Source organism: Agrobacterium radiobacter (assembly GCF_040801995.1).
Lineage (GTDB): Bacteria > Pseudomonadota > Alphaproteobacteria > Rhizobiales > Rhizobiaceae > Agrobacterium > Agrobacterium radiobacter.
Genome location: NZ_JBEGHX010000003.1, coordinates 166,766 through 221,810 on the forward strand (window position 1 = coordinate 166,766; position 55,045 = coordinate 221,810).

Annotated in this window: 57 protein-coding genes, 2 pseudogenes and 1 riboswitch (1 of these 60 only partly in view); of the genes and pseudogenes, 20 read left to right on the forward strand and 39 right to left on the reverse strand. The window is 57.5% G+C overall.

Translation table 11 applies throughout. From position 1 onward, the window contains the following. Positions 1-112: the end of a 2-dehydro-3-deoxygalactonokinase gene (locus MRBLRC7O_RS24335; RefSeq protein WP_087747448.1), read on the forward strand. Its footprint begins 800 nt before the window's first position; the window shows 112 of its 912 coding nt (coding positions 801-912); its start codon lies beyond the left edge, outside the window; its stop codon occupies positions 110-112. Between the two features lie 65 nt (positions 113-177). Next, the gene (locus tag MRBLRC7O_RS24340; RefSeq protein ID WP_111792075.1) at positions 178-804 is read left to right on the forward strand and encodes a GDSL-type esterase/lipase family protein; all 627 of its coding nucleotides are present in this window, start codon (positions 178-180) and stop codon (positions 802-804) included. Between the two features lie 516 nt (positions 805-1,320). Here MRBLRC7O_RS24340 and MRBLRC7O_RS24345 read toward each other — a convergent pair. After that, the gene (locus MRBLRC7O_RS24345) at positions 1,321-1,740 is read right to left on the reverse strand and encodes a DUF4112 domain-containing protein (RefSeq protein WP_080865259.1); all 420 of its coding nucleotides are present in this window, start codon (positions 1,738-1,740) and stop codon (positions 1,321-1,323) included. 427 nt (positions 1,741-2,167) lie between these two features. Here MRBLRC7O_RS24345 and MRBLRC7O_RS24350 point away from each other — a divergent pair, with 427 nt between their 5' ends. Then, positions 2,168-2,842, forward strand: coding sequence for an AI-2E family transporter (locus MRBLRC7O_RS24350; RefSeq protein ID WP_367727732.1), 675 nt, complete (start codon positions 2,168-2,170; stop codon positions 2,840-2,842). Here the strand turns inward: MRBLRC7O_RS24350 and MRBLRC7O_RS24355 are convergent. Continuing rightward, positions 2,774-3,022: pseudogene (locus tag MRBLRC7O_RS24355) on the reverse strand (GreA/GreB family elongation factor); the annotation flags it as partial. The gene MRBLRC7O_RS24350 and the pseudogene MRBLRC7O_RS24355 overlap by 69 nt on opposite strands. Before the next feature lie 520 nt (positions 3,023-3,542). Here MRBLRC7O_RS24355 and rnk point away from each other — a divergent pair. Continuing rightward, complete coding sequence (rnk, locus tag MRBLRC7O_RS24360; RefSeq protein WP_111834550.1) at positions 3,543-3,974, forward strand: nucleoside diphosphate kinase regulator; 432 nt, start codon at positions 3,543-3,545, stop codon at positions 3,972-3,974. Between the two features lie 283 nt (positions 3,975-4,257). On the opposite strand, the gene virB11 is transcribed toward rnk, so the two are convergent. Genes virB11 through MRBLRC7O_RS24425 form a run of 13 tightly spaced genes read right to left on the reverse strand, consistent with a single transcriptional unit; the run spans position 4,258 to position 14,404 of the window. Beyond that, positions 4,258-5,268, reverse strand: coding sequence for a P-type DNA transfer ATPase VirB11 (gene virB11, locus MRBLRC7O_RS24365; RefSeq protein ID WP_111792073.1), 1,011 nt, complete (start codon positions 5,266-5,268; stop codon positions 4,258-4,260). 8 nt (positions 5,269-5,276) lie between these two features. Beyond that, a complete protein-coding gene (gene virB10 / locus MRBLRC7O_RS24370; RefSeq protein WP_111797040.1) occupies positions 5,277-6,449 on the reverse strand; it encodes a type IV secretion system protein VirB10 in 1,173 nt (390 codons plus the stop codon). A gap of 14 nt (positions 6,450-6,463) precedes the next feature. Then, entirely contained in the window at positions 6,464-7,318 is an 855-nt protein-coding gene (virB9, locus tag MRBLRC7O_RS24375; protein WP_019565728.1) for a P-type conjugative transfer protein VirB9, read from the reverse strand. Further along, on the reverse strand, positions 7,315-7,986 hold the full coding sequence (locus MRBLRC7O_RS24380) for a VirB8 family type IV secretion system protein (RefSeq protein WP_003517248.1): 672 nt from the start codon (positions 7,984-7,986) through the stop codon (positions 7,315-7,317). The genes virB9 and MRBLRC7O_RS24380 overlap by 4 nt, the downstream gene beginning before the upstream one ends. A gap of 3 nt (positions 7,987-7,989) precedes the next feature. Next, positions 7,990-8,256 carry a hypothetical protein gene (locus tag MRBLRC7O_RS24385; protein ID WP_111797041.1) on the reverse strand — a complete coding sequence of 89 codons (267 nt, stop codon included), beginning with the start codon at positions 8,254-8,256 and terminating at the stop codon, positions 7,990-7,992. Positions 8,257-8,291: 35 nt separating this feature from the next. Continuing rightward, positions 8,292-9,227 (reverse strand): TrbL/VirB6 family protein, encoded by a 936-nt coding sequence (locus tag MRBLRC7O_RS24390; RefSeq protein ID WP_111792071.1) that lies wholly within the window; start codon positions 9,225-9,227, stop codon positions 8,292-8,294. 4 nt (positions 9,228-9,231) lie between these two features. After that, entirely contained in the window at positions 9,232-9,465 is a 234-nt protein-coding gene (locus tag MRBLRC7O_RS24395; protein WP_020811838.1) for an EexN family lipoprotein, read from the reverse strand. Further along, positions 9,462-10,160 (reverse strand): P-type DNA transfer protein VirB5, encoded by a 699-nt coding sequence (gene virB5, locus MRBLRC7O_RS24400; RefSeq protein ID WP_020811839.1) that lies wholly within the window; start codon positions 10,158-10,160, stop codon positions 9,462-9,464. The genes MRBLRC7O_RS24395 and virB5 overlap by 4 nt, the downstream gene beginning before the upstream one ends. Further along, positions 10,160-12,541: a VirB4 family type IV secretion/conjugal transfer ATPase gene (locus MRBLRC7O_RS24405; RefSeq protein WP_080865446.1), complete on the reverse strand. Its 2,382-nt coding sequence runs from the start codon at positions 12,539-12,541 to the stop codon at positions 10,160-10,162. The genes virB5 and MRBLRC7O_RS24405 overlap by 1 nt, the downstream gene beginning before the upstream one ends. Further along, the gene (locus tag MRBLRC7O_RS24410) at positions 12,534-12,875 is read right to left on the reverse strand and encodes a VirB3 family type IV secretion system protein (protein ID WP_087747435.1); all 342 of its coding nucleotides are present in this window, start codon (positions 12,873-12,875) and stop codon (positions 12,534-12,536) included. Before MRBLRC7O_RS24410 ends, MRBLRC7O_RS24405 begins: the two co-directional genes overlap by 8 nt. Before the next feature lie 2 nt (positions 12,876-12,877). Further along, complete coding sequence (locus tag MRBLRC7O_RS24415) at positions 12,878-13,177, reverse strand: TrbC/VirB2 family protein (RefSeq protein WP_019565723.1); 300 nt, start codon at positions 13,175-13,177, stop codon at positions 12,878-12,880. Beyond that, a complete protein-coding gene (locus MRBLRC7O_RS24420) occupies positions 13,174-13,863 on the reverse strand; it encodes a lysozyme family protein (protein ID WP_111797042.1) in 690 nt (229 codons plus the stop codon). Before MRBLRC7O_RS24420 ends, MRBLRC7O_RS24415 begins: the two co-directional genes overlap by 4 nt. Position 13,864: 1 nt before the next feature. Further along, positions 13,865-14,404, reverse strand: a complete 540-nt coding sequence (locus tag MRBLRC7O_RS24425) for a hypothetical protein (RefSeq protein ID WP_080865265.1) — start codon at positions 14,402-14,404, stop codon at positions 13,865-13,867. Between the two features lie 93 nt (positions 14,405-14,497). On the opposite strand from MRBLRC7O_RS24425, the gene MRBLRC7O_RS24430 reads away from it, so the two are divergent. The 4 genes from MRBLRC7O_RS24430 to MRBLRC7O_RS24445 all read left to right on the forward strand — a co-directional run bounded on the left by MRBLRC7O_RS24430 (position 14,498) and on the right by MRBLRC7O_RS24445 (position 16,874). After that, the gene (locus tag MRBLRC7O_RS24430) at positions 14,498-14,860 is read left to right on the forward strand and encodes a transcriptional regulator (RefSeq protein ID WP_013637404.1); all 363 of its coding nucleotides are present in this window, start codon (positions 14,498-14,500) and stop codon (positions 14,858-14,860) included. A gap of 360 nt (positions 14,861-15,220) precedes the next feature. After that, the gene (locus tag MRBLRC7O_RS24435) at positions 15,221-15,625 is read left to right on the forward strand and encodes a host attachment family protein (RefSeq protein ID WP_111785336.1); all 405 of its coding nucleotides are present in this window, start codon (positions 15,221-15,223) and stop codon (positions 15,623-15,625) included. Between the two features lie 368 nt (positions 15,626-15,993). Then, a complete protein-coding gene (locus MRBLRC7O_RS24440) occupies positions 15,994-16,305 on the forward strand; it encodes a hypothetical protein (RefSeq protein ID WP_162691077.1) in 312 nt (103 codons plus the stop codon). 179 nt (positions 16,306-16,484) lie between these two features. After that, on the forward strand, positions 16,485-16,874 hold the full coding sequence (locus tag MRBLRC7O_RS24445) for a hypothetical protein (RefSeq protein WP_236772955.1): 390 nt from the start codon (positions 16,485-16,487) through the stop codon (positions 16,872-16,874). A gap of 177 nt (positions 16,875-17,051) precedes the next feature. Here the strand turns inward: MRBLRC7O_RS24445 and MRBLRC7O_RS24450 are convergent, their stop codons facing one another. The 3 genes from MRBLRC7O_RS24450 to MRBLRC7O_RS24460 all read right to left on the reverse strand — a co-directional run bounded on the left by MRBLRC7O_RS24450 (position 17,052) and on the right by MRBLRC7O_RS24460 (position 19,515). After that, positions 17,052-17,678 carry a LysE family translocator gene (locus tag MRBLRC7O_RS24450; RefSeq protein WP_111797043.1) on the reverse strand — a complete coding sequence of 209 codons (627 nt, stop codon included), beginning with the start codon at positions 17,676-17,678 and terminating at the stop codon, positions 17,052-17,054. Positions 17,679-17,861: 183 nt separating this feature from the next. Beyond that, positions 17,862-18,266 (reverse strand): NUDIX hydrolase, encoded by a 405-nt coding sequence (locus tag MRBLRC7O_RS24455; RefSeq protein ID WP_111797044.1) that lies wholly within the window; start codon positions 18,264-18,266, stop codon positions 17,862-17,864. Between the two features lie 28 nt (positions 18,267-18,294). Further along, the gene (locus MRBLRC7O_RS24460) at positions 18,295-19,515 is read right to left on the reverse strand and encodes a multidrug effflux MFS transporter (RefSeq protein WP_111797045.1); all 1,221 of its coding nucleotides are present in this window, start codon (positions 19,513-19,515) and stop codon (positions 18,295-18,297) included. Positions 19,516-19,545: 30 nt separating this feature from the next. Next, a riboswitch (TPP riboswitch) is annotated at positions 19,546-19,662 on the reverse strand. A gap of 266 nt (positions 19,663-19,928) precedes the next feature. On the opposite strand from MRBLRC7O_RS24460, the gene MRBLRC7O_RS24465 reads away from it, so the two are divergent. Next, on the forward strand, positions 19,929-20,495 hold the full coding sequence (locus MRBLRC7O_RS24465; RefSeq protein WP_236772953.1) for a VOC family protein: 567 nt from the start codon (positions 19,929-19,931) through the stop codon (positions 20,493-20,495). Between the two features lie 114 nt (positions 20,496-20,609). Here the strand turns inward: MRBLRC7O_RS24465 and MRBLRC7O_RS24470 are convergent, their stop codons facing one another. The 7 genes from MRBLRC7O_RS24470 to MRBLRC7O_RS24500 form a co-directional block, all read right to left on the reverse strand. Then, a complete protein-coding gene (locus MRBLRC7O_RS24470) occupies positions 20,610-21,581 on the reverse strand; it encodes a ketopantoate reductase family protein (RefSeq protein ID WP_111791488.1) in 972 nt (323 codons plus the stop codon). A gap of 655 nt (positions 21,582-22,236) precedes the next feature. Beyond that, the gene (locus MRBLRC7O_RS24475; protein WP_111797046.1) at positions 22,237-22,800 is read right to left on the reverse strand and encodes a chloramphenicol phosphotransferase CPT family protein; all 564 of its coding nucleotides are present in this window, start codon (positions 22,798-22,800) and stop codon (positions 22,237-22,239) included. A 227-nt stretch (positions 22,801-23,027) separates the two neighbouring features. Further along, positions 23,028-23,810 (reverse strand): serine hydrolase domain-containing protein, encoded by a 783-nt coding sequence (locus tag MRBLRC7O_RS24480; RefSeq protein ID WP_236772952.1) that lies wholly within the window; start codon positions 23,808-23,810, stop codon positions 23,028-23,030. A 24-nt stretch (positions 23,811-23,834) separates the two neighbouring features. Beyond that, the gene (locus tag MRBLRC7O_RS24485) at positions 23,835-24,035 is read right to left on the reverse strand and encodes a hypothetical protein (RefSeq protein WP_236772951.1); all 201 of its coding nucleotides are present in this window, start codon (positions 24,033-24,035) and stop codon (positions 23,835-23,837) included. A 286-nt stretch (positions 24,036-24,321) separates the two neighbouring features. Then, entirely contained in the window at positions 24,322-25,083 is a 762-nt protein-coding gene (locus MRBLRC7O_RS24490; RefSeq protein ID WP_020808201.1) for a dienelactone hydrolase family protein, read from the reverse strand. A gap of 89 nt (positions 25,084-25,172) precedes the next feature. Further along, positions 25,173-25,793 carry a tyrosine-type recombinase/integrase gene (locus tag MRBLRC7O_RS24495; protein ID WP_111797297.1) on the reverse strand — a complete coding sequence of 207 codons (621 nt, stop codon included), beginning with the start codon at positions 25,791-25,793 and terminating at the stop codon, positions 25,173-25,175. A 219-nt stretch (positions 25,794-26,012) separates the two neighbouring features. After that, on the reverse strand, positions 26,013-27,020 hold the full coding sequence (locus MRBLRC7O_RS24500) for a serine hydrolase domain-containing protein (RefSeq protein ID WP_080865266.1): 1,008 nt from the start codon (positions 27,018-27,020) through the stop codon (positions 26,013-26,015). A 388-nt stretch (positions 27,021-27,408) separates the two neighbouring features. On the opposite strand from MRBLRC7O_RS24500, the gene MRBLRC7O_RS24505 reads away from it, so the two are divergent. Further along, positions 27,409-28,353 (forward strand): aromatic alcohol reductase, encoded by a 945-nt coding sequence (locus tag MRBLRC7O_RS24505; protein ID WP_111797296.1) that lies wholly within the window; start codon positions 27,409-27,411, stop codon positions 28,351-28,353. A 143-nt stretch (positions 28,354-28,496) separates the two neighbouring features. Here the strand turns inward: MRBLRC7O_RS24505 and MRBLRC7O_RS24510 are convergent, their stop codons facing one another. Together MRBLRC7O_RS24510 and MRBLRC7O_RS24515 are read right to left on the reverse strand one after the other, a co-directional pair. Then, complete coding sequence (locus tag MRBLRC7O_RS24510) at positions 28,497-28,922, reverse strand: winged helix-turn-helix transcriptional regulator (protein WP_020811848.1); 426 nt, start codon at positions 28,920-28,922, stop codon at positions 28,497-28,499. Between the two features lie 204 nt (positions 28,923-29,126). Then, the gene (locus MRBLRC7O_RS24515) at positions 29,127-29,621 is read right to left on the reverse strand and encodes a P-loop nucleotide/nucleoside kinase family protein (RefSeq protein ID WP_111780336.1); all 495 of its coding nucleotides are present in this window, start codon (positions 29,619-29,621) and stop codon (positions 29,127-29,129) included. A 285-nt stretch (positions 29,622-29,906) separates the two neighbouring features. Between MRBLRC7O_RS24515 and MRBLRC7O_RS24520 the strand changes: the two genes are divergently transcribed. Next, positions 29,907-30,728: an LON peptidase substrate-binding domain-containing protein gene (locus MRBLRC7O_RS24520; RefSeq protein ID WP_080865269.1), complete on the forward strand. Its 822-nt coding sequence runs from the start codon at positions 29,907-29,909 to the stop codon at positions 30,726-30,728. Between the two features lie 751 nt (positions 30,729-31,479). Here MRBLRC7O_RS24520 and MRBLRC7O_RS24525 read toward each other — a convergent pair. Continuing rightward, positions 31,480-32,205 (reverse strand): AraC family transcriptional regulator, encoded by a 726-nt coding sequence (locus MRBLRC7O_RS24525; protein WP_223568305.1) that lies wholly within the window; start codon positions 32,203-32,205, stop codon positions 31,480-31,482. 122 nt (positions 32,206-32,327) lie between these two features. Here MRBLRC7O_RS24525 and MRBLRC7O_RS24530 point away from each other — a divergent pair, with 122 nt between their 5' ends. Further along, positions 32,328-33,053, forward strand: a complete 726-nt coding sequence (locus MRBLRC7O_RS24530; protein ID WP_112540319.1) for a class I SAM-dependent methyltransferase — start codon at positions 32,328-32,330, stop codon at positions 33,051-33,053. Between the two features lie 326 nt (positions 33,054-33,379). Here MRBLRC7O_RS24530 and attM read toward each other — a convergent pair whose 3' ends face one another. The 3 genes from attM to MRBLRC7O_RS24545 are packed head-to-tail and all read right to left on the reverse strand — an operon-like array spanning position 33,380 to position 36,852. Further along, positions 33,380-34,171: an AttM family quorum-quenching N-acyl homoserine lactonase gene (gene attM, locus MRBLRC7O_RS24535; protein WP_003517310.1), complete on the reverse strand. Its 792-nt coding sequence runs from the start codon at positions 34,169-34,171 to the stop codon at positions 33,380-33,382. 45 nt (positions 34,172-34,216) lie between these two features. Next, positions 34,217-35,377 (reverse strand): iron-containing alcohol dehydrogenase, encoded by a 1,161-nt coding sequence (locus tag MRBLRC7O_RS24540; protein WP_080865272.1) that lies wholly within the window; start codon positions 35,375-35,377, stop codon positions 34,217-34,219. Positions 35,378-35,397: 20 nt separating this feature from the next. Beyond that, positions 35,398-36,852, reverse strand: a complete 1,455-nt coding sequence (locus tag MRBLRC7O_RS24545) for an NAD-dependent succinate-semialdehyde dehydrogenase (RefSeq protein ID WP_112540317.1) — start codon at positions 36,850-36,852, stop codon at positions 35,398-35,400. A gap of 55 nt (positions 36,853-36,907) precedes the next feature. Here MRBLRC7O_RS24545 and blcR point away from each other — a divergent pair, with 55 nt between their 5' ends. Then, positions 36,908-37,735 carry an IclR family transcriptional regulator BlcR gene (blcR, locus tag MRBLRC7O_RS24550; RefSeq protein ID WP_080865273.1) on the forward strand — a complete coding sequence of 276 codons (828 nt, stop codon included), beginning with the start codon at positions 36,908-36,910 and terminating at the stop codon, positions 37,733-37,735. Between the two features lie 503 nt (positions 37,736-38,238). Here blcR and MRBLRC7O_RS24555 read toward each other — a convergent pair. From MRBLRC7O_RS24555 to MRBLRC7O_RS24565, 3 genes and pseudogenes are all read right to left on the reverse strand, one after another. After that, positions 38,239-39,306, reverse strand: a complete 1,068-nt coding sequence (locus MRBLRC7O_RS24555) for a lipocalin-like domain-containing protein (protein ID WP_112540316.1) — start codon at positions 39,304-39,306, stop codon at positions 38,239-38,241. Then, positions 39,296-41,703: pseudogene (locus MRBLRC7O_RS24560) on the reverse strand (ABC transporter permease). The gene MRBLRC7O_RS24555 and the pseudogene MRBLRC7O_RS24560 overlap by 11 nt, the downstream one beginning before the upstream one ends. Continuing rightward, entirely contained in the window at positions 41,700-42,359 is a 660-nt protein-coding gene (locus MRBLRC7O_RS24565; RefSeq protein WP_112540314.1) for an ABC transporter ATP-binding protein, read from the reverse strand. The pseudogene MRBLRC7O_RS24560 and the gene MRBLRC7O_RS24565 overlap by 4 nt, the downstream one beginning before the upstream one ends. 542 nt (positions 42,360-42,901) lie before the next feature. Here MRBLRC7O_RS24565 and MRBLRC7O_RS24570 point away from each other — a divergent pair. Together MRBLRC7O_RS24570 and MRBLRC7O_RS24575 are read left to right on the forward strand one after the other, a co-directional pair. Beyond that, complete coding sequence (locus MRBLRC7O_RS24570; protein WP_112967415.1) at positions 42,902-43,288, forward strand: Y4oE-related protein; 387 nt, start codon at positions 42,902-42,904, stop codon at positions 43,286-43,288. 76 nt (positions 43,289-43,364) lie between these two features. After that, on the forward strand, positions 43,365-43,637 hold the full coding sequence (locus tag MRBLRC7O_RS24575; RefSeq protein WP_409338807.1) for a hypothetical protein: 273 nt from the start codon (positions 43,365-43,367) through the stop codon (positions 43,635-43,637). Positions 43,638-43,670: 33 nt separating this feature from the next. Here the strand turns inward: MRBLRC7O_RS24575 and MRBLRC7O_RS24580 are convergent, their stop codons facing one another. From MRBLRC7O_RS24580 to traA, 3 genes are all read right to left on the reverse strand, one after another. Beyond that, positions 43,671-43,949, reverse strand: coding sequence for a helix-turn-helix transcriptional regulator (locus MRBLRC7O_RS24580; protein ID WP_112540312.1), 279 nt, complete (start codon positions 43,947-43,949; stop codon positions 43,671-43,673). Positions 43,950-43,966: 17 nt separating this feature from the next. Continuing rightward, complete coding sequence (locus MRBLRC7O_RS24585; RefSeq protein WP_112540310.1) at positions 43,967-45,289, reverse strand: type II toxin-antitoxin system HipA family toxin; 1,323 nt, start codon at positions 45,287-45,289, stop codon at positions 43,967-43,969. 202 nt (positions 45,290-45,491) lie between these two features. Then, on the reverse strand, positions 45,492-50,120 hold the full coding sequence (gene traA, locus MRBLRC7O_RS24590; RefSeq protein WP_112540308.1) for a Ti-type conjugative transfer relaxase TraA: 4,629 nt from the start codon (positions 50,118-50,120) through the stop codon (positions 45,492-45,494). A gap of 222 nt (positions 50,121-50,342) precedes the next feature. Between traA and MRBLRC7O_RS24595 the strand changes: the two genes are divergently transcribed. The 5 genes from MRBLRC7O_RS24595 (at position 50,343) to MRBLRC7O_RS24615 (ending at position 53,905) form a co-directional block, all read left to right on the forward strand. Then, entirely contained in the window at positions 50,343-50,630 is a 288-nt protein-coding gene (locus MRBLRC7O_RS24595) for a TraC family protein (RefSeq protein WP_111797285.1), read from the forward strand. Further along, the gene (locus MRBLRC7O_RS24600) at positions 50,620-50,853 is read left to right on the forward strand and encodes a conjugal transfer protein TraD (RefSeq protein WP_065704100.1); all 234 of its coding nucleotides are present in this window, start codon (positions 50,620-50,622) and stop codon (positions 50,851-50,853) included. The genes MRBLRC7O_RS24595 and MRBLRC7O_RS24600 overlap by 11 nt, the downstream gene beginning before the upstream one ends. Beyond that, positions 50,850-52,769 carry a Ti-type conjugative transfer system protein TraG gene (gene traG / locus MRBLRC7O_RS24605; RefSeq protein WP_112540306.1) on the forward strand — a complete coding sequence of 640 codons (1,920 nt, stop codon included), beginning with the start codon at positions 50,850-50,852 and terminating at the stop codon, positions 52,767-52,769. The genes MRBLRC7O_RS24600 and traG overlap by 4 nt, the downstream gene beginning before the upstream one ends. A 512-nt stretch (positions 52,770-53,281) precedes the next feature. Continuing rightward, a complete protein-coding gene (locus MRBLRC7O_RS24610) occupies positions 53,282-53,593 on the forward strand; it encodes a WGR domain-containing protein (RefSeq protein ID WP_111797307.1) in 312 nt (103 codons plus the stop codon). Between the two features lie 33 nt (positions 53,594-53,626). Further along, positions 53,627-53,905 carry an HU family DNA-binding protein gene (locus MRBLRC7O_RS24615; RefSeq protein WP_003517400.1) on the forward strand — a complete coding sequence of 93 codons (279 nt, stop codon included), beginning with the start codon at positions 53,627-53,629 and terminating at the stop codon, positions 53,903-53,905. 145 nt (positions 53,906-54,050) lie between these two features. Here the strand turns inward: MRBLRC7O_RS24615 and MRBLRC7O_RS24620 are convergent, their stop codons facing one another. Both MRBLRC7O_RS24620 and MRBLRC7O_RS24625 read right to left on the reverse strand, forming a co-directional pair. Next, a complete protein-coding gene (locus tag MRBLRC7O_RS24620; RefSeq protein WP_173994912.1) occupies positions 54,051-54,212 on the reverse strand; it encodes a hypothetical protein in 162 nt (53 codons plus the stop codon). A 319-nt stretch (positions 54,213-54,531) separates the two neighbouring features. Then, positions 54,532-54,843 carry a DUF736 domain-containing protein gene (locus tag MRBLRC7O_RS24625; RefSeq protein ID WP_003517402.1) on the reverse strand — a complete coding sequence of 104 codons (312 nt, stop codon included), beginning with the start codon at positions 54,841-54,843 and terminating at the stop codon, positions 54,532-54,534. Between the last annotated feature and the right edge of the window lie 202 nt (positions 54,844-55,045).

The window sequence follows — 55,045 nt, forward strand, 5'->3', positions numbered from 1 at the left end:
GAACGATCTCTATCTGGTTGCCGCCGATGTGTTCGGGCTCAAGACATCCATGGGTGCGGATGACGCCCTCCCAAAAGGCGCCCTGACTGTCCTGCAGCAAGCGCTTTTATAACCCTTGCCGATCGCCGGTTGCCGAAATGGCGGCATCCGGCTTTCAAGACAATCTTTAGGACCGTCATGTACGACTTCCCAGCCAATATCGGCACCAGCCGTTACGAAAACGATATCATTGCCGTTCTGGCCCGCATTCAGCGCATCGGCCTTCCAGACAACCCGATCGCCTTTTATGGCTCATCCTCGTTTCGAATCTGGAGCTCCATCACCGAGGATCTTGGCTCGCTGGATATCGTCAATCTGGGATTTGGCGGCGGCACTTACCTTTCTGCCAGCTACTACCTCGACCGGCTCCTGGTTCCCTTGAAGCCAGGCAGAGTGGTGCTTTATTTCGGCGAAAACGATATTGCCAGCGACGGCCTCAAGGCCCAGACGACGCTTGTGCACCTGCAGGATTTGCGCGATCGCGTCTCTCGAGCGCTACCGCAGGCGGACGTCTTTGTTCTGGCGATCAAGCCCAGTCCGGCGCGCTGGATATACCGCCATGAATTCGATCTCTTCAACCAGACGGCGCGCGACTGGTGCAACGGCCGCGAACGCACGACATGGCTTGATCCGAACGCCGGCCTCATTGGTGAAAATGGCCTGCCGATGTTCCGTTATTATTTACCCGATCTGGTTCACCTGAATGCGGCAGGCTACGCGGTCTGGTCGGAAGCACTTAGAAAAAAGTTAGGTCTGTTGAACTGAGACAAGGGGTATCTTTATCTTTTGTTGGCTCGTGAAAGGAGTCGCACAGGCTGATTTCCATTGGATTTATAGAGCACGTCCGTTGAACGCGGAAACGCGTTTAGGATTCCCTTACTGGCGGAATTCTGATTCCAGCGCTCCGATTGGTGATTTGGTCACAGGCAACATGACCTGAGCTTTCAACGATGATCTGCGTAGCGGCGTTCTAGCTGCGTCACGGGATGGCATATCGGCGCACTCAGCAGCGGCCAGATTTGGATTTTTATTTTGACAGCCCTCGCGTGGATTGCGAGCGTGCGGGAAAGGCGGCTGACCCCGGCGAAACAGGGACGACTCCGTCCCCCAGGTCGGCCTCTATCCGGCATTCAAGGGTCGAGTTGAGCCTACCCGCCCTAGGCGACAGCCCATAATGTGTGCACAGGCTGAAGGACGCAGTCTCGGCCACCGATGAGGAAACGGTACACCCCGACTGCGATTCCAGAACCGCCGCCAGGATTTTTCGGCCATCGTCGAGGCTTATTTGCGCTTCCGCCGTAACTCGTCGCCATGGATGCCAAAGTGCTGGATGATCATATCGACATTGCGGCGGTGCGATTTGAAATAAATATCAAACAGATCACCGAAGACAGGAACACTGCCCACAAGAGCATCCATGGCGATGTTGCCAACCATTCGCGCAAGCTTTTCCTGCGGCACACCAAGGCGGCGCGCTTCATTGACGATATACAGGCCGACAATAGCGCCCGCACCATCACCAATCAGTGGCAGCAAACCCATGATGGAATCTGCACCAAAACGGATTCCCGTGCCAGGAATGCGGATCGCTGTGTCCATCATACGAGCGATGCCCGACAGCCGCCGCAGACGGCGGAGCCGCTCAGCACTATCCACGAAGTCGTCCGATGTACCGTGGGCGCTCCACGTTCTCGCTGTCATACAATCGTGCTCCATAAAAGAGATATGCCTCAGCCTAATATCAATGGGGATGTGGAGAGTTGCGTTCAAGAGCGTTGCGCAAGCTATCTGCATCCATTGAAACCGAACCAGTCAATCGGCTCGATCCTGTCTATGTGACAGCACCAATCGCCCGGCATCCCTCAGGCCCCACACCCCTTTTTCGATTCTGATAGGCCACAGTAATTTTTAAGCAATATTTTCCCTTACATTGGCGCTACTACAGGACTGCTAGGTCGAGAGAAAGATGTGAGGCACGCCCTTGCATCTTTAACGTCTTTCGCGAGTTAAAGCTGATCTTCATAAAGCAGATGCGGACATGGCACAATTTTTTGAGTTCATCGGTGCATCTAAAGGCGGACTGCTGATGGACACTGGCGCTTTAACAACAAACGACATCGGAAAACTTATGGCCGTTTCTCATCAAGGTCCGCTGGCTAACACCAGGCTTTCTGGACGAACGATTCTCATTCTGATTGGCGTCGCGGTCATCCTGCACGTGGGTCAGGAAATCTTCGTGCCATTAGCCTTGTCCCTCCTCCTGACATTCACTCTGGCACCTATTGTCTCTTTTCTCCGAAAACACTCTGCGCCCAAGATCGCCGCCGTTATTTTGGCGGTCGCCTCAGCCTTCATGGCAATTGCGCTGTTCAGTTTCGTCGTCGCCACGCAGGTGACAAATCTTGCCGAAAACATCCCGACATATCAGCGCAATATCGTCACCAAGGTTCAGGCGCTCAGCCAAGCAGGATCAGGGAATGGTGTGCTCGAACATCTGAGCAAGGTTGTCGAGCGTGTCGGCGCCGAGTTGCAGACACGCGCCGTCGAAAGTCAGGACGAGCAGTCGACCGCGCCAACCATGCGAGAGCCGATGCCCGTTGAAATCGTCACGCGATCCCATCCGGTCGAGACACTTGGCAATTTCATTCTTCCGCTTATTCCCGCGCTGCGCGGGCTTAAGGCCCAAGAGCGCCGCGCCAACAGGCGTCAATACAGACAAGCGGCCCGCGTCTACCAGCACTTCATTCGGGAGAACAAGGGTAACCTGGCGTTGCTGCCCCTCTACAGCATACGAGACAGTTGATCCTAGGCAGACCGTGTCGAGCGAGACCTGTTCCTCTGCCAAGACCCAGGAGTTTTCCAGCTTCTCACTCAAGTCGGGGCCGACGTCGAAATCATTGGTCAGGGCCACGAGCGTTAGGCGGCTAAGTGTGTGAAAGTCTGTTGCCCCGATTATGGGCATGGTTTGGCTGAGTGAAGACATGTTTATTGTGACCTGCGCAACAACCCCATCGCTAGAGGAAGGGCGTTGACGTGTTTGAAGAGAGACTTGCCGCAGATGGTAAGGCGAACGTGTTGACGTAGCCACTCTGGATCCGGCAGGCGACAGTGGCCGGACCCGGTTACGATCCTGCGATGGGGCAGACCCTGAAAGCGCTCACTGCGCGTCTTTTGCTCTCGTTCAAGATCAACCTAGCATTTATGGAAGGTGCCATGAAGTCAAGGGCACTTGCCGAGATCAAAAGCACCGGGCAGCGTCTCACGGCGCGCTTCTTGACTTCCCCTTCAGGCATACCATGATTAGGGCACCATGTTGAAAATTGGCAATTTCCATAGATTTCGCCTCTGCCGAGAGTATCCCGTCGAAGGATACTAGCCCGGGACGTAGACTGCTGTCGCGCGTCTGAACCCGGGCTTTGATCCTGCGGGATTGCGCGACTTCACCCTCCACAAGCAGTCTTTTTAAAAACGCAGTTATTCGGCCGCGGTACGAGGCATATGAAATGAACACCACCGATTACACAAAGCCGTCCATCATCGTCCGGCAGACTGACCACGCTCGTCTGACCGCTCTTGCACTCGCGGCACCGGGGCGCGACCTCGACGATGCCGAGGAGTTGCTTATCGAACTTGAGCGTGCTGATGTCGTAGAGGATGACCAGTTCCCCGCAGACGCAGTGGCGGTCGGCTCGACGGTATCCTACCTGACGGAAGGCGGAGCCAGAAGGACGGTAACTCTTTGTTACCCCGGCCTCGCCGACATCGAACGCTCAATGGTCAGCGTGCTGACCCCGATTGGAGCTGCTCTATTTGGTCTTTCTCCCGGACAGCAGATCGAGTGGAACGGCCGTGACGGGCATTCACACAAGTTGACCGTCATTGAGGTGACGGTAGACCTACCGGTCAACGCCTCTTATGACACCCGTTCCAGATGACGGCAACCTGTTCACAAATCGACGGTGACATTCCGCATGCCTTCCCGGTTGAATGCAGAGTGAGAAAGATGACGACGTCAAGAGCCCGCGTAATGCAGGTGAGCCACGTTTTATGTCCGTTTCTGTCGGTTTCACTCAGAAATGAGCCGGTTACCGTGCAGCTTTCGGTGCTCGGTACAGAGACACACTCGACAAGAAACATCAGGGCGACAATCGAGATGGAATTCCTCATAGAAATGCTGCGCCAATCCGCACCCAGGAACTGGGTGAACCGCTCAATTTGCTATTCCTTGGCTCTACGCTCGCCCCTGAAATACACCTCAGACAGCCGAAAGTTCCCTTTGTGTCGCCTGCACTGAGCAACGATATCGATACTCGCCTTCAAAAAACCCACGATGTCGGCGCGGTCCAGGCCTGCGCCGCCCTCCGACTCCTTAACAAGCAGGACCAACTGCTCAAAAGCCAATTCGGCCGAGTTCGCATGGACCGTGGTTATCGAGCCAGGATGGCCCGAATTCACGTTCCGGATATAATAAAAGGCCGTCCCATCGCGAAGCTCCTGAAGCAGAATCCTATCTGGCCGCATACGAAGACAGGATTCGAGAAGCTCTTTCGGTCCGGCGCGCGAGAGCCCCTGCCCTCCTTTCGAGTAGAACAAGCGCACGTGGTTCGGTTGTGAGATAACGAGCTCGGGAGTGTCCTCGATTGAAATGACCCTCTCGTTTTCGGGAATATGCTTGATCAATGCTTTGGAAAGCGTCGTTTTCGCCGAACCTGTGGCGCCAGAAATAATGATGTTTTTTCGAGCGATGACGGCCTGCCGCAGGAAATCCTTAAAGCGGCCGGCACGATATGTTTCGCACAGTTCCTCATCCTGCGCGGAGGAGGTGGTACTGGTCGCTGCGCACGCTGTCTGGAAAAATCCCTTTTCCTCCAGATCATCAAGACTGAAGTCGACCGAAGAAGGCTTGCGGATTGTCATGCTGACAGTGTCATTGATGGTCGCCGGGGGGATGACGATCTGGATTCGTTCGTTCCCGGGTAGCGTCGCCGACAATATTGGACGCGTCTCATCAATCGACTGATGGGAAAAACTTGCGACTGCCCGGGCAAGACGCATGAGCTTTTCGAAGGTCAGCTCCGGCATTTCATAGGTCCGCCACCCACCGGGACCTTCCGTCAACACCTGCCCGGGCCGATTGACGATCACCTCTAGGAGAGACTTGTCCTGAAGGAATGTCGAAAACGGTTTCATCAGCTCGCTGACGACAGCCGAGTCCTGCCTCTCTGCCATTTCGCGCCCTATTTCGTTAGGAGCGTCGATCGTGGCGCGAAATCCCCCAGGACCGCACGATCGAAAACGCGGTTTCTGGGTTCGGTCACCCGAAGACCGTAGATGCCGGAAAAGTCGAGATCGCGAGCGACAAAGATCGAAACCGATTCACCTTGGTGCTTATTGAGTGTCGGCGGGATATTTATGGACTGCTCGACCGCGATGGCGGCCGCCTGTTGACTGGCACTCGTTGTTTTTTGCGCGTCGACATCGCTGTCCTGCAGCCGACTGCTTGCATAGTTCGTCGCGTCCCCGACAATGGAAAGCAGAAGAGCGCTGCCGAACCGCTCCCACCAATGGGTGTCGACATGGCCGTCGACACCGGCACGACCAAGTGCGTCGGTTGCTGGTGATGCGAGAGTGACGATAACGCCCTTCGGCGTTTTCGCGCGATTCCAGAGAATGAACAGGCGCTTTTGCCCGCGTTGAAGCCCTCCACGATATTCGCCGACAACCTGCGTGCCCTTTTCCATCAAGACCACCCTGCCATTGTCAGAGAGGACATCGCGGTTGATCACACAAGTGGTAAATCCCGGCTGGTCGGATGCTAACGCGGTTTCAAGAACGCAGGGAATGGTCGTTCCCATCGCGACGATGAAATTGCGGTTTCCGAGTGTACCGGCCCTTGAGCCTTCAAGCCGCGTTGGCCGCAGCAGGCCATCGAAACGATGCTGCTCATTGTTTTGCTGGTTCTGAACAGACATATTGTTGTCGAGCGGCACGAAATTGCTGTTGTCGGAAGGATAAGAGCTGTCGCTTTCCCTCAGCTCTTTCCGATTCCTCTGCCCTCCACTGAAGGCCATCACGGGCGCGCGGCGGGCGGAATCGAGCAGCTTATCCTGCTCTTCAATGACCGGTTCGACGACAGGAGTTGGCAATTTTACTTCAGGGAGCGCCTGGTCCGGTTCAACTTTCTCTTTTGCGGCCTCGAAGGGGGTCGTCTGACGAATAATGATCCGTTCGGGCTGAAGATTTTCATCCCTTCCCTTCTTTCCCGTCGTCGACCAAAGCGCGAAGCTGACAAACGCGATGATCGCAATGGCAACAGTGCCGCGTTTCAAGAGAGGGCTGTTGTCGATCTGACGACTGGTGACGGTTTCGGCACGCTCTCCGGGGATGCGATCCTCGTCTTCCTGAGCCATGACTGTTCCCTTCTCTATCGCCCGGTAACGTCGCGCTTCACGACGCGCTCCACCGAGGGAGACGTTGTGTTGGTGTCAGGATTGATACCGACGCGGTCGTAGGCTTCGTTGAAGACGCAAAGCACATCCTTGCCCCGACGCAAGATGAACTTGCGGCTGATCGCGTGCACCATCACCAGATCTCCATCGACCGACTTTGGAACAAGGCTTTCGGAGCCGTCGGAGTTCTCCATATAGATCGCGGGCATTTCCTGGTTACCCACAAAGGCGAACGTCGTAATCTTGCCGTTGTCGTAGACGCTTTGCGGCTCCAGTGCCTGCGATCCCTGAGAAGAATAGCGCCAGTTTCGAGGGCCATAGGCTTCGTGAAGCGCCAGCACATTGTCGGCGTCCTTCGCCTGGGCCGCGAGAGCCCTCGACGCTGCCTGCTGGCGGCGAAGCTCGGCGTCATCGCCTGGATACCTGTACTTCACGTAGAAGTAGGTGTTTTGACCAGCCTCCACGGAGCCATCGCGCGCCGTCAGTTCCATCTGGTAGCTGCGGGTCGAGCCATCCCTGCGCGTCGTAACCACGGAAATATTCGTCACCGGCTGGCTCTCGCGTGGCTTCAGGAACAGGATGTTGCCGGCCGGCGCAACTTCCCAGGCGACGCTATTGCCGAGCGCGACATGGGCGATTTCCTCGTCCGCCGCGAACTCGACCTGTACGGACGACCGCAGAGTGCCGACCACCCGCGTGATGTTGTAGGGTTGGTAGTTCACGAACCGGACCCGACTGTCTTGCGAGGCACCTCGGGGTATCTCAAGCGCAAACGCTGGCGACATCGAAAGGGTCACGATGAGTGCAGGAATTCGAGGAATGCGCATCATCTCACCTCCTCCGGATCAGCGCGATACTCGCTGACGACAAAGCCGAGCGGGTTTACGAGCCGGTCCGTCGAGGACATCGGAGCGTTCGCGTAGGAATAGGTGATTGACGCAACCCAATGGGTCGTTCGTACTTCCTCGCCACGCGTGATGGTTCGCATGTAGCGTACGGAAACGACATTCTGATTGATGAGGGAGATTGAAGCGATATCGATCCTTGCTGTAGCCCCGCGACCATAAGTATTCTGGGGAGATTGCGGGTTGCTGCCACGGTAGAGGGCCGCGAAACGCGTTTGCTCCGCTTGCGTCGACAAGAGGGCGATGGTGCGGAAATTTTCCTGTGCTTCACTCCAGACGTAACCCTCGCGGGCCCGGACATATTTTGCAGCGAAATATTTCGTCACCGCCTCATCGTAGGTGCCAGCCGTCGATGTCAGCGCTGACACGACGTCGACAATGCCGGTCGAATTGTCGACGCGCACCACAAAGGGTTCAACCGTCTTGAGGGGTGTGAGACACGCGACCGCGAAGACGGCTACAGCGGCGACAATGCCTGAAACTATGGCGATCGACCAGGCAATCCTGTTCGATCGCTCGACCTGGATCATCCGGTCCTGGTCGAAACGACGTGCTTTGTCGAAGTAGCTCTTGAGATTATCTGTCGTCACCATGTTTCATCCCTCACAGCGGCGATAGGAACCGTCGATGTCCAGATGCGCAAAAGCGGAAGTCTCGCTGGCCTCTTTTACGAAAGGTGTGAGGGACGTGGACGAACTCGTGTTGGATTGCTGCTGTTTCACCTTGCTGCCGCCCTCCCAGTCCCACATCGAGCGGTTCAATGGGCGGCGCGAATATCCGTCGCAGTTCGGCAATGGGTAGGTCATCGAAGCGCAGCCGACAAGCGTGGCTGAGAAGGCGAGTAACAGGGCAGGCTTAATCATTCAGCAGACCTTTACTTATTGTTCTGGACTGGGTGTCATACGCCGGCATTTCTTGATCCGAAGGCGCGGCGGGCAAACCGAGCACCGCGACCGATCATCCGGCCGGTGTGGGAGGCTGCTCGGGCCAGCATGCCTTCATGCGCATCGCGTGCGGTCGTGTAACCATAGACCAACGAGGCGCCGCCAGACGCCAGCGCCGATGCAATGCCGGGTAGCTGGTAGAATACGTACAGGGCAGCTATCCCGATGGCACAAAAAGCAATAGGGCGCATAAGGACGTCGCTGTAGCTGTCGATTGCGGTGAAGGTCGAGTCGAGGCAGGAGATCAAAAGCGAACCGACGGCAACGACAAGGACCTGAAGGATCACGAAGTTTGCGAGCTGCCCGATCCAGGACTCGGTAAAACGGCGCGTCGATTGAAACATGGCGAGCGCAATGAAAATCGGCCCGATCGCCAAGACGATCGCCAGCGCCAACCGTGCATAAAGGGAGACGACATAGCCGATCCCCGCCACAAGAAAGCTGACGCCGATCACCATCATGCCGCCCACGCCTGTGACGATGTCAACCGGCCAGGAAGCCCTCGACCAGATATCGGTCGCAGAGGCCTGGCCCTTGTCGAGCAGGCTGTCAAAGGTGCTGGCACTCGGCACCGTTCCCGAATTCAGCGCCTGAGCGATCTCGCGCGGCAAAACATCGAAAAAGATGTTTGTGATATAGGTCTGGTATCCGCCCGCGTTCTTCACCAACATCACAATGATCGCGAGCTTTATCGCGCGGAAGGCAAAGTCAAGGATGGGTTCCTGGACCGAGCCCCGAAGGATGAGATAGCCGTAGAGGACGACATAAAGTGTCACTGCCACCGTCAACGGACCGGTGACCCACTGGGCTATGTTCGACGTTCCATCCGAGACGAAGGTCTCCAACGGCCGCTTGAACTGGCCGTCGATAAACTCAAATACCTGATACATTTTGTCAGCCTCCCAGTGCCCTGCGCATGTTCTGGAAACGGAGCTTACCGTCGGCCGCTTCCGCGTTCTGGCAATTGGGCGTCTGGCGCAATGCACCCGGGTTGTTGCGGCACTCGGTAATCGTACGGGACAGCAATTCGGTGTCGGCGACGAACTCGTCCACCGTATGAGTTCGCTCCGCCTCTTGCGAACAAGCCGACAAGAGCACCAGGGAAAGGACGATGAGGGTGCACTTCACTGCAGCGCCGCCTTCATATTGTCCATCCGTTGGCGCCAGTCCTCCGCCTTGCGCTGTTCGTCAACCTGGTTCTGCGCCTGCTGCACCATCTTCAGCCCCTCCATCCGCAGGACGTCGGTCTGAAGAAATGCCTGTTCGGCCTGCAGCCGAGCCTGCAGGTCGGCAATCTCTTTGGCGTCGCCAGCCGTGGAAATCTTTCCCCGCAGCTGATCAATCCCGACGATGCGCTTGGTCGCGGCATCGTAGATTTGCTCACCGAGGCTCATTTGCCCGGCATTCTTGTTCTGAAGCCGGGACAATTCCTGAGCGTAGAAATCATCGGCGTCAGTGCGGTAGGTCGAGTTACCTTCCAGAAACCTTGAGGCGGAATCACCGAACACGCCGGTGCCGTTGCCTTTGAGCAATCCCTCGATGGCAGCGAAGTCGGAGGGAAGCGCCTTGCGGATCGCCGGATCGTTGAGAACCTCGGCGACATCCGCCATATCGGTCAGCTTGTTGAGCGAGCCATAAAGCTGCCGAGCCTGGCCGATCTGCTCATTGAGCGCGTCGAGTTGCGACTTGAGCTGCGCGATGCTCTCGATCTGCTTGGCAATCGCAGCCTGATCGTTGACAGGAATCCCCTGCCCTGACGCGCCTTCAGCGGCAAGCATGAGCACCGCGCTGAGCAGTACGCCATGAAGTCGATAGGAAGTCATCAGCTAGCACTCCTTCGCTGTTGGAAAATGGGAAGCCAGTTCTCGACGTCGTCTCCAACCTCCGCGCGGATCGCGTCGAGAAGTTCGACATTGGCGGTCCGGCCGGAGAGGATGGCGAGCTCGTCATCGAAGCCGTTGAGATCGAGCTCGGCAACGACGCTGTTGTGTCCTTGCTTCAACACGAACCTCCGGCTTTCAACGGAAAGCTCGCGCGCTATCAATTCGTATTCGCGCTCGGTGAGCTTGAATCCATCGACATAGTCGGCATGGTTGCCGCGCGAGTTGGGCAGGAAGATCTGTGTCGGGCATTGCTCGATGATCGTGTGCGCGATTGGCGAGTTCAGCGCGTCGCGTGGGCTTTGCGTGGCAAACAGCATCAACCCATTTTGTTTGCGGATGGTCTTCAGCTTGTTTTGCGCAAGATCGCGGAACCCCTCGTCCTGTAGCGCCTTCCAGAATTCGTCGATGACGATGATGATCCGGCGGCCATCGATCACCTGCTCGACGCGATGGAAGAGATAGGCCATCAGCGGTGTGCGAATTTCCTCGTTGTCGAGGAAGTCGGTCATGTCGTAGCCGATGAACTTCCCTGATCCGCCGAAATCGCCAAATCCGATATCTTCGTTGACATTGTCGAAGACCCAGCCGAGCGGCCCTCCCTCCTCCCACCGGCGGAGCCTCGCCGCGATACCTTCCGGATCCGTATTGTTGAGGAAAGCCCGCAGCGCCCCTATTGTCCGTCGCTCAGCGGGCAGGTCGGCAAGGCCGTCGATCGCGCCGGAGATGTCGCGAAGTTCGGTGACAGTCAGTTCCCGCGCCCCTGAACCTACAAGCTTGCCGATCCAGCGCGCCAGGAACACCTTGTTCTCCGGCGTCAGGTTGAGGGCCTTCAGGGGAGCGCAGCCGGTGGGGACCCCGTTCTTCAGCGGCAGGTAGGTGCCTCCGGCGGCGCGAACATAAAGGTCCGCGCCGCGATCCTTGTCGAAGAACACCACGTGCGGGTCGTGTTTCTCGAGCTGTGACAGCATGAAATTGACAATCACGGTTTTGCCCGCTCCCGACGGACCGCACATGAAGGTGTTGCCCAGATCGCCATAATGGAGATTGAAGTAGTAGGGCGAGCCTGAAGCGGTCTTGAGCAGGGCGACGGCGGGTCCCCACTCATTGCCGTCCTTCTGTCCGATCGGATAGGAATGGAACGGTGACAATGCTGCGAAATTCTTCGAGCTGATCGCGCCCGAGCGCGCGCGGTAACGAAAATTGCCCGGAAGTTGCGCCCACCATGCCGCTTCGAGACCAAGATCCTCGCGCGCAACGACAGCCCCGCCATTGGTCAGGCTGGCGCGAACCTTTGCCAGATTGTCGGTTAATTCCTTTAACGTGGTCGCAAAGACGGAGAGTGTCAGGTGATGCTCGCCGATCACGAAGCGGTTGGACTCCAGGTCGTCCATCGCATCGTCAAGTTCATCGATTTGCGAAGCCGCCTTGTCGCCGCTGCTCACCAACTGGTTTTGCTTACGCCCCATGATGACGCGAGCGTCCGCCTTCGACACAAAGCAGAATGACTGTGAGAGAATGAGCTCAAACGGACTGTTTAGAACTCCGTCCAGCATGCCTGTCCTGGTGCGGGCTGGATATTCCTTGAAGCTCAGCATGCCGGCAAAGCGGCTTTCTGCCTCATGCCGGATCTCGATCGTTTCCCGACCTATGATTACGCGATCAGAGTAAATTGCCGAGGCGACGCGACCTTCGGTAAGCGGCACACGCTCGCGCCTCCCGCCGACGAGCTGGTGCAGCACCTCGCTCGGTTCAGAGAAGAGCATGCCTTCCTGTTCGTAAAGAGAAAGGACCCGTGGCTCAAAGCGCCTCAAGCCCGCCACTACGTTGACGACTTTGTCCTTAAGCTGTTTCAGAGCCTCTTCATCCAGCTCCATATCGAGTCGTTTTGACCGTCGAAGGTACGACAGCAGCTTCCCCGCCTTGTCCGCAGGGCCACGCGCTGGCGACCAAAGAACGGTCAGATAGAGATCGTTGCGAAAAAGGTGTTCGCGCGCCATGCGTTCCCGGTATTTCTCGTTGAGCGAGGCGGAGAATGGCGTTGCGAACGATCCGCCCGGATAGTCGCCATCCCTGCGCCGAATGAGATGGGTCCAGATCGCGAGCCGCTCATCGGCTATATTTCGATAGAGCGTGTTGAGGTCGCGATGGAGCGCGTTGATGTCGAGCAGATCAGCAGTTTCGAAAGATACGCCTGCGAGCGCGACCATGACCATGAGTGTCCGGGACTCGAGCGCGATTGTCGTCTCGTCGATGTGCCGCACGTAAGGGATAAAAGCCTCTGGCGTGAGTTCGCGTGATCTAAGGGTGGCGATGTCAGGCAATTCCAATATCCCTTTCGTCGAAGCGGCGTGTCAGTCTCAGAGGGGAAAGTGTTGCCCCGCCCCAATAGGCACCGTTGCGCGAGCGGCCGCGTGTCTCGACCCAGGCGAGCAGGATGCGGAACATGTTGTGATCGTGCTTGACGAGCGCTTTGAAGATGAGATGGAAAACGATGCCGATGAACGCGTAGGCGATAGATCCGGCGACGATGTAGAGGATCGTCGTGACCATGATGTTGAAGCCCATCGCCTCCATCGTGACACCGGCAATCATCGCGGGACGCGTACACGCGATGAAGAGTGTGTCTTCTTCGAGAACCGTTTGTCCGCCCACCATCCTCAGGCTCCGACGATGGTGTTGACGAGTTCGGTGGCGCCAAAGATGCCGCCAATTCCGATGATCCAGAAGCCCGCTCGCCTCAGGTCCATGTAACCAAACATCCAGGCGATGCAGATGACGATGACCGCAATCACGGCGAGAAGCTTGGCAATGTTTCCCGTCAACATGTCGACGATGTTCTGCAGGACGGTTTCGATGCCGGCGGCTTGCGCGAAGGCGGGCTCAACCATCGTCACTATAATGGCGACAGCCATGACGGACGAAGCGACGACGGGTCTGATCCGGGAACTGATTATCATTCACTCTGCTCCAATTCCAATTGATTGTCTTGAAACACCAGGACGGATGAACGGCTTCGGGTCTTGAAGACGTCCCACGCGGGCGCCGCCGAGATCGCGTGTGCTTCCCCCGGAGTATTTTCCGCCACCACTTCGGCAACGACATCTGCTTGGGAAGAATTCGCCGACACGTTTGTCTGCAACCCTTTTCCCGTGTCGCCGATTGTAAATCGAGCCACTGTCGGTCCGAGCCGTTCGATTTCGCGGCGAACCTGATCGCCATAGTTGACCACGCCCCCGACCGACGGATCGTCACGTCCATAGCAGGATTGCAGCACCTGCTCGGCCCTGGGACTGTCAGCACCCACCTTCACCGAGAGGCAGCAATAGCCATCGAATGGCGTCGCTGGAGCCTTCAGGTTAAGGCAGCGAGCGACAGCGGCTGGTATCGAGAGGTTCAATCTCCGCAGTTCTTCCGGCCCGACCCCGTCGGGACCAATGTGTATGTCATGGCATGTTGTCTCCGAGGATGCGGCGACTTCGATTGCATCGGCCTTGGTCGCAGGTTGCCGCCCGAGCGGTGCACGGCTGTTGATCCTGATTGTGAACGGAGCGAACCGGCTTTCCGGGCTGACCACACCCGCAAGAGCATCCGATGCAACGAAGGGTGCGCAGGTCTGCGCAAGATCTGAGAAGACAACGGGCATGTCAGAACCACACCCTCTGCGTGCCGACGCCCTCAATCGTCACATCGACGTATCGAGGTTTCTCGCGGACCAGGGGTCGCGCCACGGTATTGGCCAGGCATTGGTATCGCCCGTCTACCCTTTGCCACCTCGGTGACGTGACAGAGCCTTTGTTCGGATCGCCACCGTCTCGATCTCGCCGGCAAAAGCTGTCGCTCACGGCTTGCAGTGACGTGGAAATGCACGTCGCGTCACGTCCCCTGGGACCGTAGCCAGCAGATAAGCGGTAGCCGGCGTTGCAGTAATATGGTTCGTAAAGAGGGCGAGAGGTCTGAAAACCCACGCCCGCGCAAGTTGGAAACGAACGCCCTTTTGCCAACCACCTCCAAAGCTTCTCGACGGGCGGCCTGCATTCGCCATACTGGGTCGGACCGCCGGGATTGGATAAGCACAGGATAACCTGGCACCCCCATTCGTCGGCACGAGCGCTTCGCTCCGAAATGGTATAGAGTGTAACGAACCCTGACGCTGCTATGATCATTCGAAAGAAAAGGCCCTTCATGCCCCCTACCCTCCGTCTTCCTAAATGTCCGCCTCAACTGAACGGCGACTCGTCTCAATTATTTGACTATGCAAATAATAGATAGTTAAAACGATGGCAAGCAATTTAAGTGAAAGATGGCAGAGTCAGGCCTTGTCCGTATTTGCGGTGCGTGAAATCCTGGAGAAGCCGATCGATGGTGAATCGGCGCAGTCGCGCATCAAGCAGATCGGCATGATGAATATTCTCTATCTGATGCACCAGGCGCATCAGAAATTAACACTCTCAAATGTAATTGATATTACCGGAATGACGCGTGGTGGGGTGATCGAAACCATTGAACTCTTGGTCCGACGGGGCATCCTTACGGAAACGCTGGGAAGAAACTCGATGGGACGAGGAACGGCTCGACAGTTTGAGTTTTCCCCGCAGGTTTTTGCCGCGCTTGGTGGTGCCGCGGCGACCGGAAATGCCTAATTTTACCAAGTATGTTTTATACAGTATTAATGTGGACGCCGTTTTAGATTAAAGGGACGGCATGTCTATGCCGTACCGCTCACCAGCATTGTCGCGGAAGATTTTCGCTGCCGATGCATACTGCCGAGTTCGTTCCAGGGGTCTGCACTTGGTACAGCAGCCTCGACTGACTCTCTGCCACAGCGATGGCGCGAGGCAGGCCATCAAGCATTTGGCTGGGATGACTGATCAAGGCGATACGCCAATGCTGGATTTTTGTCGGGCCGACTGCGGAACGGATGGTCTGTAGCGGGGTTATTTTCTGACAGAAACAAGCAGGGTCGGTCATCTGGGCTCGAGCTGCTCACCAAGGAGATCAACATGAACCTTCCGCAGAACACGGTCGTTGCCGTTGCCGATGGCGAAAAGCTTAGCCTTTTTCGGAACGACGGAGATGCGGCGACTGTCAATCTGACAGCGTTGCCCGATCCGGCGATCGACAGCTCGAAGATCTCTTCCGGCGCCCGACATTCCAGTAGCTCGGCTAGTCCCGACGATAGTCAGCAAGACGAAGACGGGTTTGGTGCAGGTGTTACGGATATGCTGAACAAGCAGGTGCTTGAGGGCAAGATCAAAAGTCTGGTGATTATCGCGGCACCGCGCACACTGGGTGAGATGCGCAAGGGCTACCATAAGTCGTTGTCGGACGTTCTTATTGGAGAACTGGATAAAGATCTGACTGGCCATTCTGTGCAGGATATCGAGAAAGCACTCGCTATCGCTTAAATCCTGCATCTAAACGGCGTGATCGGCCCCGCCATCCCCGGCGGGGTTTTTGCTTGGCGCTCGTTGGGAATGTAGAGAATCGGCAACAATGTAGTGTTGCCAAATTTTGCTAGACTGTTCCTGACAGGAACGACGCCACGACTTTTTGCTTACGTCTTATTTCAGGAGATGGCGGGACTGATCTGAATAGCCGGTACGAAGGCGCAAAGCTGAAGTCACTCCCGAGTTGGTCCAAAGAGGAAAAGAAAGTGGCATGTACTCCAACCGTGGGGGCGACGAGAGCACAATTGCGCCAACGCGTCTGAGCGAGGGAACAAACGGGTCGAAATCTCCGTTGCTCGTAATAATTGTTCATTTGGAGGCGTGTCATGAAAGTCAAGCTGGCTCTAAGCGTGATTCTGGGCGTTACCTTCACGGCAGCAGTCGCGGAAGCACGTACTCAATTGCATCTTTACGGTACCATTCCGGTGACGGGTAACTACGTACGTGAGATCGCCTATCGGTCAGCGCTCGACAGATGCAGTTTTGAATCTTACCCATCATACCACCCCGTCGGTATTTATGGAGGCACCTATGGCTCTCCCGAGATGCGCAGATGCATGTACCGTATGGGTTTCATCTTGGAAAATGGTGAGCCTCTCGCATACCCCGTGAGGAAGGCGAAGTACCTGTTAAGGTAACAAGACGCCAAAATATTTAAGATCGAAGCGTCTGACAGCCACCGTTTCAATCACGATGAACTTGATACGTTTACGGCCCCGGTTCCTCATCAAAGAGGAGCCATTTTGGTTTGCCGAGTGAATCGCGTATTGAAATCCGGCTTCCGAATATCGACTTTCAGGATAACCTGGAGGTCGAAATGATCTACATTGTCATCGCGTTATGCGCGCTCGTCACAGCATTCTTTGCTTGCCGGTACTATGCCGCCAAGATTCTGCTTGTCGAACACGATATCGACAAAGCTATCGCACGGAAATTTGAGTCGAGTGGGAAGGCCTTTGAGCTCACCAAACTTCGAGAAGAAAACGCAGTGATGCGAAACCTTTTGCTTGACCTTCTGGAAAACGAAGTGGCTTTTCCGGTGCAGCAGACAACGGTATCGGTCGACGACTTATTCAGGATGAAAGCAACCAAGATTCAAAGGTATCGCGAGATACTGGCCGAATCCCGGCATGTCTTGCGGCAGCGTGAGGCCAATCGCGTTTCCGGGCTCTCCAGCTCACTTAAGAGTACCGAGCGCAGGATGTAAGGTTCAACACACACTCAGCGAAAAATTGCAGGAAACCGAGCAACGGGGATGACGGAAAAGCCGACGGCAACCGTTCTTGCAGCAGAGCGTCTCCTGTCGGAAGACCGCAGTCGGCCCAAACCGGTCATTCGCAGTCGCAAAAATTGGCCGCCGAACTCAGGTTTTTTGGGAAACAGTTCAGGTTCGGCTTGTAAGCAACTTGATGCCTGCGAAGGTGAAGAACATCCCTAATCCCGCGTCGATCCACCTGCGAGCGCAATCATAGGCCGTAACGATGCGCTTGGTAGAGAAGGCGACGGCATAGGCAATATGACCGACAACCGAGAGGATCGTGGTTCCGAATACGATGACGAGCGCGGTTGAGGCTGGCGCGGAATGCGCGAGACCGAGCGACATGATTGCGATCCACGTCAACGCCGCCTTCGGGTTGGTCATCTGGACTGTCAGGCCACGCAGAAAGTATGTGCGCAGGCTGCCTGCCGCCAATCCGGCAGGGTCCATAATCGGTCTTGTCGAAGCAGCCGAGCGAAAGGATTTGAAGGCCAGCCAGAGCAGATAGAGACCGCCGACGATCTTGATGACCGTCAGCACTGAAGCATAGGCTGCAATCAATGCCGTCAGCCCGATCGCGGTCATAGAGGCCCAGAGGAACGATCCTGCCGAAATACCGAGTGCCAGTGCAATGCCCGCTTTGCGGCTTACAGCCATAGACGTGCCGACGACAGAGAGAATATTCGGACCGGGGCTGAACATTCCAAGCGCGAAGGCACCGAACGCGAACCCTATCTCTGGTAAATGTTCCATATAACTTACCTCCGGTAGGTCGCGAAAACTCCAACTAAAGCGACACTTGTTTTCCTGACTTTTGCGACGTCGCAGAATAGGGAGTTTTGCAGCAACTGCAATGTCTCCTTTGGGCGCTTCTGCGCCATGACGACGCCGGCCCAAACCGTTCACTGGCCGCCGCAAAAGTGTGGCTTCGGGTGACTATGGATAGACGCCGTACAGATTCAAATAGTGCAACAAGTCTGGCGTCAGCGGAAGCTTGGAAAGCTCGTCATTCCTGAACCAGCCAATGGCTGCGGCATCGTCCCCGGCGGACGCTTCGCCAGAGATTTTTTCGGCCAGGAAGTCGTGAATTTCATAGATGCCCCCTTTGCCGTCCGGGACATGCAGTTTTCCCAGCTCATTGACGATCCTGATCACCAGTCCTGTTTCCTCGAAGACTTCACGGATCACGGCCAGCTCCAATGTTTCCCCCGGATCGACGCGCCCGCCGGGCAGGGTCCAGCATCCCTTATCTGGCGGGTTGGCCCGCTGAACCAAAAGGATGCGCTTCTGCCCATCTAGAATTACGCCGCTGGCTGCTAAAATAGGCGTCTGATCCACCATTCATCACTCCTGGCAAGATTGGTTGCAGTCATGTCGTTACGATCGAGCTGCGCTTCTCGGCGAGCGCAGCGAGGACCGAAGCCAACAGCGCGAGGGCGGTAGACAGAAGCATGATGGAGAACAGCGCGAAGGGCGCGTTGCCTTCCGTCAGCACGGCGCCCGTGATTGAGGACAGGGTGGCTCCACCTGCAAGCGTAATCGCGCCGGCCAGTCCGGCTGCACTGCCAGCAAGGTTAGGTCGTACGGAGAGAGCACCGGCGTTGGCACTTGGCATGGTCAAGCCATTGCCAACGCCAACCAAAATGCAAGGGCCCAGCAACGCGATCACATTCCTTACGTCATTGAAAAGCAGGGTCAGGCAAATCACCGGAGCGCCGCAAGCAATGATCCGCCCAATGATCATCATGGTCGTGAGTCGATATCGGCCGGCATAACGTCCAGAGAAGAAGCTGCCAAAAACAAAGCCAGCTGTAATGCTGCCGATGAAGAGACCAAGCGCAGCCGACGAGACGTTGAATATCGTAGCGACAAAAGGAGCCCCGGCGAGAAATGCGTAGACCGTGCCGACGGAAAACCCCATGCACAGTGCATAGGCCCAAAAGCGCAATGCGCGAAAGAGCTCTGGGTACGCGCGAAACTGCTGCGCTATGGAGCCAGAGCGGGTTCTGTTCGTCTCACCGAGTTGGAACCAACACAAGGTCAACATTACGGTACCCGCGAAGGCGAGGCCCCAGAAAATAGCCCGCCAGCCCAAGGCCTCATCCGCCAAACCGCCAAGCGCCGGGCCAATCATCGGTGCCAGCGCCCAGATCATCGCGGCATAGCCGATGCGGCTTGCTGTCTGCTCCTTGCCAGCGGTGTCCCTGATAATCGCCATCGAAGTCGGATAGCAGGAGGTGATCGCCGCCTGAAGCGAACGGAAGGCAAGAAAAGCCCAGATATTGGATGCAATAGCACAACCGATGGATCCGACCGTGAAGAATACGAGGCTGAGGAGGACGATCGGCCGACGCCCGAACCGATCGGACATCGGCCCCATGATCAGTTCCAGAATCACGGCGACAGCTGCGTAGCCCGCCAGAGACAGGCTCACGAGAGCATAATCGGTTTGGAAATCTCTTGCGATGTGCGCCATCGACGGCAGGAAGATGTTCAATGGTAGCACCGAAAGGGCGCATAGAAGGGTCAACGTAACAAGCTTAGGCGGACGTTGTGCGCTCAGTCGTGCAAGTTGGCTATGTAATGTCATTGCGGCCCCTTTTACGAGGCCGGCAAAAGAGAGAGGCGTCTGACCCGTCCCTTCGCCGGCATGATCCGGATCAGGTTCAAAGGGTCACTGCGCTGCGTTCGCCCAACAGTATCTCAGCCCTTTGACAGGGCACCCCTCGGTACTGATGAGACTAGCCTAAACTTTGAAGGATGCACATGGGGTTTGGGTTTGAAATCTGTCGCAGCGAACCTGATCGCGGCGAGGTCCGATTGCTTAGGCATCCGTGACCGCTTCTGGCGCGAAGGGAAGGACTGCCGACGGCCCAAACTGATCATCTGCCCCCGGCGAAATGGTTGTGAATCCTGAATTTGGCGGCCTCTCGTCCGATGCCAGTGGTTCGGCAAAGTTTGCGGTATGGTGGAGAGGTGATTCAGATTGCGCGGGGAGCCAAGATGTCCGCAGATATCATCGTCGAACTTTCTTTGTTTGTTGAACATGGGCGGGAGAGAGAGGCCGCTAATTTCTATGCCGCCGCCTTTGGTGCGCAGGAAGAGAACACTAATGACATCGATGGCGCTCTGGCCGCTGTCGAAATGCGGTTCGGGAACCTGCCTGTGTGGGTCGCCGGCTCTAATCCCAATCGCGAAAAGTCTCCATCCTACGGTGGCCCTTTCTTTCCGAAAGAACCAGGGGCGGTCAGCACGATTTTCCAGCTCAAGGTTGGCAACATTGAAGGTGTAATGCAGCGCGCCCTTTCAGCCGGAGCTGTGATCCGAGACGAAATCCAGACTGACGTGATAGGCCGCCGCGTGGCCTCGATCTTCGATCCGTTCGCCACATTTGGGCGCTCGTGGAGCGTAAGGCCGAGGGCATGTCACTCGCAGCTTAAATCTGTCGCAAATGTCTGTCGCGAAACTTCGACTTTTGAGAGCGAGTTTCGCGACGAAAATTCCCTTTACTTTTCAGGGCTGGAGGATTTGGTTGATATGTTAGGATATTTGCGACGCATCTTGCGTTAGGAGCAGCCGGCGGAACAGGTCCGTTCGATCACATAATGAAGCCGCTCTTGCACCTTCTGTTATTGGGAGCCTGCGACCACCGGCTGCACACAGATGTTGATCAAACCCGATACTCTAAGCGAGAGACAGCGCCCGCTTGACCTCGTCCAGCGGAATCGTTCCGGGCCGCAGTTTTTCTCGTACCATGCGGGCAGCGAGTTCGCAGAACCAGGTATTGGCAGGTGTGGGGACACCATGCAGCCGCCCCAGTAGAACGACTTCACCGTTGAGATAATCGGTCTCGATAGATCCCGTGGAGCGGGCAAGGCTTTGCATGGAGGAGCTCCCCGCACGGCTGAAACCTGCGATCGATGCCATCTTCATAAGCCTTCCACGGTTGGGATCGGTTTCACCGACGCTCTGCCATTGCACGCCCGAAGCGGCGAAAACCACCTCTGCCTCTTCGCGGAGAAGGTCGACGATTGGCGCGATATCGCCTTGGTCGGCGCATGCGGCCTCGACGATGTTGTGAAGGTTTAAGAGCAGCTTTCCATATTTGTTCTTCATCACGTCCGGAACCACAAAGGCTGGCAGGCCTGACGCCGTGAGCGCCTGCGCGACGGCTTCATCGACACTGTCGAAACCTTGCGGATACCGGCCAAGATAGAAATAGCCGGAGTGAGGTGATCCGAAGGCGAGGATCTCGCCGGGCGTGACATAGTCCGCCGGCAGTATGACGCTCACGCCATGTACATTGGCAAAACGCCGCAAAGCGGTGCGTTCGTTCTCGACACCGTTCTGGAAGCAGAAGATCGACTGGTCCTGAAGGCCAGCCGCCGCGAGTTGCTCGATCACTGCACCCATGTGTTGGGTCTTCGTACAGACCAGCACCACATCGTCAGGAAGAAGCGCGATCGCGCTCGGCGATTCCACGCATTCGAAGTGACAGGTCTCGGTTCCCCTGGGAGTCCGCAATGTCAGCCCCTTCGCTTTGATCGCCTTTAGCTGCTCGCCGCGCGCGATCCCGATGACCTTCTGACTTGCCGAAGCAAGCGAGACCGCAATCGTGCCGCCGATGGCACCCACACCATGAATTATGAAGCGCATTTTCAAACACCTTGTGCAAGCGATCCGGACAGGCCCGGTTCCATCTTGAAATTTTAAAAGACTTGGGCCGAAGACAACGAACGTCCAGATAATATTTGCGATTCCGGCCGCATTAAAGATCGACGGCGCTTCGCCAGACCAACCCTTCGATTGTTTCGTTAGCGGAGGTTATTCACGCCCAACCCAGCGTTCATAGCCGAGTTCTCCGATCCGCCATAGCACATAACCCCACACGATATTGTTCCCGGACCCGCTAAGGACGGGAATATAAGCCGTGGTCGATGACGCCAAGTCGATAGCCTAGCGACGCGGGCCTTACCGCATCTTGGCCGCAGGTTCTGCATCGCCTTTCGCCACGCATTCCCCTCTCCAGAAGACTCGCCTAGCCGGCCACCTCCATCCGTTCATAAGCATCAAACGCCGCGCCGATCATTTACCCGATCAGACTCCAATCGGTTTTGATTTGGCTCTCCTTTCATATGTGACGTAGGGCCTGGGAGACCTACGACGTCTTTGCAGGAAGTACATGGTACTTGGGCGATCGCGTTTGTCGCAAATCTCCCAATTAAAGCCGCACTTGTTTTCCTAACTTTTGCAACGTCGCAGAATAGGGAGTTTTGCGGCAGCCGCAATGTCCGGTGTTGGCGCATCTACGTCACAACGGCAGCCGGCCTAAGGGGACTTCGGGCCTCGCGAAATTTGACGAGCGATCGCTTTTTCTCCAAGCGACGAGCAGCCTCTCGACATTTGCATCAGCGCCGTCCTCGGACTGTAGTTCAATGTCATACCGCTTGCCGAAATGAATCGTCTCAAAATCCTTCTTGGCGCTACCCAACGGTCTGTTACCTCTCGCGGCTTCACGCTTGACCAGAATTTCGAGCGGACAATGTACGGCGGCGAAGAAGACATCGTGCTCCGCCAAAAGATCAACGAGTTCTTCCAGCCATCCCTCGGTATCGAGAATGTGTTCAAGGATCAGATGGTTACCCGCATCGGCATATGCCCGCAGCGATCCATGGAACCCGTGGAAAAAGGCCATGCGAGCGTCAGTCCAGCGAAAATCACCACTCTTGAAGCGTTCGGTCGGAAGCACGCCAGCGTCGCGCAGATGATCGATCGATACGTGCCAGAATGGTTTCTCGATGCGTTTCTGCAATGCCCTCGCAATGGTTGACTTGCCGCTGCTCGACGCGCCATGAAGAAAAATAACGTGTGCCATCCTTTCGTCTCCCGGTTTCCAGGCCGCAATTAATGCAGGCATATGACACATCAATGACCGCTGATGGCGCGAAGCGGAAGACCGCAGTCGAAAGCGGTCATTGCAGGACCGGGTTAGGTTTGTCTGAAATGGGGTGAGAAACGGATTGTTGCTTTGAGCCGGAGGCGGCACAAAGCCGCTCAGAATCAGCTGAGCCACACTTGTTTAAGGTGTGTAGCATCACATCTTCACGGTGAAGCGAGAGCGATCTCTTTTAGCAGGCCGATGAATGCGCTGGTGCGAACCCCCTTCGGATTCTGGTTTAAATCTACGGTCTGCACGACCACCAGCCGCTTTGATGGCACGACGGCGATAATCTGCCCACCGTAGCCGGAAGCGTAGAATGCATTCGGACCCCAAGTATCCTCTGGAAACGTCCACCACATATAGCCATAGCCCTGCCGTATCCGCTTCGCCCACGAATAGGCAGTCGTCGATTCCCGGACCCACGACGCCGGGATGATCTGTTTGGTGCCCCACCTCCCATCATTCAGGAAAAGCTGGCCAAAACGGGCGGCATCGCGGGCGCTGAGTCGAATCGGATAGGCGGGATGCTCGGATAGCTTTTCGAGATCGTATCGGCCGTCCTTGACCGAGAAATCCTCCATACCGATCGGTCCAGCGATGCGGTTCCCGAAGCTCATAAAGATGTCCTCGCCGGTCTGTTGTCGGTAGATCGTCCCCAGAACGTTAAAGTCCCAGTTGTTATAGAACCAGAACGATCCGGGCGGGTGACTCCCTCTTTTAGGACGCTTGCGCTTGATGTCGGCGGTTTCGTGGGCCGCAGGATGATAGATACCCGACCGTGACATGAGCAGATCACGCACTGTCGCGGCTTTTTCCTCGGCCGTAAGGCTGGGAGAATTGTCGTCAATACCGAGATCGGAAAGGCGAGTCGAAAGCTTGACCCGACCCTCGGCAACTGCACTACCGTAAAGAGCGCTGAGCAGGGTCTTGCGAACGGATGCCATATTCACTTTGCGCGAGATGTCGCCTCACCGGGCGACCACCCGCCCGTCCTGGACGATCATGAGCGCCGTAGGTCTGAGTGTCTTCGATTGCAGGCGAGCCGCATCGAGCCGCTCCGCCGACCAGCCAGCGGCAGTCGGATCGGTGTCCTCCCACGTCTGGGCGCAGGCCGCGCCTGCAACGAAAATACCGAGGACAAGCAGCAATGCGGCTCGTCGAATGAACATAGCGTCTCCCTCTGAAACTACAGTGTGAGCATCCAATAGTGGCGGCTTTCCGGCGCGTCGATACGGCTGGCAACCATGTCGGACCCCGTGCGTGAAAAGGTGAACACTAACGGGCGAAGTCGGCTCCGAACCTGCCGCCTCTGTGAGTTGAACCAAACGGAAAGTTCTAGGCGAACCGTCAAGCACTTTGACTGGCAGCAAAGGGGTCGGGAGCCGACCTTCATGGATGCTTCCACGAATGACCGCTTGACGCAAGTTGCGGTGGTGGCCTTTCGGCCCTAAGAGGTCATCGTTGCAACAAAGTCGACGACAGAAAATTGGCGGCGCTCTGGTGAGCTGTATCAGCGTTCCAGGTTCTTGATCTCAGGAAGAAGTCGTGTGCGCCTCCCTCATAAACATCAAGGCTAGCAGGCCTGCCAAGGCGTTGCGCCTTCCGTTGCAACTCCCGCCCAATAGACAAAGGAAAGGTCCGGTCGGCACTGCCCCAAATCAAATGCAAGGGCGGAAATGAGTGTGCAGTGTGGGAATAGCCATTTGGGAACCCACCATCGACCAGCACCAGAGCGTCGACATCGGTTCGCCCAACGGACGCCGCTGAAGCGATCTGCGCGCCAAGGGAGATTCCGAGGACGCCAACCCTGCCGCCGTGGCGCGGTTGTCCGTCAAGATGGGAAATCACCCGATGAACGCTGGAAGTCCAGTCCGGCAACCGCTTTGCGTAATACGCGAGGCGTGCTTTCGCGCTGTCCGCGGCAGCGATAGCGTCAAGGTCCGCCTGCGAAAGGACATGAACGAGATAGGCGCTTAAACCCGCCGCCTGGAACGTCTGCCCGATGTCGTTGTAAACGGGTGCGCCGAAGCCCTTGCTGCCGCTCAAGATCACAGCAGCGGGGCAAACCGCCCTTGCGCAATCTCCGAAGCTTTCGACCAGAACTCCACCGCTACCTGTCGGTACGACGAAGCTTTGGCGAGACGATTGAGCGTCGTCTGCCCATGTTGCAGAAAGTGCGATGGCGAGGGTCGCGATGATGATATCAGATAAGCGCATTATCCAACTTTAATAGATCGTTTCGCGGTGCTCGCAAAGTCCGCTGATGGCGCGAGAGAGACCACCGGCTATTGCCGATGGTCAAGAACCTATAGCTCGATCTGCTCGGCAATTCTGAGGGCATCATCCACCTCGACGCCGAGATAGCGAACGGTGCTTTCCAGCTTCGTATGACCGAGCAGAATCTGGACGGCCCGGAGGTTACCTGTCTTCTTGTAAATCTGCGCTGCCTTGGTTCGCCTCATGGAGTGGGTGCCGTAGGCGCTGGCATCAAGTCCGATAGACGAGACCCAACGGTGGACAATCCGAGCGTATTGCCTCGTGGACAAATGATGCGACGTCTTCCGACGGCTTGGAAATAGATAGCTGCCGCCGTTCCTTCGAACGAAGGGAAGCCATGCCACGAGCGCGGTCTTCGTCTGCTCCGTCACCTCAAACTGCACGGGTCGCTTCGTCTTCTTCGGGATGATGGTCGCTCGGTCCCGGATCGAATTACCCGACCATAGGTCCTCAACCCTCAGCTTGACCAGGTCGCAAGCGCGGAGCTTGCTGTCGATGGCAAGGTTGAACAGCGCCAGCTCTCGGGTCGCCCTACTCATTTCGAGCCTGACGCGGATCGACCAAACGTTCTTTGGCTGCAGTGGTCGCTTCTGTCCGACCAGAATTCCCTTGTTCCATGGAGAACGATTACGCAGTGCGACGGTATCCATCCCGAATCCTCCGCCACTCCTCCCGCCGCGTCGCCTCCATCAGGCCGACCAATAGTAGCATATCTCGTCGCTACTCGGCCCAAAGCTGCCATTAACGGCCTATTTGGAGATGCCCGAAACGGGGAGGGAATGGTCAGCCTGCGTTGGGCCGGAGGTATCGTCAGGCTGCTCAAAACCAATTGAGCCGGACTTGTCCAGGTCTGTGCGGCACCACGCTCTTCACGGTGAAGCGAGAGCGATTTTTTTGAGCAGTTCGATGAATGCGCTGGCGCGAACACCGGTCGGATTCTGGTTTAAATCCACGGTCTGTACCACCACCAGCCGCTTCGAGGGCACGACTGCGATAATCTGCCCACCGTAGCCAGAAGCGTAGAATGCATGCGGACCCCAAGTATCCTCGGGAAGCGTCCACCACATGTAGCCATAGCCCTGCCGTATCCGCTTCGCCCAGGAATACGCAGTCGTCGATTCCCTAATCCAGGACGCCGGGATGATCTGCTTGGTTCCCCACTTCCCTTCATTCAGAAAAAGCTGACCAAAACGGGCGGCGTCTCGGGCACTGAGCCGAATAGGATAGGCGGGATGCTTGGATAGCTTTTCCGAGGCGTATCTGCCGTCCTTCAACGAGAAATCCTCCATCCCGATCGGGCGAGCAATCCTCTTCTCGAAGCTTGCAAAGATGTCCTCTCCTGTCTTCTGCCGGTAGATCGTCCCCAAAGCGTTGAAGTCCCAGTTGTTATAGAACCAGAACGATCCGGGTGGATGACTTCCGCGTGCCGGACGTTTGCGCTTGATGTCGGCGGTTTCATGGGCGGCGGGATGATAGATACCCGACCGTGACATCAGCAGATCACGAACCGTTGCGGCTTTCTCGTCGACTGTAAGGCTGGGTGCGTTGTCGTCGATGCCGAGTTCGGCAAGACTGACTGAAAGGTCGATACGCCCTTCGGCGATTGCACTACCGTAAAGTGCGCTCAGCAGGCTCTTGCGGACGGATGCCATATTCACCTTGCGGGACGCGTCGCCCCAGCGGGCGATCACCCGCCCGTCCTGGATAACCATCAGCGCCGTCGGCCGGAGTGATTTCGCTTCAAGACGCGCAGCCTCAAGCCGCTCTGCGGACCAGCCCGCGGCTATCGGATTGATGTCCTCCCACGTCTGTGCGTAGGCATTGCTTGCGATGAGAATACCCAAAACAAGCAGCAGTGCGAATCGTCGTATGAGCATGGCGTCCCTCTCCAGCCAAGGAGTGAGCACTCAATGATGGCGGCTTTCCGGCGGATTGATACGGCAAGGCAGGCCGCTAAGCCTGTCGCCTGCACGAGTTGAACTAAACGTCGAGTTCTCACCAGACGCTCAAAGACCGCAATTGGTGGCGATAAGGGTCGAAAGCCGGTTTTCATGAAGGCTTTGCAGAGTATAGGCAATTGGCGCAAAGCACTGCTTGTTGATGTCGACATTGGCCCCAAAGCGGACGAACGACTGTTTCGGAAGACTAATCCGACGGGAACGGCGTCCTTTGATTTTGCCGCAGTATCATCCGTGTACCTTCTTTCTTTCGTGGTCCAGCCTTGCCAAATAGCGGCGACACAGGATTTTCGAAGGATTGAAATCAATGAACAATGCAGTTTCCAACGTGAAGTCACGGAACATTCTCGTGCTTGGTGCCGGGGAACTCGGCATGCCGGTACTACGCAACCTGGCCCGTCGCGCCAAGGACATCGAGGACGCGAAGATCAGCGTTTTGCTGCGCACCAGTGCCATGGAGTCCGATGTACCGGCTAAGCAGCGCGACATCACTGAAATTCGTGACTTGGGTATCGAGATCGTCCTAGGCGATTTGGTGAAAAGTTCGATTGACGAGTTGGCATCCGTCTTCTCGCAGTACGACACCGTGATCGGCTGCACGGGCTATGCGGCAGGGATCAATACTCCAATTAAGCTCGCCAGGGCGGCGCTGCAGTCCGGTATTCCCCGATATTTCCCTTGGCAGTTCGGTGTCGATTTCGAGGCGATTGGTCGAGGTGGTCCTCAGGATATCTTCGACGCTCAACTCGATGTGCGTGAACTCCTGCGCTCTCAAAGCAAGACCGAATGGGTCATCATCTCCACCGGCATGTTCATGAGCTATCTCTTCGAACCGGAATTCGGCGTCGTTGATCTGGAGAAGAGTACGGTCAACGCGCTCGGAAGCTTCGATACTGCCGTCACGTTGACGACGCCCGACGACATCGGCGTGCTTACCGCTGAAATCGTCTTCTACGAACCCACCATCAGCAACGAGATCGTCTTCCTGGCGGGCGACACCGTCACCTATGGCGAGCTTGCGGACAAGCTTGAGACGGGTTTGAACCAACCCTTTAGCCGGTCCGAATGGACTGTTCCGGCCCTTATGGAAGAACTGGCAAACGACCCCCAAAACATGATGCGCAAGTACCGTGCAGCCTTTGGTATCGGGCGAGGCATGGCATGGGACAAGGCGGGCACGTTTAACGTGCGCGAAGGCATCAAGGTGACGGATGTGTCCGATTGGATCAACGCGAACCTAAGCAGAAAGTGACGCGGCCTTCAGGGTACGAACCGGCATAAGAAAGCGAAACAGAGGAGCACGGTATGCCCGCGCTCCTCCAGTTAGCCCGCAGCTTCCAATCACTGTCCGTTGACGTCGTGATGACATCCCGGAGGGGCAACGTTTCTCGCCTGTTAGAACGTCTGCCAGGACGGCTTTTCTGGCGGCCGGGAGTCAAAGTCCTCTCGTGACTTTCGAAACTGCCCGGAATTCTCCACGACCCATGTCCACAACGGAACCATACGAATGAGAAGACCCATTCCAAGTTCTGTCAGTTCGTATTCCACCCGAGGCGGCATCTCGACAAGATCGTGGCGCGTGACGAGGCCATCTCTTTCGAGTTGGCGTAGGGTGCGAGTTAGCATTCGCTGCGTGACGCCGTGCATCCGCCTACCGATATCTGCGTGTCGAAGTCTGCCATAAACGCCGAGGGTATGTATGACGCCGAGCGACCACCTATTTCCTGCGTGGGTGAGAACCTCACGTCTCACCCCGTCTTCGTCCTCGCGAAGGCCATCACAAACCGCTTGAGAATAGCTCAGCATTTCTTCTCTAGTCATTAGTCTTGCCTCCGGGGTGTTCCAGCCGTTTCGTCTTACCAGCCTTCTAACGGCATTTCACCTGTCTCTCCGTGTTGCATACCTCCGGAGGCTCGAGCGGGGATACTGCTTATGGATCGATCGCCGATCGTGAAAAAATGAAAAGCGTCCTGTGCCGATGGCTAAGCATGTCCACACATGGCGCATGGGCGTCATGAGGATTATTCAGAGCAATTTCACGACTTGCGCCACGCTTTCATCGACAGAAAGGAGGAACGTGTCGAGACGTAGATCAGGGGACCACGGCTCGTACTTTCGCTCCTGTATCTGGACCCAGGTTGGATTGGCCCGGCCTTCTATGCCAGGTGATCGTGTCTCGGCCCGATGACGGTGTGTCGTGATGTCGGAGCAGAAAACTTCAACCTCAATGAACTTACAGTCCGTTTCGAACGCGACATTCCTGAAGGCAGCGCGGGTGATTTCGATCGGGTTGACGGAATCGGCGATGACGGTCTGACCCAGCCGCAAATTGTCTGCCGCCAGCCGATAAAGGGCAATGTATCCTGCTGGACCGACATCATGTCCGTCTGCTTGCGCTGAAGAGGTGATGGCTTGTTCTATGGTATCGGCCCGCAGGTAACACGCGCCTATTCGCCGAGCCAGTGCCTGGGCAATCGTACTCTTTCCCGAACCCGGCAGTCCACCGAGAATAATCAGCATCCGCACCTCCCGTAGCTTGAGCGTACTGGATTCCATTTGAATGTCGATGACTGCAAATGGCGCGAACCGGAAGACGGCAGTCGGCCCGAGGCGGGCCTAAGCCTGAGATTGACAGGCAAAAGACTCTATGTGCACAATTGGAGCTCGGTAGATACAGCCTGCTGCTTGCGCCCCGTTGGGGTACGGTGAATGTATCGAGCCACTTATGGCTCCCTTTGCCCGGACGAACGGGTCAGCAACGCAAGCCCCTGACACTCTCCGTTCGTTTATGCAAAGGATCATCTTATGCGCGATTTCCGCGATGCCAAAGCTATGGCGAAAACCTTACGTGAAGCGCTTCATGCCAAGTCCCTAATCCTGACCAATAGCGAGAGCCAGGAACTCATCGCTCGAATCCTTGGCTATCGAGACTGGAACGTCTTGGCCGCAAGAATCCAGGCGGCCGAATTGCCCACGGCATCGGTTCAGCCTACCACGCCTGGTCCGCTCGGAGAGCCTATTCCCCTGATCCCATTGCGGGACATGGTCCTATTTCCGCACATGATCTCGCGGATTTTCGTGGCTCGCGACAAAACCCGCCAGGCCGTTGAACAAGCTATTGCCGGTGACCGCCACGTGGTCGTTGTCGCCCAGAAACGAGGTATGGACGATCGGCCAAACACTCTTGACGCAATCTATCAGACAGGCGTCCTAGCAAGCGTCGTCGATCGCCAAACACAGGTAGACAGATCTCTGAAAGTAACCGTCTGCGGAATTCAAAGGGTAGGCATTGCACGCCTTATCGATGGAGAGTTCCTAGCGGCTGAGGTCGAGCCGATCAACGAGCAGGGCAACCAGTCGCAAAAGGCTACCAAACTTTCGACTGCGGTTCTCGATGCGTACCAAACCTATGCCGAAGTCAACTTTTCTGCGCTTCCATCAGGATCCAAAGTGCGCTTAAGCCTGCCCTCCATTGGCGATCCAGGGCTATTGGCCGATACAGTGGCTCCGCTGTTAACGGCCAGTGTCGAAGAGAGGCAACAACTCCTGGAAACCCGTGACGTAGTAGCCCGTCTTGAAAGGCTCATCAAGATGATGAGCGCAGGTCGTGCCAGTGCCGTCGCATAAGTTCTAGGATGGCGGCTGTCGCAGTATATGTAGCCCTGCGATAGCCGCAATGACGGCTATTGGCGCACAGGTGACGTGTTACGCCGCTGCGAAGCGTTGCCTGCTTTCAGGCGCGTCCCATGATAGCCTCTGTGACCGATACGAAGGCGCTTTGCCGACTGGGCGGAGCCGACCCCATTATCACCGTTCACTATGCGGGCTGACTTCCCGGAAGCAATCATCGCGGGGGGCCTTAGCTGTAAAGGTAACGACGCATGCAACAGAGGAGCGTTGCCATTTCCGCGTTCTCGCGCAGGTCGATCGCGCGCCTGAAGAGGAGCCGGTGGGTCGCCTCGTCGACGCCATTGGTTAGCTCTCATTCAAAGGTGAACCGATGCGTCTGTGAGAACCGGCTGGTTTAGCGAACGGAAGCTTCCGTGAACTTAATGCGGGCCGAACGACCGATTGAAGCCGCTTTGCCCGCTTGCCAGACCCGATCCCATTGGCCGTTTGGCGCCAGAACGCCAACGCCCAAAAGCTGCCGCGAGCAACTAATCCAAAAGCCTGCCTTGCGCTCCGTCCTTATGCCGCGCTCGCAGCCTCCCCAGGACCTGGTGTGAGAGACATGACGGTCGCCAAATCGAACCTTCCTCAGGGAAACTCTCTGCCAGATCGTGCCACTCGACATGAGCATCGGCGGTCGTGCCCTGGACAGCGGCCTCAGCATTGGCCGAAAGGGCCGAAGCCCTGTAGGGAATTAAGATCCTCTGCCTCATGGTCGGGGTTTACTCTGGACCGGCGGTAAGCCGAACTTGCGGGAATAGGCGCGGGAAAATGCGGCGGCGCTGCCGAAGCCGACCCCGGCGGCGACCGATTTGACACTTCGTCCGGCGCGCAGTTCTGCTCGTCCGAGCGCCAGGCGCCAGCCATTGAGGTAGGCGATAGGCGACTGGGCAACGGTTTGCGTGAAGGTGGAAATGAATTGTCCGCGCGACATATCCGCTATGGCGGCAAGGTCCGCAATCCGCCAATTTCGCGCCGGATTGTCATGTATGGCCACAAGGCTGGGATGCAGTCCGGGGTGCGCCAGACCCGCCAGTAATCCCGCATCGACCGTGCCGATCGCTATTGCCTTGCGGATCGCAAGCACGACGATGATCTCGCATAGACGCGCCTCGATAGTACCGCCACCGCAGCGGGCGATCTCGACCTCGGCCACCATCAGTTGACACAAACCGCGCAATTCCGGTTCGTTGGCCAGTGAAAGGCACAATTCGTCTGGCAGTGCACCGACCAACGGATTGGCACTACCGCCAAAATCCACTGTGGCGCCGGCGCATATAGCTGCGCCATCCGGCAGCGACGCCGTGGATCTGGCGCGATAAAGCAGATGGGTCGGTTCACCTGCGCCATGGACATTGATGATCAGGAGGTTAGCGGCTTCAGCACAATCGCAACGTGATGCGCCAAGATGAAAGGCTTTCAGGAAAGCCGTCAACCGATCATGTTTTCGCCCGGAATCTGAACTTTCAGTCATGTATTTCCTCCCTTTCCTGATCGCAAATCTTGTATCCTCCCCGAACAAAGCACGCCAGCACGTCTAAACAGACAAGAGACAGCATGACACAGGATTCTGCAGCCAAATTTGACGCCTCCCGCGCAGGGGAATACGCACGACAAAGTAGGATAGCGCTGGCCGGATATGACGCCTGCCACGAGCTTTCCGCCTGCATGCTGTCGGCAGCTCTGGGCGAAGGAATGGCGGCACGGGTCCTGGTTGTCGGGGCCGGCGGTACGGCGGGCGAAATCATCGCCGCCGCTCGGCTGGAACCGCAATGGTCCTTTGTCGCCGTCGATCCTTCAGCACCGATGCTCAACCTTGCACGCGATCATCTGGTCAGGGCCGAAGTGTCTGACCGGGTGGAGACCGTCCTCGGAACCGTCTCCGATCTGGATAGAGCTCCATCGTTTGACGCTGCAATCATGATCGGCGTGCTGCACCATTTGCCAGGGAACGCCGCAAAGCAGGATGTTCTGGCGCAGATTGCAATGCGGCTGTATCCTGACGCGCCCCTGATTGTGGCGGGGAATTATCGGTCGTATGCGTCTCAGCCCCTGCTCATGGCAGCCTGGGCAGCACGCTGGCGTATGAACGGCGCCGGGCCTGAAGAGGTCCAGGCCAAAATGGGCAAGATTCTGCAGGGTGCGGAGCCACCCCGATCGGAAGACGAGGTCATTTCGTTGCTGGAGGGCGTTGGTTTCAACGAACCGCTTCGGTTTTTTGCAAGCCTGTTTTGGGGAGCATGGCTGGCCCGACACGTGGGGAACGCTAAGTCAGCGCCATAATCTGCTCCATTTGCAGACAGTTTGGATCAAAGAGACAAGTTTACTCTAAGCCATCCGGTATTGGCAAATTGTCAGCCCGAACCCCGATGGCTCAACGTAACGCCGGGGCGAAAAACGTCGTATGAGCACACTCGCGCAGCTAGAGGATAGCTTTCAGGCACTTGAAGCGACAACGCGAGCGACCTGAATGAAGGCGTATATCCGGAAAAGGCCGATGCGCCGAAATACACGGTCCCGCTCGGCTCGGTGCCCTTGGCTCATATGATAAAAATCGGCGAGGCTGCACACAACCTCGCCGTATCTGGCCGTTGACTTGCGCGTTCTATTTACGCGTAAAATTCGGGAGCCTTCTTGAAGTTTGCCCAGGCGTCAGGGTCATGGCCGGTGACGACTGTTGCATCATGCTTTTCGGCATAGGTGCGGAGCTTCTGAACAGAACGGACCGTGTCAACGGTCGAGGCAAGGAAGCCAGGCAAAGCCTTCTCTTCCCAGTGGTCCAGTGTGTAGGCAGCATCGATCGTCAGGAGAAGCGGTTTGCTGTTTGGCAGGCGCACCAGGAAGGACTGGTGGCCGGGTGCATGACCGGGCGTGAAGATCGTGGTGAGCGTGCCGTCGCCGTAAACGTCGTAATAATCGTCCTGCGTACCGTTGAGGAACTGCCACTTCAGGCCCGGCTTGTCGAAGTCCTTGCGGATATAGCCGCCGCCAGCAAACCAGTCGGGCGTAAAGGCATACTCATATTCAGAGCGCTGCACGATGTGGGTTGCGTTGGGGAAGCGACCGATGGCGCCGGTATGATCGAGATGCAGGTGCGACTGCACAACATATTTGACATCGGCCGGATCGAAACCAAGCGCCTTGATCTGGTCAACGCAGCCCTGGTCCTTGTCCAGCACTGGCCAATAGACATCGCAGATGCCGCCCCAATGGCCACGCGGATCTGTTGCAACTTCAATCGCGTTGCCGCCGTCGATCACGGTGTGCCCGGCCGGATGGGTAATCAGGAAAAACGGAACGGGGATCTCATAGTCCGCACCGTTCCCCTGGTTCATCTTGATGTTGTGTACCTTGCATTTCAGCGTACCCGACTGAAGCATGTAAAGTCTGATATCGGTCACTTGTTTTCCTCCCTTGGGACTGAAGATATTGCTGTAAGAAATGGGTCAGAACGCCTCGCGGTAGAGCGCAAGCGCATCCTCTTCGCGGACTTCGACCGGATTATTGACCAACAGCCGGCTCTGTTTCATTGCGTCGGACGCAAGCATGGCGAGCGTGTTGTCCGTCACGCCGACATCGCGCAGACGCCGCGGTGCGCCGCTCTCGTTCATCAGCGTTTCCATATGCTGAACGAACGCATCCGAACGGGTTGTCGCATCCCCTTCACCCGGAACACCCAGCACGTCGGCAAGCTCCGCATAAAGCGACGCTGCAGCCTTCGCGTTAAAGCGTAAAACCGGCCCCAGCATCAGGGCATTGGAAAGCCCGTGTGGCACGTGATAATGGCCGCCCAGCGGATAAGCGAGCGCATGGACGGCGGCCACCGGTGAGTTGGCGAAAGCCTGACCTGCCAATGTCGCACCCAACAGCATGCCTTCACGGGCTTTCCGGTCGGCCCCGTTCCTGCAGGCGGCGATCAGGTTTGCACCGAGCAGCCGCAATGCCTCGCGCGCCAGAGCATCTGACAGCGGGTTCTTCTTGTGTTTGCTGGTATAAGCCTCGATGGCATGCACCATGGCATCGATACCGGTGGCAGCCGTATGGACCTGCGGCAGTCCCACCGTCAGTTCAGCATCCAGAAGAACGAAATCAGCGTAAAGCTGCGGGGAAACGACCCCCATCTTGGTGGTTTCGCCCGTGGTGATGATCGAGATGTTTGTGACTTCCGAACCTGTACCGGCCGTGGTCGGCACCAGCACGAGCGGCAGGCGTGATCCCTTTACGTTGCCGATCCCGTACATGTCGGCAAGCGTCTGGTCGGAGACCAGAAGGACAGCCACGAGCTTGGCGATATCGAGCGATGAGCCCCCGCCAAGACCGATGACGATATCGACTCCGATCTGCCTTGCGGACGCGACGCAGTCGGCAACGATGTGCTCTGGCGGATCAGCAACGACCTTGTCGAAGATCGTGACGTCAAAGCCGCTGGCCGCAAGTGCGTCAGCAATCGGCTTGATTAGGCCGGCCTTGATGAGACCTGCATCGGTAATCAGCAGCGCCTTGCGCGCCTGAAACCTGCCGGAAAGAATCTCTCCGAGGCGCTGGGCGCCACCCCAGGCAACCTGCATGGAGGGAACGGTGCGGAATTCGAAAGGGTTGATGGTCATCTGATCCTCCCAGCGTGATCTCAGCCGATGGCCGAGCACAGGTATTTGATTTCAAGATATTCATCGATGCCGTAGTGCGAGCCTTCGCGGCCCAAGCCGGACTGCTTCACGCCACCGAAAGGTGCGACTTCGTTGGAGATGAGGCCTGTATTGTGGCCCACCATGCCGTATTCGAGCGCTTCTGCGACACGCCATGTCCGGCGGACATTCTCGGTGTAGAAATAGGCCGCCAGACCAAATTCGGTGTCGTTCGCCATGGCGACCGCTTCGTCTTCCGTCCCGAACCGAAAGAGCGGGGCGACGGGTCCAAAGGTCTCCTCACGGGCAACCTTCATGGCCTGGGTTGCACCAGTCAGAACCGTTGGTTCGTAAAATGTGCCTCCAAGAGCATGGCGCTTTCCACCGGTGACGATCTTTGCTCCCTTGCCAAGGGCATCAGCAACGTGATCCTCGACCTTTGCCACGGCATCCTGGTCGATCAGTGGACCGATCAGAACACCAGGTTCCGTGCCCTCGCCGACGGACAGGCTTTCGACCCTTTTGACCAGCTTTTCCGCGAATGCGTCGTAAACACCATCCTGGACATAGATCCGGTTGGAGCACACGCAGGTCTGTCCGGCATTGCGGTATTTCGACACGATCGCGCCTTCAACGGCCGCATCCAGATCGGCATCATCAAAGACGATGAACGGCGCATTGCCACCAAGCTCCAGCGACAGTTTCTTGATCGTCGGGGCCGATTGCGCCATCAGCAGACGACCGACTTCAGTCGATCCGGTAAAGGAGATCTTTCGCACCGTGTCGCTTTCGGTAAATACCTTGCCGATATCGCGTGCGGCGCCCGTAACCACCTGGAAGACACCGGCGGGAACGCCCGCTTCTTCGGCGAGAACACCCAGAGCAAGTGCGGTGAGTGGCGTCTGTTCAGCCGGTTTGACGATCATCGTGCAGCCTGCGGCAAGTGCCGGGGCCGCCTTGCGGGTGATCATCGCGGCCGGGAAGTTCCATGGCGTGATCGCGGCGCAGACACCGATCGGCTGCTTCAGGATGGTAATGCGCTTGTCCGTGGTCGGCGAAGGAATGGTATCACCATAAACACGTTTGGCTTCCTCCGCGAACCATTCCACGAAAGATGCCGCATAAAGGGCTTCGCCCTTTGCTTCCGCAAACGGCTTTCCCTGCTCGGCAGTCATCAACGCACCAAGATCGTCAGCGTTCGCCACCATGAGATCAAACCATCGACGCAATATGGCAGCGCGGTCCTTCGCGGCCCGGCGGCTCCACTCGGAAAATGCCTTGCCTGCTGACTCGACTGCAGCTTCAACCTCATCTGCCGACAATGAAGGAACGTGGCCGATGATCATCGAGTTGACGGGATTTTCCACCGCAATCGTCTTGCCATCCGCAGCTTTCAGCCAGCGACCATTCACCAAGCAGGCATCACGCAACAGCGCCGCATTTTTTAGCTTGATCATCGACCTCTCCCGCACTAGAGTTCAACTAATTGAACTTGAATCATTAGAGTGAACTATGGGCCAAAGGGGCCAAGTGTGTCAAGGAAGGTGCATGGCTGAAGATCAACAATCGTCGCAAATATCAGACACTGTACCGGCACTCAGACGCGCCGTGCGTATTCTGGATCTTGTGGCAGGTTCCCCGCGGGACCTCACAGCAGCCGAGCTGACACGATTTCTGGATTTGCCCAAAAGCAGCGCGCATGGCTTGCTAGCGGTGATGACTGAGCTTGATCTTCTGGCGCGATCTGCCGATGGAACCCTGCGTATTGGACCTCACTCGCTCAGATGGGCGAACGGTTTTCTATCGCACCTCGATATCGTATCGACATTCAACGACCATCTCGCCCAGCGCCACGACCTCGATCCCTACACGGTGACCCTCACCGTCCGCGAGGGTGGCGAAGTCGTTTACATCGGCTGTCGCAACTCGGCCCAGCCGCTTGGACACACGTTTCGGATCGGTATGCGTCTGCCGGCGCCATTTACGGCCACCGGGAAGATCCTCCTGTCCGATCTGGGGCCCGGTGAATTGAGGATGCTGTTCTCTCAGTTTCCACAGCCTCTGACATCAAGGAGCGTTGCTGGCCTTTCGCAGCTTGAAGAGGAACTGGCTTTGACGCGCGCTCGCGGCTACTCCATCGACGATGGTCAGATCCGCGAAGGTATGCTTTGCATTGGGGCTGCCATACGCGATTACTCGGGAGCCGCATCTGCCGGCATTGCAATCAGTCTGATCCGCAGCGAAGCCAGCGACGAAAAAATCGCTAGCCTTGGTGAGGAGCTTCGCATCACTGCCAACGCGCTTTCTGAAAAGCTTGGGTACCGATCTCAGAAAGACTAGTCGTAACCTGTAGGGGTATGGTCGATGCCGACGAGACCAGCTTTGCTCCGGTACCCCAGCTAGCCCGCGTGCAGAGTACGGCTGCGCCTCGCGCACTCCGGATCGAAAACAAAAAAATACATCGTGATGTGTTGAGCGCCAAGGGAAGGGACCTCGGTCCGGAGATGCACGATCCACCGCCTTACCTGATGCCCAACTGGAACGAAGCCGAACAATCGGTTGTCATCACAGGTCATGGACCTCCGCTACGGTGCGAAAACCTGCGTGCGCGTCTCCACGAACTTGCCAATAATTTCTCAGCAATTGCAGTGCCAGAAGGCAGACCGGAGGTTCTCGACCCGGGGAAACCTGGCAAGAGTGAAAACGACGCTTATCGTTAGATCAAGGAACTCAAGACGACTCCTTCGGAGCCTGTCCGGGATGTCGCGCCGGCCCGGATAAGGCGGCGTCTATAAGCTCAGGCCCTGCTCCAGCCGATATCTCGGCAAACGCAGTTGAACTGGCTAATATCCGGTCATCTCCAGATAACCTTGTCCTGACGTGCTTCCATCAAACTCTATTGGCCCCTCCCAGTAGGGGGTTGACGTCGCCATCCAGGCTTTCTCGTTCAGGGGCTTCGTTTTTATGTCGAGGCCACGGCTGGGTATCTTCACGCTCCATTCGACCGGAATGCTCTTGCCGTTGATATCCGCGGTCCGCAACGGACTGAGCAAGACGTCTTTCGGATCGACGGGAGACGGCCTGCCATCGGCGGAAATCCAGTTGGCGGAGATGTAGCCGCTTTTGTCGTCACGCAGACGGAAGGCCATGAGTTTTTCGCCGGATGCAAGGTGAAGGGAAAACCAGTCCCATCCCGTCTGGCTCGAGGCTAGCGGTTGCGACGACCATTCCCGATCGAGCCACGCCCCGCCCGTTACCTCATGGGTTTCACCATCAAGAAAGACGCTGCCGCTAACACGGTAGAATGGCTGGGAGTAATAATAGCTTGCCTGGCCCTCTGCCGATTTAACGGAGTAGCCCTTGTCCCCCTGACGCACCAAAGGCCCGTGGGCCTGAAGTTTCAGACGATATCGGAAGCTCTCGCCACTGGCGTTCAAATCAAGCTGATCGAGGTCGTCCCGTGCATCGTCAGTCCCTGCCTTCATTTGCCAATTGTCAATCCAGGCGTCGAAGGGTCCGCCTTTGACCCCCGCCTGTCCCACGCCTCCCCGCGCCAGCCGTTCGGCAACATGGTGACGGCTGGCAGTCGTCACGGCTGCGTGGCCAATCCAAATTTGAGGGTCGGGCCATCCGGGGCGCTCCACAGGTTCAAGCGCAGAACGGAAAAGTGTCCATTGGACGCCCATGCGCTGTCCATCGGCCGTCTGCAGATTTGCAGTAACGTACCACCACTCGACCCTGAAATCCGGATGCGGCTTGTGGTCTTTTGGAAAGACGAGTTCAACGCCGCGTGTGGGAATGCTGAAGCCTTCAGCATTTGACCCGAGGCCCGCAAAGCCTTGCCCTATGACCGGCGTGGGCAAGGAAGTGCATGAAGCACAAAGGAGCAGGAGGACGGCTTTAGCGTTCACTGGCGAATATCCTCAGAAGATCGGCCGGCGCGGTTTTAGCAAGCCGTCGAACAGGGATCAGGACCGAAATGATGGCGGCGAGCAGGGCAACAAGACCCAGCCTCAGCCAGTCCAGCGGAAACAGGATCAGCGGCAGTCGCCATCCGAAAGCCTCTACATTGATGATTGCCAGCAAAACCCAGGCCAGTCCCAGCCCGACAGGGATGGCGGCAATGAATGTCACAATCCATAGCGCAAGAGTTCGCAGGACCTCCAGCATCGCAAGGTCGCGGCGACGAAGTCCAAGTGCCCAGACAGGAGCAAGCTGAGGCAATCGAAGCGAAGCGAGCGTAAGCTGGCTCGAAAACATGGCAAAACCCGCCACCGCGAGCGTGAGCACATTAAGCGCGCCGGTGACCGCAAACGTCTGTTCGAAGATTGCAGCAGACTGCCGTTTCAGCGAGACCTGGTCGACAATATTGGCTTCGGGCAGGCCGAACTCAGTCATGAGGCGTTGTCTGAAGCCCGCAACCTCCTGTGGCTGCATGCGAAGGCCGTATCTCAGCTTTTCCACGTCCGGGTAGTGCTGGACAAGGGCATCAAGACCAATGATGATTTCGCCCCTCGGATTGCCATAGTCGGAAAACACCCCGACGACGCGGGCTTTCCAGCCACCTGGCATTTCTATCTCTGCGCCGGGCGACGCCTTTCCTGACCTCCAGAACTGTTCGTTGACCAGTGTACCCTTCCCGCTCGCAATCTCGTCCCATGTTGCGGGCGCACCCGAAATCAACGGCCAATGATCTCTGTATGTCGCATCGTCAGCGACGCCGAAGATGCGAACCTTCTGCCCCGAAATTTCCCCTTCCGTACTCCAGATGGGTAGAACCGCCCTTGCGTGGTGTGGAAACCACTGCCGCAGACGCGCAGCTTCAGCCTCGTCACGGGCCGTCACATAGACCTCTGCGGCCAGGCGCTGATCGAGCCATCCCACAAAGGTTTGCCTGAAGCTTGAGACCATGGTGCCGACCCCGATATTGGCCGACAAAGCGAGCAGCAATGCCATCAGCGCCAGGGAAAGACCTGGCAGCTGCTGGCGCGTATCGGCGAAAAACCAGCGGGTCAGTCCCTGTCCGGAGATGTGTTCGGCCACTCTCATGCCCAGTGCCAGCAAGGTTGGAAGAATGAGTGCAGCGCCCAGAAGAAGCGCTGCAAGCACTGCGAAACCTGAAATGAGCCCGCCGCCCAGCAGCACAAGCGCGCCGGATACAAAAAGCAGAACCATCCCGGCGGCCGCCTGATGGAGGAGGCTTTTCGTGGACACCATCGCCCACGCCCTGCCCTGTGCCGTGGACAGTATCGGCATCCGCCAGACGCGGAGGAGATGTTGAAGCGAGGAGAGCCCGGTCCCCACCAGCGCCATTGCAAGGCCGGCGATCCACCATTCAGGCCGCAGCGAGAGTGAACCGGCAACACTGGCCCCGTAAAGACCACGCAGGGTCGCGGCCACGCCCGGCAATAGAGCCGATGCGACCACGTATCCGACAACAACGCCCAGCGCTCCCGATACCAGCGCAAAAAGCGCGGTTTCGATAACCAGCATCGCGGTCAGGGAGCGAAGCGACACCCCGAGCGACCGTATGGTCCTGAACGTGCCACGCCGTTGCTCGAACGACAGGCCCGTTGCCGAATATACGATGAAGAGACCGACAACGAAGGCAAGAAAACCAAAAGCCGTCAGGTTGAGATGAAAACTGTCCGTGAGGCTTGCGACATCGGGCCTGCTTCTTGCCTGTTCGAGTGAAAGTTCAGGGGCTATGTTTCCGATCGTCGGAAGATCGGGGTCTTGCGATGGCGAAACGATAAGCCGGCTCAGTTCACCATTGCGTTTCAACAAGCGGTCAGCCGTGGAAATATCGACAAATGCTGCGCCGTCGGGGAGATCCGCTCGTGCCTTAAGGGAAAGGCCAGAGGTAACATTTAATGTGGCAGCCGTTGCAGGCGAAACGATCATCTGTCCGGGCGTCTGGATGAATTCCACCAGCCCGGACGGATCAGATGGTGCAGGCACCATTCCGTCGGGTGGCATGGTCAGGGGGTCAATGCCGATAAGCCTGATACGCGTCGTACCAAACCTGTAATCGCCTTCAATGATCGGAGAGACGTGCAAACCCGCCTTCGAAGCCGGGCATATGTTTGCGAGGAAATTCTGCCGCCGTCCTTTGCCACCAGTTGATCCAGCTGGTTTTGCGCCAGGACCGAGGCCGCCCGGTCATAACTTGCTCTGGCTTCGGCATTGATTGCCTGGACCGCGCACCAAAGGCCGGTTGCAAGCGTGACGCCGACAACGAGGGTGAGAAGCTGAAGCGGTCGGTAGCGCCAGTGTGAGAGCAGCGCCCGGAAAGCGGTCCAGTTCATTGCGAAACCTTTCCACCACTCAGCGCGATACGCCGATCGAGTTTTACCGCCAACCGGCTGGAATGGGTCACCAGGAGGAGTGCGATCTGCGCGGACTTTGTCAGTCTCAACATAATATCGATGACGATATCAGCCGTCGCCTCGTCGAGATTACCTGTCGGCTCATCGGCAAGAATGAGGGGCAGTCTTGCCGCAAGCGTACGTCCGATCGCCACCCTTTGCTGCTGACCGCCGGAGAGCTGTTCGGGATAGCGTGCAAGCAGCTCTCCGATCCCCAGCGCCTCGACCAGGCTTTTTTCCCAGACCGGGTCGAAACGGCCCGCCAGCCGGGCGTGAAACGAGATATTGGATCCGACATCGAGGCTCGGAATGAGATTGAACTGCTGGAAGATTAAGCCCACCTCCCTGCGTCGGAAGCTCGCTCGACCGGCCTCGTCGAGATCGGTTATTTTCCGACCCCCCACCGTGATGATGCCACTGTCGGGCAAATCAAGGCCGCCGGCCAGATGCAAAAGCGTACTCTTTCCGCTGCCGGATTCCCCCGTCAGGGCAAGACTTTCGCCGGCTTCAAGTGAAAGGTCGACGCCGTTCAGGACCGGGATAATGCCTTCGGCTGTCTGGTAGGATTTCTTGATGCCGGAAAGTGAAAGGACCATGGCTCTTCGATCTCTGCTTCGTCCTATATGGACCGATATGCTGGCGGATCTCAACCGCTTTAGATACCGATATTCCACGCGCAGCCTAAACGACCGCACCGTTTCTGGCTGTAAAGTCGCCCTCCCCTCTGGCGTCTCCCCCCTCCCGTTCCGAGCGTGAGATGGCACCCGACACAAAAAACACTCGCCGTAGCCTTCCGACAGTCATGGCGGCTCCAGGGGCCGGATTGACCGACGAACTACATGATCAACGTGACGGTTTGTGTCGCAGCCCCTTCGATCATTTCTGAGCCGGGCAAAAGTGAGCGGCGTGGCGCTGAAGGCTGCCGAGGCAAAATTTCCTCAAAACTTGGGAGTATCCATGTCAGTCACGGGCATCCGATCACATATGACAGGCGCATACAGGCTTCACCCTGTTGAAAAATTGTCCTATGCTGTGGAAACATGACAGGCTGTGTGCATCCGGACGGCGAAGGTCGCCAAGGCAGTGTCCGGCCACAAGCAACTTCTAAACTCGGCCGGACTCTCATTGGAGAGTCGTCATGTCGGAACAATCTTTTGCAACGCCGTCCTTGCCGTTCGTACGTGTAGAAACCTGCGACGGAATACACGCCGCTGTCGCCTTTGAGGTGATGCGTGATCACTATGGGGTTTATGCTGCGACAGCAGCGGCATGGTGCGCCATCGAAGCACGTGGCGACGGTAAGGATGACCATTATCGTTTCTGGTTTGGTCTTTTTTGCGATCTTCGCAAGGCGTCCCCGGTCTTCTCTCTTCAGTTGCCACCAGCCTTCAACATTCCAGGAATTTCTGAGCTCTCCGGAATTCCGTCCGCGGAGAACAGGTGCGACTGCCTCTCGGTGCTGCTCAAATCCCGGCATGTCGGAAACACAATTATTCGCGAAATACGATCAATAATAAAAAACTAATATTGGATTTGGCGCGGCAGCGTAGCCAATGTCTGCCAGCAAATTGCGAAAAATCAATCCATTACGAGGGCGAACGATGAAACGTGGAATCCTGTTTGTTACATTTGTAGCTGCAACCGGCCTGGTCAGATCTGCAGACGCAGAGCAGTTGATCGTCAACAGCTATGGTGGACCTTACGAAGATATCATCCGGGATCGGATCATCGAGCCCTTCGAAAAAGAATTCGGCGTGAAGGTTATCTACGACGCGGTTGGATCCGCGTCGCAGGACTTGTCATCGAAGAAGCGCCAGCCAGCGGCCTGCAGCAGCCGATTGATTTTGATCCTCGCCGTCGCTTCCTTGGCGTAGTACCAACGCCAATCCCCCGGGAAAATTCAGCCATCATTGCGCCTTCGGAATAAACCCCACAGTAAATCCGAACAATCGCCCAATCTTCCCTAAAGTTTCGAGGGTTGGGTTCGCCGTCCCGGCTTCGATCTCAGCAACTTGGCGCCTGGTGAGCGATAGCGTCTTGGCGAATTCGTCCTGCGTCAAACCAAGCCCCTTTCGGATTTCAACAACAGCCTCAGGTAACCTCAAGTCGCCAGTCCGAGCGCGTTCCGCCAGTGTTCGCCGGTTCTCAAGAATTTCCTCTTTCGTTGGCTTTTTCCATCGAGCCATTTAGCTGTCCTCCGGCATCACTGGCACGCCGCCAGAACGCTCTCCGCGATTTCAATGCAGCGTCCCATTGCACGCTCTAGAATTTCCGGAGACCCACCCATATCTTTCGCCATAGCCGGTGTTTGCCGGAGGTATTCGGCAAACACGGAAAGCTCAGCTGCGAGCGCATTCTGCTCATCTGGATCAGGGATCAGTTCAGCGCAAATGCGTTTCCAATCGGGAAGGTGATCGCGACCACCGTCCCGCATCATGGCCCAGCGGGTGGAACGAACGATCCCCTCTTTGGCAATCCGCATTGGCGCGAAGTCAAAGAGCGGAGACAGGCGGATCGTGCCGTCCTGGTGCTTACTCAGTGCAGAATTTCGGCCATGATTATCGGGATTGCCGAGCGCCAAATTGGCGATGTCCCGCTCCAGGTATTCGACAATGTCCGCGAAAGGATTGGCAGAATATTGGCGCAAAACATCGATGTAGGCCTCGTGCGAGCCGACATGACCGAAATCAGCAACCCCGATCGCGGATACCAGGCTTTCTTGGCCCAGCCTAACGGTTCCGCCACCTTCTTTTTTCTTCCGGTCGAACCGAGGAATGATCAGGACACTTTCGGCATAGGTCGAAGGTTCGTGCACATTCAGGCCGATCTCTTGAGCGATCCGCGAATAGAGAGCTTCGCCTTCGAGTATAAGGCGGTCCACGGGCTCGTTGCTGCGGACCAGCTTGACAATGACGTGGCGCACGGCCTCATCGTCAGTTACGAAGCTGTCGAGATAATAGAGACCGTCCTTCGCTTGGGTCATCGAGACCTTAGGCCATTCGCCTTGCAGGCCACTTGAGCCAGAGGCGAGCATTCCGAAGCGATCGGCGACTTCCATGAAACGATCCGAGCGCTCAAGGATTTCCGCTTCTGTAACCCCTTGGCGCTCAACACCGCGCAGCCGTTCCGTCTCGGCCTCCGCCGCTTCTTTGATCCGGATATTGCCTATGCCGCCCGTCGCCGATCGCAGAAGCAGCGGGAGATCGGAAGCGCGCGAGCCTTCAGCAAGACTGAGATGCTCGGCAAGCTTTCGCCTTGCATGCCCCTGGGGCATAAGATCCAAGAGGAAGGGCGGCCAGCTGCGGCTATATCGATTTTCGAGATCAACGGGATATCGGACAGATAACGCGCGATGGTCGCGAACCGTTTTTCCACCCGCGAACTCCGCAGATGCAACTGTGACGAAATAGTCGAGATCGTAATCGACGATGGACGCGCCCTGGAAGCCGGCCGCGTCATCTTTAAGTTCTAGCGTCGCGGCGTGATGCCACTGGCCATAAAAATGGGTTTGGAGCGTTAGGCGCATTAATTGACCCTTTCAATGGTTCAATTAATGCATATTTTCAATTTATTCAACCCATCAAAGTGGGTTGAATAACTGCCCTTGGAACTGCAAGCTACTGAAGCGGTCATTAAAACTCCTGATCCGGCTGACCATCTTCCGGCCACGCAACGCATTGCCGTAAGCCAACAGCATGAGGGACAAGCTCAGCACAGGTGTTAGCCATTCATTGGTTAAAGAGGATAACGCCGCGGGCGCGGTCGAGTACACGCCGGTGGCGCTCTGCTACGATGTTCTGGCTTGCGTGCATGCGGACAACCTGCTGCAGCACCTTCAACTGTTCCCGCATTACCTCGAACGCACGGCGCTGAGCAGGCGGCACGCGATTGATAACATCCAGCTCTCCACGCAGGATAGCATTGCGGCCGAAGCGCTCGTCGAGGGCGCGGCTCACGGTTGCAAACTCCTTACTAATGGCGGGATCGAGCGAGCCCGCAGCGACGTCGAGCCTGCCGTTCTTTTTCTTCATCGCCACTGAGAGTTCTCTCAGTGCATCTTCGGCGGACGGCGACAGTCCCGGGATGCCAATGCTCATGCGCTGGCGCTCCTCAGTGATCGCCTCCCTCTCTGCATCAAATGCGGCCCTAAATGAGGTGGCCAATAACCGCACACGGCTTGCCGCCTCCGGGACGGCACGGAAAGCCTCCTTCCGCTCCTGGCCGACAGCGAGCAATTTGTCCATGATACGGCCGGAGCCTCGCAACGCGCCGTAGGCAGCGGGATCATTGCTGATGGCCGCAGCGATCCGCTCACCGGCAAAGCCCTTCAGGATCAGAACTTCAATCTTTCCGACAGCACCTGCCGGATCGCGCCAGATACGCGCTGCCGCGTTCGCAAGGGCGGCGCGATTTTGACTGTAGTGAGGAACAGCTCGCGCCCTCTCCCGCGCCTCGTGGTCGATCGGGGTTTCAAACTCTGTTACAGCTGCAAGCATTGGCAACACCGGCACCGTCTCTTTCCCAGGCACGACGCTGGCGCCGGTAACGATCCTGGAGCGATCTTTCCTTTCGGCAAGATGCTGTTCTTCGGCAAAGCGGCGTATGGCGGCAAAAAGACGATTGAGCTTTTCGCGCCGGTCGAGGTCAAGGTCGTCCGGCATGCGCTCGATCATGTTGCGCTGGGCAACAGTGTCTGCCTTGTCGGTGAAGGCGGACCAGCCGAAGCGAGCGTTGAGAGCGTCGTTGACCCCCCTCACCTCTTGAACAAAAAGGCGATCCTCCGCCGCGTAGGCGAAGGCCGTCTTGTAGGCATCCTTGCCACCGCGCTCGCGTACTGCTTCGATTTCGGCAAGGCGCGCCATAGCCGGTTTGGAAAGCGCCGGGATCGACAACGACATATGCGCGCGCCGTTGCTCCTCTCGCATGCCGAAGCGTTCGACCTGGCGGCGGAACTCTGTGGCATGGGCACGCGCCAGCGGTAGCAATTCGGACAATGCCGACACCGCCTCATCGCGCTCGGAGCGGGCCGCGCGGCCATCGACAAGAAGATTCGATCCACGCAGACGGCCGAGACGCTGCGGCGAGGCCTCAAGATCGTCGGCAAGCTCGCGGGGCGCAATCCGCGCGTCGGAGGCAAGCGCGTTCAGTCTTGCAAGCGCACCTTCGGGATCGCGATAGATCTTTTGCAAGACTGGGCGAAGAATGGCGTCGCGTTCCTTCCAGTGATCCGAGCGAAGCTGCGCGCGGCGGGCATCCTCGCCGACACTACGGGAAAACAATGTTTTCGGCGGGATGAGATATTGTCGATCCGTCGGAATTTTTGCCGTCCGGGTTTCGGCTCGTTCCTCACTATAGGAAACACGCTTCTCGCTTTCGATCGCGAAGCCGAGCGCCACGCTCGCCCGCTCCCAAAGCTTCGCCACTTGCTCGCGCTTCTGCGCCAGCCACGCCAGTTGCCGCGCCGCTCCGTCCTCCATCCAGGCTGCGACCCCAGAGAGCGTATCGATACCGCGACGCTGGGCAAAATCGCGGGCGTGCGCCCGGTAGCCGGCCTCGCTCTCGAAATCGAGCGACGTCGTCTTGGCGCCGGAGCGGCCAAGACGCTCCACCAACTGCTTGAACAGTTCCGGCCGATCGTTCTCCTCCTCGATGCGCTGCCGGCGAACCTCTGCCGTTTCGATCTGCTTGGTAGTCCAGACGTTTCGATCGACCGTCCGTTCCTCGAACCTCTTCTCTCCGGTTTTCTCGTCGATGACGGGCACCATCACCGTCACCCGTTCGACACCGTCCTTGCGCAGCGTCACCGTGTCGCCTTCCGAGACGCCGGCCTCCTCCAGGGCCTTCGGAAGGCTTACGCCCCAGAGCCGATGCACGCTTCCGTCGTCCGTTTTCACATCGGCGTAGGGGCTTTTATCGGCATCCTCGTCTTGCGGCCTGAACTTCGCATTGCCGGTTCCGACCAGCTCGCCCGTGACGCCTGCGGCGTGATCAACCCGGGATATTTTGCCCCATCCCGGCTTCGGCTCAAAGTCCTCGCGAGCGGCATAAAGATCGGCCCGGTCGCGATGGCGTGTCATCGACACGTATGTCAGGTGCTGATCCATCAGCCCGGTTGCGAGCACGAATGTCCTGTCGACGGTCGCACCTTGAGACTTGTGAATGGTCGCAGCATAGCCGTGATCGACATTGCGATAGCTGTCTTCGCTGATGATGACATCCCGGCCATTATCGAGACGGACCGATAGTAGTGGGCCGCCGTGCGTGTCGCCGGTGGAGACGACCGTGCCGAGCATGCCGTTCTTGACATATTGAGGCCCAAGCCTTTGCGCGCGCGGCTCGAGGAACCGGGCGTTTTCGAGGAAGATGATCCGGTCGCCGACGGCGAACTCCCGCACGCCTCGCTCCGTGTAAAATTCACGAGAGACGGTCAGGGCGCCTTCATCTTTCATGACGTTGCGCAGCGCTTCATTGAGCCGCCTTACGTCGTCATTGGTATGGGCGAGAACGAGCAGTTCGTCACCACGCATGCGAACCGACTGTTCTTTATCGGCATATTGCTGGATGAGATCGCGGCGAGCGCGCGTCCAGTCAGCAACGATGCGCTCCACAGCTTCAGCCCGGCTCTCCGCCTCGACAATATGCCCCCGCTGCGCATAAGCATCCAGCCCCTCCTCAACCTTGCCGCGGGCGAAAAGACGGGAGGCCTCTCGCGCCCACTCTTCACGCTGGCGCCGCACACCTGCAAGTTCGGCAGAACCGATCCGTTCGGAAATCGCCCGAAAGGCTGCGCCGGCCTGGATCGGCTGAAGCTGCATTGCATCGCCGACCAGAACCACCTTGGCTCCAGCCTCCTCGGCGCGCTTGAGCACACGCGCCATCTGCTGCGACGAGACCATGCCGGCTTCATCGATGACAAAGATGTCCCGCCGGTCGAGGAGATCGCGTCCTGTCTCCCAAGCCATTTCCCATGAGGCGAGCGTGCGCGATCTGATGCCGGAACTATCCTCAAGCCCTTCGGCCGCCTTGCCAGCAAGCGCCGCCCCGAAGACGCGGTAGTTGTCGCTCTCCCAGGCGACGCGCGCCGCGGCAAGCAGCGTCGATTTTCCCGCACCGGCATGCCCGACCACAGCGGCGATGCCAGTGTCGCCGGCGACATGATGGACAGCCTCCACCTGTTCGCGATCAAGCGTGAACGGATTTTCCGGATTGCCGGTTTCTATGGTTCTGACAGCCGCCGCAATTTTCGCGTTGGCGACGCCGAAGCCCTTGCGCCGGGCCAGAACTTCCGCCGACTGCGCCATGTCGTATTCGGTGCGCAGGATATCGCGTGTGGTGAAGACCGCAGGTTCGGCCACCTTGCCGGTCTGCAGGTTCGCCTGTTGCGGCTTCAACAGTACGAGATCATTAGAGGCCATCAGCTTGGAGCGTATGTTGGCGAAATCAGCGGGATCGTCGACATAGCGGTGCAGAGCCTTGGCGATGTCCCGTTCATCGAAGGTGGAGCGCTCGTTGCCGAGTTGTTGCAGGAGTAGATGCGGATCGGCCAGCAACCGGTCGGCCATCTCCTGCCGGCGCGCGAGATCGGCCGGCGCGAAATACATCGCGACACCCTTGCGGGCGAGCGCTGCCTTTTCCGGCCCGAGATGTTTCTGGGCAATCCCGTCGAGCCCCTGTTCGGCATAGGAACGCCCGTCGAGGCGGATCTCATGGCCGGCAAGCGCCAGATGCCGATTGGCCGTATCCGCCCAGGCGATCTTCCATGCCTTCATGGTTTCCTTGTCGCCGGCCCAGAGCCTGTAGACGATCTTGCCCTTCGGTCGGTCCGGCGTGACGACCCGCAACGGCTCGCCGTCGGCGCCAAGCACCGGCACTTTCTTCGGCCCGAAACCCTGTTCCGTCAGAGGTCGAAGCGCGGTCATCAGGTGGATGTGTGGATTGCCTTGCCTGTCATGATAAACCCAGTCGGCGATCATGCCCTTGGACGTCAGGTTGTCCCGGACGAACTCGCGCACAAGGGCGATGTTCTCTGATCGCGTCAACTCTTCCGGAAGCGCGATGATCAACTCGCGGGCAAGCTGCGCGTCGGCACGAGTTTCGAATGCGTCCACTGCATTCCAAAGAGCCTCGCTGGCCGCAACGACGCTCTTCCCATCGATGGCCGCGCGCAGCCAGGCCGGTACCTGGTCCGGCAGCGCCAACTCCTCGTGTTTCAGTTCGGCGCCGCCGCCACGGTAACTGAAGGAGGTTCCGGCCTGTTCGTCCATCATCCGCGCCCGATGACGATAGGCGGCGGCCGAAACGATACTGCGTCCCGCTCCCCTGCTGATCACCTGCGCTCTGACGAACATGATCGCCACTGACGTCTCCAGTCCTTCCAGGCACGTCGCGTCAGCGACGTATATTGCGCCCTCAAATCAATCGGCCTGACAAGACCGATGCTGCTTTTCCAGGAGACGGCCCTGCTGGGATTTCCAATATCGACGTTTGTGGGCTTGTGTACGGTAGCGCTTTTGACTACGATTTTCTAGTCAGTTAAATGACGGGACGAAAATTTCCAAAGACGTTGAAAGGACTTGCCTATGGCCGCCAAGCCTGCGCTCATGGATATTGATGCTCAAATCGAGAAGCTTCGCGAACGAAGAAAAACTTTAATAGTAAAATCAGCTGATCGTTTCGCGCGTGCGGCAACGAAGTCGGGATTGGCAGAGATGGAGATCGCTGACGAGGAGGTGGATCGCATCTTCGACGAGATCGCAGCACGATTTCGCAACGGCGAGAAGAAGCAGGCCGCTGGCTCACCTGCTTCGCCGCGTGGAAAGGCAAATGGAGCGACTGGTTCGGAAACGGAGGCTCCACATGACAGCTGACCGAAAGAAGGGAGCGAGAGAAAAGTTCTTGCTCGGCGACATTGTCGTTCGCGCGGGCCTGTCGAACGCCGATCGGGCTTTCCTGCTTGGCGGGCTTCTCGAAATGAAGCGGGTCGTGCCGGGGACACCTGAACATCGGCGTATTCGCGATATCGGGGAGCTCGCCTTCAGGGCCGCGGCATCCAGCGGCAGTTTAGAACGCTTTGCGAAGGCGTCGGAATGAAGGGAAAGGCCAAACCTCATCCAAGCCTGTTGCTTATCATCGTTCCCATCGTCGTCACCGGTTTTACCTTTTACGCCGCCCACTGGCGCTGGCCTGAATTGGCGACCGGCATCACCGGCAAGCCGCAATACTGGTTCCTGCGGGCGTCACCGTTACCGGTCCTTTTGTTCGGGCCTCTGGCTGGATTGCTGGCGGTCTGGGCGCTGCCCCTCCATCGGCGAAGGCCCGTGGCATTGGCAAGCTTTCTCTGCTTTTTCCTGATGGCCGGCTTTTACGGGATGCGCGAGTTCGGGCGGCTTCAGCCGCTCGTAGAGAGCGGTGTGCTGACCTGGGATCAGGCGCTATCATTCGTCGACATGATTGCGGTCGTTGGCGCAGCGATGGGATTCATGGCGGCCGCGGTCGCGGCGCGCATCTCCAGCGTCGTGCCCGAACAGGTGACGCGCGCCAGGCGCGGAACATTCGGAGATGCAGACTGGCTGCCGATGTCGGCGGCGGCACGGCTGTTTCCCGATGATGGCGAAATCGTCATCGGCGAGCGCTACAGGGTCGACAAGGAACTCGTCCATGAGTTGCCGTTCGATCCGAACGATCCGGCCACCTGGGGACGTGGTGGCAAAGCCCCGCTGCTGACCTACGCCCAGGATTTCGATTCGACTCACATGCTTTTCTTCGCGGGCTCCGGTGGCTTCAAAACCACCAGCAACGTCGTGCCGACGGCGCTCAGATATACGGGTCCCCTCATTTGCCTGGATCCGTCCACCGAGGTGGCCCCGATGGTCGTTGACCACCGAAGAGATAAACTCAACCGAGAGGTTGTTGTGCTCGATCCGGCAAATCCGGTCATGGGATTTAACGTGCTCGACGGAATCGAGCACTCGCTAAAAAAGGAAGAGGACATTGTCGGCATTGCGCACATGTTACTCTCGGAAAGCTTGCGCTTCGAATCGTCGACTGGCTCTTACTTCCAATCGCAGGCGCACAATCTGCTGACTGGTCTTCTAGCGCATGTGATGCTGTCACCGGAATATGCAGGACGGCGAAACCTGCGCAGCCTGCGCCAGATCGTCTCCGAGCCGGAAACGTCCGTGCTCGCCATGCTGCGCGACGTACAGGAACACTCCACGTCCGCCTTCATTCGCGAAACGCTCGGCGTTTTTGTTAACATGACCGAGCAAACGTTCTCAGGCGTCTATTCGACGGCATCGAAAGATACGCAATGGCTGTCGCTCGATAATTACGCGGCACTGGTTTGCGGCAACACGTTCAAATCGAGCGAGATCGCTGGCGGAAAGAAAGACGTGTTTATCAATATCCCCGCATCGATCCTGCGGTCCTATCCCGGTATCGGTCGGGTGATCATCGGCTCGCTGATCAACGCGATGGTCGAAGCGGATGGTGCGTTCACGAGGCGAGCGTTGTTCATTTTGGACGAAGTCGATCTGCTTGGCTACATGCGCGTGCTTGAAGAGGCTCGCGATCGCGGTCGCAAGTATGGCGTCAGCATGATGCTGATGTACCAGTCCGTCGGGCAACTGGAACGGCACTTCGGAAAGGACGGCGCGGTCTCATGGATCGACGGCTGCGCTTTCGCGAGCTACGCAGCAATCAAGGCACTGGATACCGCCCGCAACGTCTCAGCCCAATGTGGAGAAATGACTGTCGAAGTCAAAGGCAGTTCTCGCAATCTCGGCTGGGGTGCGAAAAACAGCGCATCGCTCAAATCAGAAAACATCAATTTCCAGCGCCGCCCGTTGATAATGCCGCACGAAATCACCCAATCGATGCGCAAGGACGAGCAGATCATTATCGTCCAGGGCCATAGTCCGATCCGCTGCGGGCGGGCGATCTATTTCAGGCGGAAGGACATGGATATGCACGCCAGGCCCAACAGGTTTGCCAAGCTGGGACCTTGACGGCCCAGGCGTTTTCTTGCGGACCGTATTCGGCTTCTATTGGCCATTTCGTTGCCTTCATCAGCGCCAGTGCCGCGTCTATCGCCTTCTAGCGCTTCGATCAGGTCGTTGTGTCTCGTTGAAGGATGAGCATGGACACCGAAGAATTGACGATGTGCTAGCTCAACCCGTCCTAGTGCCTCTCCAGCGTAGATGACAGATGCTCCTGTATCGTAGTCGTCGCGGTCGCCGCAATGGATGCCATTTGATCCTCCTTTTTCGAAAACATGCGATGCCTGAACATGGACCTACTGACGATTGGAAGCGAAGACAGCTCGCCATCTGATTTACCGGCTGTGCTCACCTCGACGATCGCGCCCGGACGTACCGTTCAGACCGGGAAGCTTGAGCGTCAGGATGATCGGACACTGCCGAAACCGCAACAGGCATCCATCACAGAAATGAATCGGAAGCGACCTTTCGATTCATAAGTCTCGTTGGACCAGATCGCGAGCATCGCCGATCATGCGGGGATGGGAACACACCACTACCAGCTTTATTGCCAGAGGATCGACGCCAACAGGAACATGGCCCGATATTACGCGCTTGCGATCCGGCCAACCCTTTTTGGCGAAATAGCCGTCGTGCGAAGCTGGGGACGGATCGGCAAGGCTGGCGGGGAGATGACCGAGGTGTTCGGCAATGAGAATGATGCGATATCGCGCTTTCTCGAACTGGTACTGCAGAAGCGCAAAAGGGGCTATCAACCGGCAAGAAACTGTGGAAACCCCGGCAGGAGCGCCACTCTAAGCACATCGCCGCATGACAACGTAACGATCGCCTGAAAGGGTTTTCCCGTCTTTAACGAGGAAACCGTCATGACCACAACCAATGAAATCGCCGAAAAGATCGCATCCGAACAGAACCTGACCAAAGCCCAGGCGAAATCGATCGTCGAAACCGTCTTCGCGTCGATCACGACGGCAGCCACGTCTGGAGCGGAAACATCTATCCCGGGATTCGGCAAGTTCAAGATCAAGGATACCCCGGAGCGTGAGGCTCGCAATCCGGCAACCGGCGCCACCATCAAGGTTGCCGCTGCGAAGAAGCTTACGTTTCAGCCTGCCAAAGCACTGAAAGATGTGCTGAACAAGTAAGCCGCACCGCGGTAAGCGGGGTCATCAGGGGGGGAGCCGCCAAAGGCAGACGGCGCAGCGTCATCGGCGCTGCTTGCCTTGACGCTTAAAGCTGATCTCGATGGCAATCGGACGGTGGTGGCAGCATTGCGGGTGTATGCCACCCTCAGAAGGGCGGCACGACGTCAACGGAACCGTCCTGCTCGGCCATGATAACGGCCAGTTCGGCCAGAGCCAGTTCCAGCTCCGCGGCAATCTGGCGACGCTCGTCTGGGTGGCAATGGTTCATCTCGGCGCGCAGTTCTTCGATATGTTGTTCCAGTAGCATCGTCATCTCCTTGACGTTTGAGAAAGATGACGCCGCCGGGCGTGAGGAAATGACGGGGTCAAGAATCGCGTCGGCGACCGCCAGAGGCGGCGAGTGGGGTGCCGGTTTTGTTGAAGCGCAGGGAACCGGAGCGGAAGCAAAATCGGGGGGCCACGCGAAGTCCTTGAGGCCGGCATTTGCTCGCGGCACGATTGGTCACTCTGAGCAGACCCCGCCTCTCCGTATCGCGACCAGTAGAAGAAGCGGGCTAGATGCCCGGTTCCTTCTTGGTTTGAACAAGGGAAAAGCCCCGCCGTTTCCGGCAGGGCTTCGTCTTTGATCAGGCGTCGCGCTTCGGGCGGTTCCAGACCAACGTATAGTCGCCTTCCCTCTCGGTCGGCCAAAGTGCCGCATTGATCGGGGCCGGGAAGCTCGGATCGTCGAGCTTGACCGAGATGTAGGGCTCTCCGTCGCCGGAAACCTGGCTCCAGGCGGCGCCGACTTCGGCCGCTCCGGACATGATCCGGAAGTCGGGAGCGTCGCGGGATGTGCGTTCGATCGGGTTCAGACGGGCCTTCATGGAGACCGTCAGAGTGCGTACGTGGCCGAGGATGGTGTTGCCGTTGGTGGTGAATTCGCCGATGATTGCCATTGTCGTGATCCTTTCGGTTTGATCGGGCCGCGACCATCGCGTCCTCGATGACTGTCGATTTGATCGGGGACGATCGGACCGCATCCTTAAGGGACCGGAATGCAATGGAGGGCGGCGGGAGACGGCTTTCTTGGACCGCGAGGAATGCGAACGCAGGTCGCAGGGGAAGAAAGGGGGCGATGCCGTTGCGGGAGAACGATCG

Bases quoted from the DNA above. Each gene is read 5' to 3' on its own strand.
- MRBLRC7O_RS24340 (WP_111792075.1), top strand. From the start codon at position 178: ATGTACGACTTCCCAGCCAATATCGGCACCAGCCGTTACGAAAACGAT.
- MRBLRC7O_RS24345 (WP_080865259.1), bottom strand. From the start codon at position 1,740: ATGACAGCGAGAACGTGGAGCGCCCACGGTACATCGGACGACTTCGTG.
- MRBLRC7O_RS24350 (WP_367727732.1), top strand. From the start codon at position 2,168: ATGGCCGTTTCTCATCAAGGTCCGCTGGCTAACACCAGGCTTTCTGGA.
- rnk (WP_111834550.1), top strand. From the start codon at position 3,543: ATGAACACCACCGATTACACAAAGCCGTCCATCATCGTCCGGCAGACT.
- virB11 (WP_111792073.1), bottom strand. From the start codon at position 5,268: ATGGCAGAGAGGCAGGACTCGGCTGTCGTCAGCGAGCTGATGAAACCG.
- virB10 (WP_111797040.1), bottom strand. From the start codon at position 6,449: ATGGCTCAGGAAGACGAGGATCGCATCCCCGGAGAGCGTGCCGAAACC.
- virB9 (WP_019565728.1), bottom strand. From the start codon at position 7,318: ATGATGCGCATTCCTCGAATTCCTGCACTCATCGTGACCCTTTCGATG.
- MRBLRC7O_RS24380 (WP_003517248.1), bottom strand. From the start codon at position 7,986: ATGGTGACGACAGATAATCTCAAGAGCTACTTCGACAAAGCACGTCGT.
- MRBLRC7O_RS24385 (WP_111797041.1), bottom strand. From the start codon at position 8,256: ATGATTAAGCCTGCCCTGTTACTCGCCTTCTCAGCCACGCTTGTCGGC.
- MRBLRC7O_RS24390 (WP_111792071.1), bottom strand. From the start codon at position 9,227: ATGTATCAGGTATTTGAGTTTATCGACGGCCAGTTCAAGCGGCCGTTG.
- virB5 (WP_020811839.1), bottom strand. From the start codon at position 10,160: ATGACTTCCTATCGACTTCATGGCGTACTGCTCAGCGCGGTGCTCATG.
- MRBLRC7O_RS24410 (WP_087747435.1), bottom strand. From the start codon at position 12,875: ATGGTGGGCGGACAAACGGTTCTCGAAGAAGACACACTCTTCATCGCG.
- MRBLRC7O_RS24415 (WP_019565723.1), bottom strand. From the start codon at position 13,177: ATGATAATCAGTTCCCGGATCAGACCCGTCGTCGCTTCGTCCGTCATG.
- MRBLRC7O_RS24420 (WP_111797042.1), bottom strand. From the start codon at position 13,863: ATGCCCGTTGTCTTCTCAGATCTTGCGCAGACCTGCGCACCCTTCGTT.
- MRBLRC7O_RS24425 (WP_080865265.1), bottom strand. From the start codon at position 14,404: ATGAAGGGCCTTTTCTTTCGAATGATCATAGCAGCGTCAGGGTTCGTT.
- MRBLRC7O_RS24430 (WP_013637404.1), top strand. From the start codon at position 14,498: ATGGCAAGCAATTTAAGTGAAAGATGGCAGAGTCAGGCCTTGTCCGTA.
- MRBLRC7O_RS24435 (WP_111785336.1), top strand. From the start codon at position 15,221: ATGAACCTTCCGCAGAACACGGTCGTTGCCGTTGCCGATGGCGAAAAG.
- MRBLRC7O_RS24440 (WP_162691077.1), top strand. From the start codon at position 15,994: ATGAAAGTCAAGCTGGCTCTAAGCGTGATTCTGGGCGTTACCTTCACG.
- MRBLRC7O_RS24445 (WP_236772955.1), top strand. From the start codon at position 16,485: ATGATCTACATTGTCATCGCGTTATGCGCGCTCGTCACAGCATTCTTT.
- MRBLRC7O_RS24450 (WP_111797043.1), bottom strand. From the start codon at position 17,678: ATGGAACATTTACCAGAGATAGGGTTCGCGTTCGGTGCCTTCGCGCTT.
- MRBLRC7O_RS24455 (WP_111797044.1), bottom strand. From the start codon at position 18,266: ATGGTGGATCAGACGCCTATTTTAGCAGCCAGCGGCGTAATTCTAGAT.
- MRBLRC7O_RS24460 (WP_111797045.1), bottom strand. From the start codon at position 19,515: ATGACATTACATAGCCAACTTGCACGACTGAGCGCACAACGTCCGCCT.
- MRBLRC7O_RS24465 (WP_236772953.1), top strand. From the start codon at position 19,929: ATGTCCGCAGATATCATCGTCGAACTTTCTTTGTTTGTTGAACATGGG.
- MRBLRC7O_RS24470 (WP_111791488.1), bottom strand. From the start codon at position 21,581: ATGCGCTTCATAATTCATGGTGTGGGTGCCATCGGCGGCACGATTGCG.
- MRBLRC7O_RS24475 (WP_111797046.1), bottom strand. From the start codon at position 22,800: ATGGCACACGTTATTTTTCTTCATGGCGCGTCGAGCAGCGGCAAGTCA.
- MRBLRC7O_RS24480 (WP_236772952.1), bottom strand. From the start codon at position 23,810: ATGGCATCCGTTCGCAAGACCCTGCTCAGCGCTCTTTACGGTAGTGCA.
- MRBLRC7O_RS24485 (WP_236772951.1), bottom strand. From the start codon at position 24,035: ATGTTCATTCGACGAGCCGCATTGCTGCTTGTCCTCGGTATTTTCGTT.
- MRBLRC7O_RS24490 (WP_020808201.1), bottom strand. From the start codon at position 25,083: ATGCGCTTATCTGATATCATCATCGCGACCCTCGCCATCGCACTTTCT.
- MRBLRC7O_RS24495 (WP_111797297.1), bottom strand. From the start codon at position 25,793: ATGGATACCGTCGCACTGCGTAATCGTTCTCCATGGAACAAGGGAATT.
- MRBLRC7O_RS24500 (WP_080865266.1), bottom strand. From the start codon at position 27,020: ATGCTCATACGACGATTCGCACTGCTGCTTGTTTTGGGTATTCTCATC.
- MRBLRC7O_RS24505 (WP_111797296.1), top strand. From the start codon at position 27,409: ATGAACAATGCAGTTTCCAACGTGAAGTCACGGAACATTCTCGTGCTT.
- MRBLRC7O_RS24510 (WP_020811848.1), bottom strand. From the start codon at position 28,922: ATGACTAGAGAAGAAATGCTGAGCTATTCTCAAGCGGTTTGTGATGGC.
- MRBLRC7O_RS24515 (WP_111780336.1), bottom strand. From the start codon at position 29,621: ATGCTGATTATTCTCGGTGGACTGCCGGGTTCGGGAAAGAGTACGATT.
- MRBLRC7O_RS24520 (WP_080865269.1), top strand. From the start codon at position 29,907: ATGCGCGATTTCCGCGATGCCAAAGCTATGGCGAAAACCTTACGTGAA.
- MRBLRC7O_RS24530 (WP_112540319.1), top strand. From the start codon at position 32,328: ATGACACAGGATTCTGCAGCCAAATTTGACGCCTCCCGCGCAGGGGAA.
- MRBLRC7O_RS24540 (WP_080865272.1), bottom strand. From the start codon at position 35,377: ATGACCATCAACCCTTTCGAATTCCGCACCGTTCCCTCCATGCAGGTT.
- MRBLRC7O_RS24545 (WP_112540317.1), bottom strand. From the start codon at position 36,852: ATGATCAAGCTAAAAAATGCGGCGCTGTTGCGTGATGCCTGCTTGGTG.
- blcR (WP_080865273.1), top strand. From the start codon at position 36,908: ATGGGCCAAAGGGGCCAAGTGTGTCAAGGAAGGTGCATGGCTGAAGAT.
- MRBLRC7O_RS24565 (WP_112540314.1), bottom strand. From the start codon at position 42,359: ATGGTCCTTTCACTTTCCGGCATCAAGAAATCCTACCAGACAGCCGAA.
- MRBLRC7O_RS24570 (WP_112967415.1), top strand. From the start codon at position 42,902: ATGTCGGAACAATCTTTTGCAACGCCGTCCTTGCCGTTCGTACGTGTA.
- MRBLRC7O_RS24575 (WP_409338807.1), top strand. From the start codon at position 43,365: ATGAAACGTGGAATCCTGTTTGTTACATTTGTAGCTGCAACCGGCCTG.
- MRBLRC7O_RS24580 (WP_112540312.1), bottom strand. From the start codon at position 43,949: ATGGCTCGATGGAAAAAGCCAACGAAAGAGGAAATTCTTGAGAACCGG.
- MRBLRC7O_RS24585 (WP_112540310.1), bottom strand. From the start codon at position 45,289: ATGCGCCTAACGCTCCAAACCCATTTTTATGGCCAGTGGCATCACGCC.
- MRBLRC7O_RS24595 (WP_111797285.1), top strand. From the start codon at position 50,343: ATGGCCGCCAAGCCTGCGCTCATGGATATTGATGCTCAAATCGAGAAG.
- MRBLRC7O_RS24600 (WP_065704100.1), top strand. From the start codon at position 50,620: ATGACAGCTGACCGAAAGAAGGGAGCGAGAGAAAAGTTCTTGCTCGGC.
- traG (WP_112540306.1), top strand. From the start codon at position 50,850: ATGAAGGGAAAGGCCAAACCTCATCCAAGCCTGTTGCTTATCATCGTT.
- MRBLRC7O_RS24610 (WP_111797307.1), top strand. From the start codon at position 53,282: ATGGGAACACACCACTACCAGCTTTATTGCCAGAGGATCGACGCCAAC.
- MRBLRC7O_RS24615 (WP_003517400.1), top strand. From the start codon at position 53,627: ATGACCACAACCAATGAAATCGCCGAAAAGATCGCATCCGAACAGAAC.
- MRBLRC7O_RS24620 (WP_173994912.1), bottom strand. From the start codon at position 54,212: ATGCTACTGGAACAACATATCGAAGAACTGCGCGCCGAGATGAACCAT.
- MRBLRC7O_RS24625 (WP_003517402.1), bottom strand. From the start codon at position 54,843: ATGGCAATCATCGGCGAATTCACCACCAACGGCAACACCATCCTCGGC.